The 56,571-nt window shown below is 62.8% G+C and carries 55 protein-coding genes and 1 tRNA gene (2 of these 56 running past the window's edge); 16 read left to right on the top strand and 40 right to left on the bottom strand.

Annotation, left to right across the window (positions count from 1 at the left end; translation table 11 throughout):
* The 3 genes in view from M2281_RS08380 to M2281_RS08370 are tightly spaced (each overlapping or abutting the next) and all read right to left on the bottom strand, a layout consistent with a single transcriptional unit that may run on beyond the window.
* Nucleotides 1-193, bottom strand: the 5' end (the start) of a protein-coding gene (locus tag M2281_RS08380; RefSeq protein WP_280820600.1) for an efflux RND transporter permease subunit. It extends 2,900 nt beyond the left edge of the window; only the first 193 of its 3,093 coding nucleotides appear in the window; it begins with the start codon at nt 191-193; its stop codon lies off the left edge, out of view.
* A complete protein-coding gene (locus tag M2281_RS08375; RefSeq protein WP_280820599.1) occupies nt 190-1,266 on the bottom strand; it encodes an efflux RND transporter periplasmic adaptor subunit in 1,077 nt (358 codons plus the stop codon). Before M2281_RS08375 ends, M2281_RS08380 begins: the two co-directional genes overlap by 4 nt.
* Nucleotides 1,263-2,420: an efflux RND transporter periplasmic adaptor subunit gene (locus tag M2281_RS08370; RefSeq protein ID WP_280820598.1), complete on the bottom strand. Its 1,158-nt coding sequence runs from the start codon at nt 2,418-2,420 to the stop codon at nt 1,263-1,265. The genes M2281_RS08375 and M2281_RS08370 overlap by 4 nt, the downstream gene beginning before the upstream one ends.
* A gap of 291 nt (nt 2,421-2,711) precedes the next feature.
* On the opposite strand from M2281_RS08370, the gene M2281_RS08365 reads away from it, so the two are divergent.
* The gene (locus M2281_RS08365; RefSeq protein ID WP_280821157.1) at nt 2,712-3,137 is read left to right on the top strand and encodes a CAP domain-containing protein; all 426 of its coding nucleotides are present in this window, start codon (nt 2,712-2,714) and stop codon (nt 3,135-3,137) included.
* 177 nt (nt 3,138-3,314) lie between these two features.
* Here the strand turns inward: M2281_RS08365 and M2281_RS08360 are convergent, their stop codons facing one another.
* The 4 genes from M2281_RS08360 to M2281_RS08345 form a co-directional block, all read right to left on the bottom strand.
* Entirely contained in the window at nt 3,315-3,935 is a 621-nt protein-coding gene (locus M2281_RS08360; RefSeq protein WP_280820597.1) for a ParB-like protein, read from the bottom strand.
* Complete coding sequence (locus tag M2281_RS08355; RefSeq protein WP_280820596.1) at nt 3,932-5,695, bottom strand: SulP family inorganic anion transporter; 1,764 nt, start codon at nt 5,693-5,695, stop codon at nt 3,932-3,934. Before M2281_RS08355 ends, M2281_RS08360 begins: the two co-directional genes overlap by 4 nt.
* A gap of 198 nt (nt 5,696-5,893) precedes the next feature.
* The gene (locus M2281_RS08350; protein ID WP_280820595.1) at nt 5,894-7,237 is read right to left on the bottom strand and encodes a uracil-xanthine permease family protein; all 1,344 of its coding nucleotides are present in this window, start codon (nt 7,235-7,237) and stop codon (nt 5,894-5,896) included.
* A gap of 80 nt (nt 7,238-7,317) precedes the next feature.
* Nucleotides 7,318-8,670, bottom strand: a complete 1,353-nt coding sequence (locus M2281_RS08345; RefSeq protein WP_280820594.1) for an 8-oxoguanine deaminase — start codon at nt 8,668-8,670, stop codon at nt 7,318-7,320.
* A 400-nt stretch (nt 8,671-9,070) separates the two neighbouring features.
* Between M2281_RS08345 and M2281_RS08340 the strand changes: the two genes are divergently transcribed.
* From M2281_RS08340 to M2281_RS08315, 6 genes are all read left to right on the top strand, one after another.
* Nucleotides 9,071-9,787, top strand: coding sequence for a fumarylacetoacetate hydrolase family protein (locus M2281_RS08340; RefSeq protein ID WP_280820593.1), 717 nt, complete (start codon nt 9,071-9,073; stop codon nt 9,785-9,787).
* Nucleotides 9,788-9,896: 109 nt separating this feature from the next.
* The gene (locus M2281_RS08335) at nt 9,897-10,589 is read left to right on the top strand and encodes a GntR family transcriptional regulator (protein ID WP_280820592.1); all 693 of its coding nucleotides are present in this window, start codon (nt 9,897-9,899) and stop codon (nt 10,587-10,589) included.
* Nucleotides 10,590-11,107: 518 nt separating this feature from the next.
* Nucleotides 11,108-12,247 carry an aminotransferase class V-fold PLP-dependent enzyme gene (locus tag M2281_RS08330; RefSeq protein WP_280820591.1) on the top strand — a complete coding sequence of 380 codons (1,140 nt, stop codon included), beginning with the start codon at nt 11,108-11,110 and terminating at the stop codon, nt 12,245-12,247.
* A 157-nt stretch (nt 12,248-12,404) separates the two neighbouring features.
* On the top strand, nt 12,405-13,196 hold the full coding sequence (locus M2281_RS08325; protein ID WP_280820590.1) for an ABC transporter substrate-binding protein: 792 nt from the start codon (nt 12,405-12,407) through the stop codon (nt 13,194-13,196).
* A gap of 96 nt (nt 13,197-13,292) precedes the next feature.
* Entirely contained in the window at nt 13,293-13,970 is a 678-nt protein-coding gene (locus M2281_RS08320) for an amino acid ABC transporter permease (RefSeq protein WP_280820589.1), read from the top strand.
* 73 nt (nt 13,971-14,043) lie between these two features.
* On the top strand, nt 14,044-15,321 hold the full coding sequence (locus tag M2281_RS08315; RefSeq protein WP_280820588.1) for a cysteine desulfurase-like protein: 1,278 nt from the start codon (nt 14,044-14,046) through the stop codon (nt 15,319-15,321).
* A 147-nt stretch (nt 15,322-15,468) separates the two neighbouring features.
* Here M2281_RS08315 and M2281_RS08310 read toward each other — a convergent pair whose 3' ends face one another.
* The 8 genes from M2281_RS08310 to hutI all read right to left on the bottom strand — a co-directional run bounded on the left by M2281_RS08310 (nt 15,469) and on the right by hutI (nt 25,338).
* Nucleotides 15,469-16,785, bottom strand: a complete 1,317-nt coding sequence (locus tag M2281_RS08310; protein ID WP_280820587.1) for a nitrate/sulfonate/bicarbonate ABC transporter ATP-binding protein — start codon at nt 16,783-16,785, stop codon at nt 15,469-15,471.
* Between the two features lie 36 nt (nt 16,786-16,821).
* Nucleotides 16,822-18,576, bottom strand: a complete 1,755-nt coding sequence (locus tag M2281_RS08305; protein ID WP_280820586.1) for an ABC transporter permease — start codon at nt 18,574-18,576, stop codon at nt 16,822-16,824.
* Nucleotides 18,577-18,769: 193 nt separating this feature from the next.
* Entirely contained in the window at nt 18,770-19,021 is a 252-nt protein-coding gene (locus M2281_RS08300) for a hypothetical protein (RefSeq protein WP_280820585.1), read from the bottom strand.
* A 318-nt stretch (nt 19,022-19,339) separates the two neighbouring features.
* The gene (locus M2281_RS08295) at nt 19,340-19,924 is read right to left on the bottom strand and encodes a HutD/Ves family protein (protein WP_280821156.1); all 585 of its coding nucleotides are present in this window, start codon (nt 19,922-19,924) and stop codon (nt 19,340-19,342) included.
* 110 nt (nt 19,925-20,034) lie between these two features.
* Nucleotides 20,035-21,711, bottom strand: coding sequence for a urocanate hydratase (hutU, locus tag M2281_RS08290; protein WP_280820584.1), 1,677 nt, complete (start codon nt 21,709-21,711; stop codon nt 20,035-20,037).
* Between the two features lie 32 nt (nt 21,712-21,743).
* The gene (hutG, locus tag M2281_RS08285; protein WP_280820583.1) at nt 21,744-22,562 is read right to left on the bottom strand and encodes an N-formylglutamate deformylase; all 819 of its coding nucleotides are present in this window, start codon (nt 22,560-22,562) and stop codon (nt 21,744-21,746) included.
* Entirely contained in the window at nt 22,559-24,106 is a 1,548-nt protein-coding gene (gene hutH, locus M2281_RS08280; protein ID WP_280820582.1) for a histidine ammonia-lyase, read from the bottom strand. Before hutH ends, hutG begins: the two co-directional genes overlap by 4 nt.
* Nucleotides 24,103-25,338 carry an imidazolonepropionase gene (hutI, locus tag M2281_RS08275; RefSeq protein ID WP_280820581.1) on the bottom strand — a complete coding sequence of 412 codons (1,236 nt, stop codon included), beginning with the start codon at nt 25,336-25,338 and terminating at the stop codon, nt 24,103-24,105. The genes hutH and hutI overlap by 4 nt, the downstream gene beginning before the upstream one ends.
* A gap of 98 nt (nt 25,339-25,436) precedes the next feature.
* Between hutI and M2281_RS08270 the strand changes: the two genes are divergently transcribed.
* Both M2281_RS08270 and hutC read left to right on the top strand, forming a co-directional pair.
* The gene (locus M2281_RS08270; protein ID WP_280820580.1) at nt 25,437-26,789 is read left to right on the top strand and encodes a formimidoylglutamate deiminase; all 1,353 of its coding nucleotides are present in this window, start codon (nt 25,437-25,439) and stop codon (nt 26,787-26,789) included.
* 44 nt (nt 26,790-26,833) lie between these two features.
* Nucleotides 26,834-27,568, top strand: coding sequence for a histidine utilization repressor (hutC, locus tag M2281_RS08265; protein WP_280821155.1), 735 nt, complete (start codon nt 26,834-26,836; stop codon nt 27,566-27,568).
* Nucleotides 27,569-27,577: 9 nt separating this feature from the next.
* Here the strand turns inward: hutC and M2281_RS08260 are convergent, their stop codons facing one another.
* Complete coding sequence (locus M2281_RS08260) at nt 27,578-28,648, bottom strand: NAD(P)H-dependent flavin oxidoreductase (protein ID WP_280820579.1); 1,071 nt, start codon at nt 28,646-28,648, stop codon at nt 27,578-27,580.
* Between the two features lie 54 nt (nt 28,649-28,702).
* Complete coding sequence (locus M2281_RS08255; RefSeq protein ID WP_280820578.1) at nt 28,703-29,356, bottom strand: 5-formyltetrahydrofolate cyclo-ligase; 654 nt, start codon at nt 29,354-29,356, stop codon at nt 28,703-28,705.
* Nucleotides 29,357-29,517: 161 nt separating this feature from the next.
* Between M2281_RS08255 and M2281_RS08250 the strand changes: the two genes are divergently transcribed.
* Entirely contained in the window at nt 29,518-30,060 is a 543-nt protein-coding gene (locus M2281_RS08250; RefSeq protein WP_280820577.1) for a DUF488 family protein, read from the top strand.
* 9 nt (nt 30,061-30,069) lie between these two features.
* On the opposite strand, the gene M2281_RS08245 is transcribed toward M2281_RS08250, so the two are convergent.
* A complete protein-coding gene (locus M2281_RS08245; RefSeq protein ID WP_280820576.1) occupies nt 30,070-30,519 on the bottom strand; it encodes an RbsD/FucU family protein in 450 nt (149 codons plus the stop codon).
* A gap of 214 nt (nt 30,520-30,733) precedes the next feature.
* Between M2281_RS08245 and M2281_RS08240 the strand changes: the two genes are divergently transcribed.
* From M2281_RS08240 to M2281_RS08230, 3 genes are all read left to right on the top strand, one after another.
* Nucleotides 30,734-30,877 (top strand): hypothetical protein, encoded by a 144-nt coding sequence (locus M2281_RS08240; RefSeq protein ID WP_280820575.1) that lies wholly within the window; start codon nt 30,734-30,736, stop codon nt 30,875-30,877.
* Nucleotides 30,878-31,016: 139 nt separating this feature from the next.
* Nucleotides 31,017-31,319, top strand: coding sequence for a hypothetical protein (locus tag M2281_RS08235; protein WP_280820574.1), 303 nt, complete (start codon nt 31,017-31,019; stop codon nt 31,317-31,319).
* A 140-nt stretch (nt 31,320-31,459) separates the two neighbouring features.
* Nucleotides 31,460-31,894, top strand: coding sequence for a DUF1772 domain-containing protein (locus tag M2281_RS08230; protein WP_280820573.1), 435 nt, complete (start codon nt 31,460-31,462; stop codon nt 31,892-31,894).
* A gap of 120 nt (nt 31,895-32,014) precedes the next feature.
* On the opposite strand, the gene M2281_RS08225 is transcribed toward M2281_RS08230, so the two are convergent.
* The 10 genes from M2281_RS08225 to M2281_RS08180 form a co-directional block, all read right to left on the bottom strand.
* Complete coding sequence (locus M2281_RS08225) at nt 32,015-32,689, bottom strand: outer membrane protein (RefSeq protein WP_280820572.1); 675 nt, start codon at nt 32,687-32,689, stop codon at nt 32,015-32,017.
* A 1,572-nt stretch (nt 32,690-34,261) separates the two neighbouring features.
* Nucleotides 34,262-34,525 (bottom strand): hypothetical protein, encoded by a 264-nt coding sequence (locus tag M2281_RS08220; RefSeq protein WP_280820571.1) that lies wholly within the window; start codon nt 34,523-34,525, stop codon nt 34,262-34,264.
* Nucleotides 34,526-34,543: 18 nt separating this feature from the next.
* Nucleotides 34,544-34,867 (bottom strand): hypothetical protein, encoded by a 324-nt coding sequence (locus M2281_RS08215; protein ID WP_280820570.1) that lies wholly within the window; start codon nt 34,865-34,867, stop codon nt 34,544-34,546.
* A gap of 145 nt (nt 34,868-35,012) precedes the next feature.
* A complete protein-coding gene (locus M2281_RS08210; RefSeq protein ID WP_280820569.1) occupies nt 35,013-35,693 on the bottom strand; it encodes an outer membrane protein in 681 nt (226 codons plus the stop codon).
* Nucleotides 35,694-36,006: 313 nt separating this feature from the next.
* Nucleotides 36,007-37,158, bottom strand: coding sequence for a hypothetical protein (locus M2281_RS08205; protein ID WP_280820568.1), 1,152 nt, complete (start codon nt 37,156-37,158; stop codon nt 36,007-36,009).
* 32 nt (nt 37,159-37,190) lie between these two features.
* Nucleotides 37,191-38,027: a polysaccharide pyruvyl transferase family protein gene (locus M2281_RS08200; RefSeq protein WP_280820567.1), complete on the bottom strand. Its 837-nt coding sequence runs from the start codon at nt 38,025-38,027 to the stop codon at nt 37,191-37,193.
* Between the two features lie 169 nt (nt 38,028-38,196).
* Entirely contained in the window at nt 38,197-38,622 is a 426-nt protein-coding gene (locus tag M2281_RS08195; protein ID WP_342394248.1) for a hypothetical protein, read from the bottom strand.
* Nucleotides 38,619-40,400 (bottom strand): carbohydrate-binding protein, encoded by a 1,782-nt coding sequence (locus tag M2281_RS08190; protein WP_280820566.1) that lies wholly within the window; start codon nt 40,398-40,400, stop codon nt 38,619-38,621. Before M2281_RS08190 ends, M2281_RS08195 begins: the two co-directional genes overlap by 4 nt.
* A gap of 3 nt (nt 40,401-40,403) precedes the next feature.
* Nucleotides 40,404-43,448, bottom strand: coding sequence for a hypothetical protein (locus M2281_RS08185; RefSeq protein ID WP_280820565.1), 3,045 nt, complete (start codon nt 43,446-43,448; stop codon nt 40,404-40,406).
* Complete coding sequence (locus M2281_RS08180; RefSeq protein ID WP_280820564.1) at nt 43,445-44,032, bottom strand: hypothetical protein; 588 nt, start codon at nt 44,030-44,032, stop codon at nt 43,445-43,447. The genes M2281_RS08185 and M2281_RS08180 overlap by 4 nt, the downstream gene beginning before the upstream one ends.
* Before the next feature lie 340 nt (nt 44,033-44,372).
* Between M2281_RS08180 and M2281_RS08175 the strand changes: the two genes are divergently transcribed.
* Both M2281_RS08175 and M2281_RS08170 read left to right on the top strand, forming a co-directional pair.
* Nucleotides 44,373-44,942 (top strand): recombinase family protein, encoded by a 570-nt coding sequence (locus tag M2281_RS08175; RefSeq protein ID WP_280820563.1) that lies wholly within the window; start codon nt 44,373-44,375, stop codon nt 44,940-44,942.
* A gap of 103 nt (nt 44,943-45,045) precedes the next feature.
* The gene (locus M2281_RS08170) at nt 45,046-45,414 is read left to right on the top strand and encodes a hypothetical protein (protein WP_280820562.1); all 369 of its coding nucleotides are present in this window, start codon (nt 45,046-45,048) and stop codon (nt 45,412-45,414) included.
* A gap of 139 nt (nt 45,415-45,553) precedes the next feature.
* Here the strand turns inward: M2281_RS08170 and M2281_RS08165 are convergent, their stop codons facing one another.
* Nucleotides 45,554-45,868 carry a hypothetical protein gene (locus tag M2281_RS08165; RefSeq protein WP_280820561.1) on the bottom strand — a complete coding sequence of 105 codons (315 nt, stop codon included), beginning with the start codon at nt 45,866-45,868 and terminating at the stop codon, nt 45,554-45,556.
* Between the two features lie 352 nt (nt 45,869-46,220).
* Here M2281_RS08165 and M2281_RS08160 point away from each other — a divergent pair, with 352 nt between their 5' ends.
* The gene (locus M2281_RS08160; protein ID WP_280820560.1) at nt 46,221-46,493 is read left to right on the top strand and encodes a helix-turn-helix domain-containing protein; all 273 of its coding nucleotides are present in this window, start codon (nt 46,221-46,223) and stop codon (nt 46,491-46,493) included.
* 4 nt (nt 46,494-46,497) lie between these two features.
* Here the strand turns inward: M2281_RS08160 and M2281_RS08155 are convergent, their stop codons facing one another.
* From M2281_RS08155 to M2281_RS08110, 11 genes are all read right to left on the bottom strand, one after another.
* Nucleotides 46,498-46,851, bottom strand: a complete 354-nt coding sequence (locus M2281_RS08155; RefSeq protein ID WP_280820559.1) for a hypothetical protein — start codon at nt 46,849-46,851, stop codon at nt 46,498-46,500.
* On the bottom strand, nt 46,848-47,447 hold the full coding sequence (locus M2281_RS08150) for an HGGxSTG domain-containing protein (RefSeq protein WP_280820558.1): 600 nt from the start codon (nt 47,445-47,447) through the stop codon (nt 46,848-46,850). The genes M2281_RS08155 and M2281_RS08150 overlap by 4 nt, the downstream gene beginning before the upstream one ends.
* 347 nt (nt 47,448-47,794) lie before the next feature.
* Nucleotides 47,795-50,101 carry an AAA family ATPase gene (locus M2281_RS08145; protein WP_280820557.1) on the bottom strand — a complete coding sequence of 769 codons (2,307 nt, stop codon included), beginning with the start codon at nt 50,099-50,101 and terminating at the stop codon, nt 47,795-47,797.
* Between the two features lie 368 nt (nt 50,102-50,469).
* The gene (locus tag M2281_RS08140; RefSeq protein WP_280820556.1) at nt 50,470-51,285 is read right to left on the bottom strand and encodes a hypothetical protein; all 816 of its coding nucleotides are present in this window, start codon (nt 51,283-51,285) and stop codon (nt 50,470-50,472) included.
* A complete protein-coding gene (locus M2281_RS29185; protein WP_425537685.1) occupies nt 51,285-51,473 on the bottom strand; it encodes a helix-turn-helix transcriptional regulator in 189 nt (62 codons plus the stop codon). Before M2281_RS29185 ends, M2281_RS08140 begins: the two co-directional genes overlap by 1 nt.
* A gap of 89 nt (nt 51,474-51,562) precedes the next feature.
* Entirely contained in the window at nt 51,563-52,282 is a 720-nt protein-coding gene (locus M2281_RS08135; RefSeq protein ID WP_280820555.1) for a hypothetical protein, read from the bottom strand.
* Nucleotides 52,279-53,484, bottom strand: coding sequence for a tyrosine-type recombinase/integrase (locus M2281_RS08130; protein WP_280820554.1), 1,206 nt, complete (start codon nt 53,482-53,484; stop codon nt 52,279-52,281). Before M2281_RS08130 ends, M2281_RS08135 begins: the two co-directional genes overlap by 4 nt.
* A 183-nt stretch (nt 53,485-53,667) precedes the next feature.
* Nucleotides 53,668-53,752 (bottom strand) — tRNA-Leu (locus M2281_RS08125).
* 366 nt (nt 53,753-54,118) lie between these two features.
* Complete coding sequence (locus M2281_RS08120) at nt 54,119-54,748, bottom strand: 2,3-bisphosphoglycerate-dependent phosphoglycerate mutase (protein ID WP_280820553.1); 630 nt, start codon at nt 54,746-54,748, stop codon at nt 54,119-54,121.
* Between the two features lie 31 nt (nt 54,749-54,779).
* Complete coding sequence (dapB, locus tag M2281_RS08115) at nt 54,780-55,601, bottom strand: 4-hydroxy-tetrahydrodipicolinate reductase (protein WP_280820552.1); 822 nt, start codon at nt 55,599-55,601, stop codon at nt 54,780-54,782.
* Nucleotides 55,598-56,571: the 3' portion of an ABC transporter ATP-binding protein gene (locus M2281_RS08110; protein ID WP_280820551.1), read on the bottom strand. Its footprint extends 871 nt past the window's final position; 974 of the gene's 1,845 nt are visible here — the last part of the coding sequence; its start codon lies beyond the right edge, outside the window — the gene reads right to left on this strand; its stop codon occupies nt 55,598-55,600. Before M2281_RS08110 ends, dapB begins: the two co-directional genes overlap by 4 nt.

Raw genomic sequence — 56,571 nt, 5'->3', positions numbered from 1 at the left:
GGTTGATCGTCTCCTCGACCGAGGCACCCGGCCAGTTGGCTTGGATGATCATGGTCTTGATGGTGAAGTTGGGATCTTCCTCGCGGCCCAGATGCAGATAGGAAAAGACGCCGGCCACCAGGAAAATCAGCATGAAGTACCAGACCAGCGAGCGGTGGCTGAGCGCCCAGTCGGAGAGGTTGAACCCCTTCACTGCGAACCTCCTTCCGGGATCTTCACCTTCTGCCCGTCGGTCAGGCTGTTGACGCCAGCCGTCACCACGCGCGTTCCGGGTTCCAGCCCGCCTGCCACGGTGAAAGTGCCGTCGCTGCGCGCGCCGACCTTGACCTCGTGCAGCGAAACCGTCGAGGCACGCGGGTCGACCACCCAGACCGAGGTCTGGCCGTCCCTTTCGAGCAAGGCGGTGAGCGGCAGCACGATGGAAGGCGGCACATCCGCCACCCTGCGCGCCGTCATCGTCGCGCCGAGCCGGAAGGCGGGCGGCGGGTTGGTCAGCGTCAGCCGCACGCGCCGCGTCCTGGTGGCGCTCTCGGCCTGCGGGGCGATCTCGCGGATCTTGCCTTGGGCTCTGATTGAAGGCTGTGATTGCAGCACCACCTCGAACGGAGCGCCGACGTTCAGGCTGGCCGCGACGTCTTCGGGCACGTCGAACACCGCTTCGCGGATGTCCGAGCGGGCGACGGTGACCACCATCTGCCCCGGCGAGACGGTCTGGCCGACTTCCGCGCCGGTCGCCGTGACGATGCCGTCGAAATCCGAGAACAGCCGGGCGTAGCCGAGCTCTTCCTCGGCTTTGACGAGAGCGGCGCGGGAGCGTTCGAGATTGGCCCGTGCGGAGTCGCGCCCCTGCTTTGCCGCGTCATAGGCGGCCTGCGGAGTGTTGCCGCTGGCCAGCAGCGCGCGCTGCCGTTCCTCGCTGCCACTGGCATTGGCGAACTGCGCTTCGGCGCTGGAGAGATCGGCGCGCGCCGCCTGCAAGGAAAGCTCCAGCGCGACGGGATCGAGTGCCGCGACCGTCTGGCCCTTCTTGACGAGGTCGCCGACATTCACCGGCCGGGACACCACCCGGCCCAGGATGCGAAAGGCAAGGTCCGCGCTCACCTGCGGCTGGATCGTGCCGGCAAAGCCCTGCACCTGCTTCGTGCGCGGCTGGATTACCGTCGAAAGAACCGGGCGGATGATTTCCGGCGCCTGCTCCGGCTCGCCCGAACAGGCGGCAAGGGCAAGCAGCGCCAGCAGGGGGATCGTGCGTGCGGGCCGGTTCATTTGGCGTTCTCCGCGACTTCGACGGCTTGTCCCGGATGCAGCAACTGCCCGCCCGCGGTGACCACGATGTCCCCCGACGCCAGCCCCCTGTCGATGACGACGATGCCTGAATCATAGGCCAGCACCTCGACCGGCGTCATCGAAACGCGGCGCGTTTCCGGATCGATGATCCAGACGGCCGGCTTGCCGTCGTTTGCCGTCAGCGTCTGCCAGGGCAGGATGATGGCCTTACGCGGCTGGGTGGTGATCGTACCGGTCACCGAAGCGCCCAGCGGCATGGCGGCCGGCGTGTTGGGGATGGCGACCTTGATCCGGACCGAGGCGGTGGCCGGGTCGATCACCGGCGAAACCTCGCGGACTTTGCCTTGCGCCTTGACCTGCGGGTTGGCGAGCAGCGTGATCGTCACCGGGGGTGCTGCGGGCGTGTTGGCCACCAGCGTCTCCTGAACGTTGAAGACCGCGTCGCGGTCGCCGTCCTGGGCGATGGTGAACACGGTTTGCGCCGCCTGCACCACCTGTCCGGTCTCGACATCCCTGGCCGTGATGACGCCGGATACGCCTGCGCGCAGCTCGGTGAAGGAGAGGTTTTCCTTGGCGTTGGCAACCTGGCTTTGTGCGGTCTGAACCGAGGCCTGCGCCGTGCGCATCGTTTGATCGGCCTGGTCGTAGTCGCGTCGCGTCGTGAAGCCCTGGCCCAGCAGCGTCTTTTGACGGGCGAATGCAGCACTTACCTGGCGCAATTCCGCTTGCGCGGCATCGAGATTGGCTTGCGCCGCAATCAGGTCCGAGTGTTGTGTCTGCGGATCGAGCTTCGCCAGCACCGTGCCCTTGGTCACGTGCTGGCCGACATCGGCCATACGCTGGGCGACGCGCCCGCCGACCCGGAAGGACAAATTGTCCAGCGTCTGTGCCGCGATCACCCCAGTTAGCGAGGCCGTGGGCGCATAGTCGGCAATCTCGACCTTCTGCGCGCGAACCATCAACGGCAAGGGCTCGGGTGTTTCCTCCTGCCTCTGGCAGCCTGCAATCAGGGCACAAAGGCCGAGTGCGACGATGAGTTGCCACGCGCGGACCGCGTCGAGCGGCTTTCGCTGGTCATGCGCAGCGCGGTGCGAGAAACGCCTCGGCCGGAAACCCGCACTGCCCTGCATCATTCCCCCATCGACATTCGACGTTTGAAACGCCAGCCGAGAGTTTCGAAGGCGCGCTGCGTCGGACGAAAATCGAAGTTGCCGAAGAGGTTAGCATCTTCGCCCCGATCTTCAACCGTTCGAAAGACGCCTTGCTTGGGTGGCCGGGCATATTCTTGACGCGATTGGCAGCCACACGGCCGCGATATATGGCTCTCATCCGGCCCCGCCGGGCGTGAGTTTACAGTGATCAAGGGTGGACGATCGAACGTGACCAAGGGATTTCTCAAGGGCGCAGCGCTCTGCGCCGTGTTGATGCTTGCTGCATGCCAGACCGCAAAGGTGCCGGGCCAGGGGGCAGGGGCTTCGGCCTCGGCCGACGGCTATCTTGCCGATATTCGAAAGAGCAACGGGCTGACCCGGATGACTGCCGACACGACGCTTGAAAAGGCGGCCCTGCAGCAGGCCGGTTACATGGCCAGTGCCGGGCGCATGTCGCACACCACCGGATGGGGCAAGGATTTTGCCTCGCGCATGAGGAACAACGGCGTTCAGGGTGCTGCCGCCGAAAACATCGCCCAGGGGCAGATGGACATGGGCAAGCTGTTCTCCATGTGGATGAACTCGCCCGGCCACCGGCGCAACATGCTCGACCCGCGCTTCAGCAAATACGGCCTGGCCTACGTCCGCGAAGGCAATGGCAGCGACCGCAAATATTGGGCGCTGGTGATGGGGCGCTAAAGCATGATCCCAAAAAGTTGCAGACTTTTCGGAAAAAGATCATGCGATAAGACAAGGGCATGATCCCGAACCGAAGGTCCGCGCAGCGAAAAGTTGCAGACTTTTCGGAAAAGATCATGCGCTAAAACAAGAGTTTAGAGAGCCCGCCTCGACCCCAGGCGGGCCTCAACACCAGCCCTAGTCCTCTTGCGGTCCGCACCAGCCGGGCAGGAAGTTGGCCTCCTCGGCTTTGGCGAGCTTGAGCGCCTGTTTCATGGCCTTGTCGAAATCGTGCTCGGCCTCACTGGCCGGAATGATGTGCCGGAAATAGTCGGCCCACATGAACTCGCTGAAAGGCACGTTGTTCTTGGCATAGCCGCCCTGCCGCCGCACCTCGCCCGCGAGGCTGCGATAGGGATCGTCGGCCAGGTCCTTCACCATTTTGGGCAGGTCCGAGTAGTCTCGCTTTTTGCCCGCTGCATCGAAGGTATGCAGCCAGGCCCGGTTGTCCATGAAGACCATGAAGGGCTCCTTCTTGAGCGCGGACAGATCGGCGATCACCGTTATCAAAATGTCCTTGATGCCCTCTTCATGGAGCGCGCGGGCGAGGTGGTGGTGGTCGACGATGTGGTAGCGTCCCTTGGGGCCAACCACGGCTGGAATGAAGTGGTGGCCAAGGAATGAGCCGGCCTTCTTGTCAGTCAGGTTGCGTATCTCACGACGCTTCAATTCCACTTCCCGATAGCCGACGGTCATCTGTGTCGGACGCAGCTCCTCCACCGGGACGGGCGTCACCATAGGTTTCATCTCGACTGTCATGACGAAGACTCCTTTTTTTGCCCTGTCGGAGCGTGCGTTGGCGGGGAGGGGGATGGCTGACTGGACAGCGTGTCGATGGCGTTTTCCACGCTGCGGAAAATGTTGTCGGGGCCTAGGTCACTGGCGATGCCAAAGCGCTCAAGGGCCGCTTGTGCCCTGACCGATTCCAGCCGGGCGATGGAGAACGTGGCGCCTTGCTGTCGGCAGTAGCCGATCATGTCCTGGAGCACGCCGGCGGCGGTGTAGTCGATGGCGATGATGCTGCTTGCCTCCAGCACCACATGCTTCAACTCGCCCGCGCGCGCGTCCACCAGTGCGCGAAAACCCTGCTTGAACTTCTCGGCATTGACGAAGGAAAGCGGAGCCTGGAAGCCGACCACCAGCACGCCCGGCACGCGCTCACCCTTCAGCTTGTCGGCCGGCGGCCACCAGATCGAGGTGCCGGGCACCCTTTCGAGCTCGATGGCGCTCGCCTGTGCCATGCCCCACAAGCCGTAGAGCAGCGACAGGCCGATGCCGATGGCGACGCCGACTTCAATCGGCAGGGCAATGATCGCCAGGGCGGTGATGACGATCAGGGCGAACTCGCCGCGCGCCTCGCGCAGCGTTTGGGCAAAGGTCGTCCAGCGCAGGATGCGCATGGCGACGAACAGCAGGATGCCCGCAAGCGCGGCTTGCGGCACGTGAGTGAGCAAGGTTCCGCCGAACAGCGCAAGCACCAGCACGATCGCCGCGGCAACCAGGCCGCCCACTTGCGAGCGCCCGCCCGTGGCGGCCACGATCGCCGTGCGCGGCGGGCTGGCGTCGACGGGGTACGCCCCGACCAGGCCGGCGAGCAGATTACCGGCGCCGACACCGACGAAGTCGCGGTTGACGTCCGGGCTCTCGTCGCCCGACGGCGGGAAGGAGCGGGTTGTGGCCGCGGTCTGCACCATGATCACCACCGAAATAAGCAGAGCCAGCGGGACGAGCGTCCTGAGGTCGTCCGGCACCAGCGTGTTGAAGGCAAAGCCCGGGTGCATGCCGGGCAGGGGGCCAAGAACCTTGACGCCGTGCTGCTCGAGGCCGAAGGCCACCACCGCAAGCGTCGCGAGCGCAATTGCGATCAGCGCGCCGGGAATGCGCGGGCTGATCCGCTCGCATATGATCACCAGCAGGAAGACGCCGAGCCCCAGCACCAGGCTTGGAATATTGATCTGCGGCCACTCGGCCCAGATGGCGGCGACGCGCTGGAAGACGCTGCCGCTGCCCGGCGGCAGGCCGAGCAGGTCGGGCAATTGCGAGATGACGATGTGGACCGAAATACCGGCGAGAAAGCCGGCGGTGACAGGCACGGACAAAAGATCGGCCACCCATCCCAGGCGGAATATGCCGGCAAGGCAGACGGTAAGCCCCACCAGCAGTGCAAGTGCTGCGGCAAGGGCCACGTAGTGCGGCGACGCCGAGGCCGCGACCAGTGCCAATCCGCCGGCAAAAATTGGCGTGATCGTCGAGTCCCCGCCTGCCGACAGGTAGCGACTGGCCCCGAAAATGGCAAAAGCCACGGCGCCGGCGATGAAGGCCAAAAAGCCAAGCTCGGGCGAGAAATTGCCGAGGCGCGCGGTCGCCATCTGCTCGGGAATGGCGATCGCGGCGAGCGTCAGCCCGGCTATGGCGTCGCTGCCGAAATCTCCCCAGCTCCATCCGCGCATGGCGGCAAACAATAGTCTGGGGCTGCCGTTTGGCGATCCGGTACCGTTCTTGACGTCACCTTGTGCCATGCGCGCTGCATCCCGAGCGGAACCCGCAATCCCTTCGCCGACCAAATACTAGAATGCGGAATTGTCAGCGTAATCGGTTCCGAACAGCGCTTCAACGCGCGACAGCGCCGGCGGTTGCGTCGCCGGCAACCTCACAATCTGGACGCGGGCCTCCGAGGCGGGAACAAACGATCCCCGCCTCGGCCACGAGAGCCCAATTCAGCGCGTTGCGAGCCTATCCGGCAGTCGCACCAGGATGATCTCGGCCAGCATCACCACCACCGCGCCGACCACGATGGAGTGTCCGGCCATCTCGGCGACGATTGCCGGCAGGCTGTCGGCGAAGGAGCTCGCCAGCGCCGGGATGCCGAGGCCGGCCATCAGGCCGAGCGGCGCGACGAGGTTCTTCACCGCCGAGCCGCGCTCCTGGCTCGCGAGCTGGATGCCGGTCATGATCACGGTTGCCGCGGCCGGCAGGAACAGGCCGCCGACGACGGAAGCCGGGGTAGCCACCAGCACCGCCGCCACCTTGGGCAGGAAGGCGAGCACGATAAAGATGATGCCGGCCACCCGCACCACATGGCGGCTGGCGACGCCAGTCATCTTCACCACGCCGAGGTTCTGCGCATAGGCGGTCGTGCCGAAGCCGCCGATGAGTGCGGCCAGCATCGAGCCGCCCGCCTCGCCGGCGATGCCCATATTGACGCGGCGGTCGGTGAGCTCGACGCCGGTCAGCCTGGCGGTCGCCTCATACATGCCCATCGCCTCCACGACGGCGACGAGGAAGACGATGCACATGGTGATCGTGATGCCGGCGTCGAACTGCAGCGCGCCATAGGGCAGGAGCTTCGGGAAGGCGATCCAGGGCGCGTCGCCCACGCTGGAGAAATCCAGAAGGCCGAGCGTCAGCGCCAGCGCATCGCCGATGACAAGTGCTATCAAGAAGCCGAACATTCGCAGATTGCCGCCGAGCGCCGAGCAGGTCAGCACCGCAGAGGTGGTCACGCAGGCAAGCAGCAGGCTGGAGCCGGTGCCATAGGTTGGCATACCTGGCCCGCCGAAGAATTCCTGGAAGGTGAAGCCCGCCAGCGCGATCCCCACGAGCGTTATGATGGTGCCCGAAACGGCAGGCGACAGCAGCCGGCGCAGGCGCGCCAGCTGGCCGCCAACGGCAGCGAGGAACACCAGCATTGCGCCGATGATCAGCCCCAGGCTGGCCGCCGAGATGGTGCCGGCCTTGTAGTAGCCGATCGCCAGCGGCGAGAAGGCCGAGGACGGCCCCTGCACCACCGGCAGGCGCACCAGCTTGGTGCTCTGCACCACCGTGACGACGCCGGCGGCAAGGAACGTCGCCGTCACCAGATTGGTCGCCAGCGAGGCCGAGAACCCCGCCACCGCCGCGATGAAGATCGGGTCGAGCCAGGCGTTGGAGATGAGGGCCTGTTGCAGGCCCAGCGCTACCCTTCGCTTGGCGGGGATGATCTCCTCGACATCCCCCATGGTGCTGATTTGTGAGACGTGATCGTGGTGTCCCTGCAATGGGACGTCCATCAGACCGGCCATGATACTTCCTCCTCCCAGAAGCAGACGTGCGGTTTGGTTATTGTAGTTTTGGTTCTTGCCGGCCCGTGGCCGGCAAGCTGTCAGGCAGCCAGTCGCTGGATGCGGCGGGCGTGCGTGGCGTGTTCGCGCAGCACGTCGTTCAGTCCGGCCATGGTCGGCCGGCTGTTCTCGACCAGCACCTTGCCGTTGACGATGGTGGTGCCGGCGGTCGCCGGACCGCAGCGCAGCCAGGCTTCGACGGGGTCGGTATGAGCGCCGGCAAGCGCGATGTCGGACATTTCCCAGATGACCAGGTCGGCGCAGGCGCCGGGCCGCAGATGGCCGATCTCATCCTCCCAGCCAAGGCAGGCCGCGCCGCCGCGCGTGGCGATGTCGAGCGCATCGCGCGCCGACATCGAGTTGGGGCCGTTGCGGAAGCGGCCGAGCAGCAGCGCGGTGCGCGCCTCCAGCCACATCGAGGCGTGGTCTGTCGAGGCTGAACCGTCGCAGCCCAGCCCCACCGGCATGCCGCGCGCCCGCAGGCCCATGGCGTCGGCAGCACCCCCGCCGATCAGCATGTTGGAGCATGGGCACTGCGCGGTGCAGACGCCCGCATGGGCCAGCCGGCCGATCTCTTCATCCGAGGGATAGATGTAATGCGCCACCCAGGAGCGCTTGCTCGCCCAGCCGACGCGCTCGAAATATTCGGTCGGGGTGCAGCCATAGACCTCGGCGCAGTAAACGTCCTCCTGCGGGTCCTCGGCCAGATGCGTGTGCAGCCGCAGGTCATACTTTTCCGCCAACCGCGCCGATTCCGACATGATGCGCTCGGTGACCGAGAACAACGAGCAGGGCGCCAGCGCCAACCGTGTCATCGAGCCGGCGGAAGCGTCGTGGTATTTTTCGACCAACCGCACGCTGTCGGCGAGGATCGTCTCCTCGTCCTGCACAACCGATTTCGGCGGCAGGCCGCCGTCTTCCACAGAACGGGTCATCGAGCCGCGCGTGGCATAGAAGCGGAAGCCGATGTCGGTGCTGGCACGGAACTGCGCGTCGATCAGAAAGGGTTTGGGATGGACATACATGTGGTCCATCGAGGTGGTGCAGCCACCCATCAGAAGCTCGGCCATGGCGATATAGGTCGAGAGATAGACCGACTCTTCGTCGAGATCGGCCCAGAGCGGATAGAGCCCGGTCAGCCACTCGAACAGCGTGCCGTTGGTCACCGGCGCATAGGAGCGGGTAAGGTTCTGGTACATGTGGTGGTGGGCGTTGATCAGCCCCGGCGTCACCAGCCGGCCGCGGGCCGAGATGGTGCGCTTGGCCTCCGGCTCCTCGCCGGCCTTGCCGATGGCGTGCACGCGGTTGCCCTTGATGGCCACCCAGCCGCCGGCCACTTCCCAGCCGCGATCCACATAAACATGCGCATCGCGAACAAGCAGGTCTACAGTCATCCGTCGTCGTCCTTCCAGGTCTGGTTCCCAAGCGGTCCCGAAGGCGCGGTCTTTGCCGCCTTCGCGCTATGAGCCCTGTCCCTGGAGGTGCGAACTCCGGATCGTCATCGACTGTAAAAGGTTGAGCGGGCTTGCTCTGCTATGCCTTGCCGGTCCGGCCGCCGATCAGCTTGCCGATCCCGTGCCTGAGACGGCCACGGAAACCCGCAACGCATCGCCAAGCGCCGTCGATGCAATCCGATATTTTCCTTTCTGTCAAATTATTTTCATGAGGAGGATGTGCCGGCCGCGGCGTGGTCGACAAAGCCAGTCTCGAAATCCCCGCATGGCTGGAACTGTTCAACAAAGCAGTTTAATCGGAGGCAAAAGCGGCAGGGGCCGCGAGAGGCAGGAACAAACCGTGGCAACAGCGTTCGAACCCGCGCCGGCGACTTTGCTCAAGACCGTCGACGGCGACGATTTTCCGGTGCGCCGGGTGTTCTGCATCGGGCGCAACTATGCTGCCCACGCCCGTGAAATGGGCAAGGACCCCGACCGCGAGCCGCCCTTCTTCTTCAGCAAATGGGCCGAGACGGTGGTGAATGCCGATCCCGCCGACGCTTGCCGCATCGCCTATCCGCCGGAAACCGAAAGCTATCACTTCGAGGTCGAGCTGGTCGTCGCGCTGGGCGCGCCGGCATTCCGGGTGGATGCGGACGAAGCCATGAAGACGGTCTGGGGCTATGGCGTCGGGCTCGACATGACGCGTCGCGACCTGCAGTCGGCCGCCAAGGACCTCGGCCGGCCCTGGGATGTCGCCAAGAATGTCGAAGAGTCCGCGCCGACCGGGCGCCTGGTGTCTGCCGCCAAGGCGGACGCCGCCGGATTCGACCCGGGGCGGGGGCGCATTGCGCTGTCGGTCGACGGCGCAAACAAGCAGGACGGCGACCTCTCCGAGATGATCTGGCCGGTGGGCGACGTCATCGCCCACGTCTCGCGCTTCTACCGCCTGGGTGCCGGCGATCTTATCTTCACCGGTACGCCCGCCGGCGTCGGTGCGGTTCGGCCGGGCAACAGGCTGGTTGGCGAAATCGCCGGCCTTCCCCCGCTCCATATCACCATTGGCGATCCCGCCTGATTTCAACCCGCTTGGCGATGGCCTGAAACTGTGATCAGATGATCACATGCGGCGGAGTCGCGGGTGGCTGCGATTGCGCCCCGTCAGGCGTGTCGGGAAAGAGGGTAGCATGGCTGTCGATGTGGGATTTGAGCCGGTGGCGTCGCGTATGACGGTGCAGGACGGCGTCTATCAACAGCTGCGCCATGCGCTGATGATCGGCCGCTTCGATCCCGCGCAGACGCTGACCATCGCATCCCTCGCCGAAGCCTTCGGCACCAGCAACATGCCGGTGCGCGAGGCGCTGCGCCGGCTGGCGGCCGAAAACGCCCTGGAAATCGCGGCCAACGGCTCGGCCTGCGTGCCGCCGGTCACGCTGGCGCGGCTGGACGATCTCTGCCAGGCGCGCGTCGCTGTCGAGGGCCTTGCCGCTGAACTCGGCGCGCCGCGCCTCTCCGCTGCCGACATCGCCGCGCTCGAGCAGATCGTTGCCGAGCAGCAGGACATCGGCCGCAATGACAGCATCTACGACCTCATCAGCAAGAACCAGCAGTTCCATTTCATCATCTACCGCGCCTCGGGTTCGGATGTGCTGTTCCAGCTCATCGAGACGCTTTGGCTGCGCTTCGGCCCCTACATGCGGCTTTTGTCACATCATGTCGCGCCGTCGATGAAGGCCGGGGTCATGGAGCCCTCCGGCCGCCACAGGGCGATCATCATTGCGCTGAAGGACCGCGATTTCGCCCGCGCCCGCGCCGAGGTCGAGGCCGACATCCGCGCCACGCAGGAAACATTGCGCGGCATCTGCCCGGACGTGCCGTAAGCACTTAGGCTGCAGCCTGGACCGGACTGCCACCTGCGAGTCCGAGGCCTGGGTCCCCGGAACCTCCGCACTTCGCTTCGCTCGTGCTCCGGCCCGAGGACGACGGAGTGGAAGGCGTGGTCCACTTATCAATTGAAGGACCCGACGCCTCACGGCCTATCGACGGCGAAAGTTACGCACCGAACGAGATCAACTCCGTCATTCCCGACCTCGTGAGCGAGTGAAACGAGCGGAGAGTGTCGGGAATCCATGCCTCGACGCCGACATGGCCAAAGCGGTCCAAATGATAGTCACTGCCTCTCGTTGTCGGCCCCACACAGTCAAACACTAGCACGCCTTCCTGCGACAAGGCAGCGCCGCGTGATAGGGCCATCGGCCTTGCTCAAATCTCGCCAATTTTCACATCCAGGAACGGGATAACTGTCAGCCCGCTGGGGGCATCCAAAAAATGTTCGCCCGGCCTTGGTTGATCTGGATCAGATTTTATGATCACATGATCACAAGACAGGGAGTGAGCATTGTCTGGCTATTTTCTTTACCACTCGATCGGCACCTTTCCGGGCAAGTCTGAGGCGATGGCGGCTGCCTTGTCGGATTTCTCGGCGATCTGGTCGGCTGAGGACGATGGCCAGTGGCCTGCAGCCATGGCCGCGCGCCAGCGCTTCATCGGCGCTTGGAGCAAGCTGATCGACGTGCCGGCCGGCTCGCTGACGACCGCCGAAAACGTCACGACCGCGCTCTACAGCCTCGTTGGCTCCTTGCCGGAAGCGCAGCTGAAGGGCCGTCGCTTCCTCGTTGCCGGCGATTGTTTTCCCAGCCTGCATTTCCTTTTGGCAAAGCTTGCCGAGCGCTTCGGCTTCGTGCTCGACACCGTGCCGCTTCGCCCCGGCGAAACCTGGGTGCGCGACGAGGACGTCATCGCCCGCTGGGGGGAGGACGTCGGCGTAGCACTGCTGACTTTCGTCACTTCGACCGCCTCGCACCGCTGCGACGTCGCGCGCCTTGCCGAGCATGGCCGCCGCATGGGCTCGATTGTCGGCGTCGACATCACCCAGGGCGTCGGCGTGGCACCCTTCACCGTGCCTGAAACGGGCGTGGATTTTGTCGTTTCTTCCTCGCTGAAATGGCTGTGCGGAACTTCCGGCGCGGGTGTCCTGCACGTGCGGCCCGAGTTGCTCGCAGCTTGCGAGCCCGAGCTGCGCGGCTGGTTCAGCCAGGAAAATCCCTTCTCCTGGGACCTCGACAAGTTCACCTACGCTTCCGACGTGCGCCGCTTCGACCACGGCACGCCGGCTATCCTTGCCAGCGTCGCCTCGCTGCCGGGGCTGGAATGGGCCATGCGCACCGGCATCGATGCCATCCGCGCACACAACCTCGTCCTCACCGAGCGCATCATCGAGCGCGCGCTGGAAAACGGCTGGGCGGTGGCCTCGCCGATCGACGAGCGCGAGCGCGGCGGCAGCGTCATGCTCACCCTGCCGGAAGGCGTGGATGCGCCTCGCCTCGTCTCGGAACTGCGCACCGAAAAGCTCTATAGCGATGCGCGCGGCTCGACGCTCCGGCTGTCGCCCGGCACCGTCACTTGCGACAATGCGGTCGAAGCACTGTTTTGCGGCCTCGAGCGGCGTATCGGCTGGCGCGAGCGGCGGGCGTCATAAAACAAATGTTCAGAGCGAGATAGCGATTTACGGAAAAGTCATCTCGCTCCAGGGAAGGAATTCAGGCAACCCCCGCCTGCGGCGTCCGGGCAACGCGACGCTGGAAGAGGTGGAAGTTTAGGGCGCCACGTTGTGTGGCCAAATAGAGGGAGTGAAAATGCTCAAGCGCTTGAGTCTAACGGGAATGGTGGTAGCGGCCGGCTTTGCCTTCATGGCGCCGACCTTCGCCGACACGATCACGGTTGGTGCCTATCCGGCCAATCCGCCGTGGGAATACAAGACCGATGTCGGTGATTTCGAGGGCTACGAAGTCGACGTCGCCAAGGAAGTCGGCAAGCGCCTCGGCATGGATGTCGAGTTCCAGGACATGGGCTTCCAGGCTCTGTTCGCCGGCACCAGCTCGGGCCGCATCGATTTCGCCATCTCGTCGATCTCGATCACCAATGAGCGCCTGCAGAACCAGTCCTTCACCCAGCCCTACTACGACAGCGATGGCACCGTGGTCGGCAAGGAAGGTTCCACCGTCACCTCGCTCGACGACCTGAAGGGCAAGACCATCGGCGTTGTCGCCGCCACCACGGGCGAAGCCTGGGCCAAGGAAAACGCCGAGAAGCTCGGCATTGCCGAGGTCAAGAGCTACGCTTCGCAGCAGGACCTGCTGCTCGAGGTGCAGAACGGCCGCATCGAAGGCGGTGCGGGTGAGCTGGCTGGCTTCCAGTATGCCATGACCAAGATCCCGGGCCTGAAGGTTCTCGTCCGCATCCCGACCGGCGAGCGCTTCGCCATGATGGCCAAGAAGGACCATCCGCTGGTCGAGAAGGCCAATGACGCGATCACGGCGATGAAGGAAGACGGCACCCTGGCCGAGATCCACAAGAAGTGGTTCCAGGCCGACGCCGACCCCGAGACCAGCACCATCAAGGTCATGCCGCTGCCGAAGGCGGAATAAACCAAGCCAGAAGCGCCGGTGCAGTTGCGCCGGCGCTTCAGGTTTTTCATTCTAGCACTCGCCGACCGGCGGGTTTCTTTCTAGGCGGGCTGGTCCATGGAACTGATCAATACCTTCTTCAACTGGGACATCCTGGTCAGATCCTTCCCGATCCTGCTGCGCGGGCTCGGCAACACCATTATGCTCGGCTGCGCCAGCATCTTCTTCGGCTGCATTGTCGGCCTGCTGGTCTGCCTGGCGCGTCTTTACGGACCGCGCCCGCTCAAGACGCTGGCGGTCTTCTATGTCGACGTCTTCCGCGCCCTGCCCATCCTGGTGGTGCTGATCCTCATCTATTATGCGCTGCCCTTCGTCGGCATCCGCCTGTCGTCCTTCGCCTCGGCGACGATCGCGCTGTCCATGGTGCTCGCGGCCTTCACCGCCGAAGTCTGCCGCGCCGGCATCGAGAACATCCCGCGCGGCCAGTTCGAGGCGGCGGCAGCGCTCGGCCTGCCGTTCTGGCTGGCGCTGCGCAAGGTGGTGCTGCCGCAGGCGCTGCGCATCGTCGTTCCGCCGCTCACCAGCAACTGCGTCTCGGTCTACAAGGACACCGCACTTGCCTCGGTCGTGGCCATGCCGGACCTGTTGAAGCAGGCCACCGACGCCCAGGCGCTGATGGCCAACCCGACCCCGCTCATCGGGGCGGCGATCATCTACCTGGCCTTCCTGTGGCCGCTGGTCCGCCTCGTCAGCCATCTCGAAGAACGCAGCAAGCGCGCCTACGGCAGAAGCTGATCCTTCAATCCATGCAGAACCCCCGCGGCGCCCGCGCCGCACGACCCAACTCGACCTCAGAAAGCATTTTTCCATGACCCAGCATCGTCCCATCGAGCCCGCCGACGCCGCGTCGTTCCCAGTCGACCAGGTGCGCGCCATGTTCCCGGCGCTGCAGAAGGCCGGCGACTTCATCTTCTTCGACAACGCCGCCGGCGCCCAGATCCCGCAGAGCGTTCTCGAAGCGGTGCAGAACCACCTCGTCGGCCACAACGTCCAGCGCGGCGGCCGCTATGGCCGCAGCGTTAAGGTCGACCAGTCGGTCGCCGAGGCGCGCGAGAGCGTGGCGCTGCTCATCAACGCCTATAGCCCGGCCGAAATCTGCTTCGGCATGAACGCGACGTCCTTCATCCGTCTGGTCAGCCTCGGCATCGGTCAGATGCTCGGAGAGCGCGACGAAATCATCGTCACCGACATGGACCACGACGCCAACATCGCCACCTGGCTTGCGCTGGAATCGATGGGCGCCAAGTTCAAGTGGTGGCGCATGCGCGAGGACGGCAACCTGCATGTCGACGACCTGCGCCCGCTGCTGGGCGAGCGCACTCGCCTCGTCGCCTGCACGGTGACGGCGCATTCGATCGGCTCGATCGTCGATGTCGCCTCGGTGGCCAAGGTCGCGCACGCCGCCGGCGCCGAAGTGTTCCTCGACTGCGTGCACTACGGCCCGCACGGCCTCATCGACGTCCAGGCCTGGGATTGCGACTATCTCGTCTGCTCGGGCTACAAGAACTTCTCGCCGCACATGGGCTTCCTGTGGGGCCGCTTCGAGACGCTGAAGCGCCTGCCCACCTTCCGCGAGGATTTTATCCCGGACGAGCCGCCCTACAAGGTCGAGGCCGGCACTTTCATCTACGAAAACGTCGCCGGCATGGATGCGGCGGTGAAGTACCTGGAATCGGTCGGCCGCAACTTCGCGCCGTCCAACAACCTTTCGCGCCGCGAGAACATCGTCGCCGGCATGGGCGCGATCCGCGCCTATGAGCTGTACCTCGCCCGCGAGATGCTGCGCGTGCTGAAGGATTGCGGCGCCACTGTCTATGGCGTCGACGACGGGGCCCGCATCGACGAGCGCGTGCCGACCTTCTGCTTCAACATCGGCAAGCTGTCGCCGCAGATGATCGCCGAGGAAATGTCCGAGATGCAGATCGGCATCCGCGACGGCCACATGTATGCGCCGCGCCTGATGAACCGCCTCGGCCTCAGCATGGACAGCGGCGCGGTGCGCCTCTCGCTCGTCCACTACAACACGATGGAAGAAATCCACCGTTTCGAGAAGGCGCTGAAGGAACTGATCGCCCGCCATTCCTAAGCTTCAGAAACACAAGCCTGGAGCGGGACAGCGGTCTCGCTCCGGGTGTTTGCCGGGTCGGGGCACGCCCGGCATATGAGAAGGGGCGCGACCGCAAATGGTCGCGCCCCTTCTATTTGGTCGCTTCGTCGGGTGTCTGAGGACTGCTCAGCTCGGGTTCTCGAGCGTGAACATGTCGGTCTTCTCGTCATAGGCGAAAAGCTCGGCATAGCGGGCCCAGCTGGTTATCGCCCGCAGCGTATATTCCGCGTTTTCTTCGGACATGTGCTCTTCCAGCTCTTCGCGGAAGCGGCGGGCCGGCGCCTCGTGGCTCGGCCGCTCGTCCAGCACCCGGCGCATATGCGCGGCAAGCGGCACATGCGCGACGAGCTGGTCAGCGAACAGCCCCTTGCGCTCGTCCACCTCGGCCTCGGCAAAGCGCATGCCCGCCTCGGTGAGCTGGATGTCGCCTTCCGCCAGTTCGGCGAAGTGGAGCAACTGCAAGGATTCGGCGATCGGGAACAGGTCGTCGATCTCGAGCTGCAGGCTGGCGGCCAGCGGCGGCAGGTCGGCCTTGCCGCGATAGGGCTCGGCCGCAATGGTTTCGATGAGGCCGGACAGGAGGTTGGTCGAGACGCGCGGCAGCACCATGTCGATGTCGGCCTCGACGACGCCTGCATGCGCTGGCTCGGCCACCGGCTTCCGGGCTGTCATGCGCTCGTAGATGTCCTCCACCAGCGCGCGGAACGCGGGGTCGAGGCGGTCGCGCGGCTGCGGCAGGTCGATGCGGATCTCGGCCGCCACCCGCCCCGGATTGGACGAGAAGATCAGCACGCGGTCGCACATCAGCACCGCTTCCTCGATATTGTGCGTGACCATCAGGATCGACTCGATGGGCATGCGGCCTTCCGACCAGAGGTCGAGCAGGTCGGTGCGCAGCGTCTCGGCGGTCAGCACATCGAGCGCCGAGAAGGGCTCGTCCATCAAGAGCACCTTGGGGTGCACCACCAGCGCCCGCGCAAGCCCCACGCGCTGGCGCATGCCGCCCGACAGCTCCTTGGGGTAGGCGCTCTCGAAGCCGTCGAGGCCGATCAGGTCGATGGCTTCAAGCGCGCGCTTGCGGCGCTCGGCGGACTCGATGCCGCGGGCTTCCAGCCCGAGCTCGACATTTTGCAGCACGGTCAGCCAGGGAAACAGCGCAAAGCTCTGGAACACCATGGAAATGCCGTCCGGCGTGCCGACGACGGGCTTGCCCTCGAAGGTGATCGAACCGGAGGTCGGCTGGATCAGGCCGGCAATCGACCGCAGCAGTGTCGACTTGCCCGAGCCGGAGCGGCCGAGCAGGCCGACGATCTCGCCCGCGTTCAGGGTCAACGCGACGTCGTCCAGCACGACGAACTGGCCTTCGTCGTAGCTCTGACACACGCTTTTGACCTCGACCAACGGCACGGCGTTTGCGGCGGTTGCGGTAACGAATTCATTCATTGTCGGTCTCCCGATCGAAATAGATATAGTGTCGGTTCAGTCGAGGCGCAGGCGGCGCTCGGCAAAGACGTAGAGCGGACGCCACAGCAGGCGATTGAACATGGTCACGAACAGCGACATCACCGCGATCCCCAGCACCACGCGCGGGAAGTCGCCGGCTTCGGTTGCCTTGGCGATATAGGCGCCGAGCCCGTAGGCCTCGAGATGTGTGTTGCCCCAGCTCGCCACCTCGGCAACGATCGAGGCGTTCCACGAGCCGCCGGTGGCGGTCAGCGCGCCGGTCACATAGTAGGGGAAGATGCCCGGCAGCATCACCTTGGTCCACCAGTTCCAGGAGCTCAGTTTGAACACCGACGCCACTTCCCTGAGGTCTGACGGGAAGGCGCTGGCGCCGGCGATCACGTTGAACAGGATGTACCACTGCGTGCCCAGGATCATCAGCGGCGACAGCCACACATTCGGGCTGGCGCCGGTGGCGACGATGGCGATGACGACGAAGGGAAACAGCACATTTGCCGGGAACGCCGCCAGGAACTGGGCCACGGGCTGCACCTTCTGGGCGACGGCCGGCCGCAAGCCGACCCACACGCCGATCGGCACCCAGATCAGGCTGGCGAGCGCGACCAGAACCGCCACGCGCACAAGCGTCGCCAAACCGCCGCCGAAGACTTCGGCCACGTCCGCCCAGCCGAGCGTGCGGCGGATATAGAGCACCGTCACCACCGCGCCGGCCGCGGCCATGAGCACGATGAAGACGAGCCAGAGGCGATCCGCAAGCTTGCTGGTCGGGCGCGGTTCGGCAAGAGCCGGCGCCTTGCGCTTGCGGCCTGCGCCCACCAGCATCAGCCGGTCCCAGGCGGCAGCCAGCGGCATGCCGATCAGCTTCAGCATACGGGTGCGGCGCAGGAGATCGTAGATCCAGGAGCGCGGCTTCTGCTGGCTGGCCGTCTGTTCGGCGCGGAACTTGTCGGCCCAGGCCACGATCGGCCGGAACAGCAGCTGGTCGTAGAGCAGGATCAGGATCGCCATGGCGAGCACGGCCCAGCCGACGGCGACGAAGTTTTCCTTGGAGATCGCCAGCGCCAGCCATGAGCCGATGCCCGGCAGCTCCACCGTGGTGTCGCCGACGGTGATCGCTTCCGAGGCGACGACGAAGAACCAGCCGCCCGACATCGACATCATCGTGTTCCAGATCAGGCCGGGTGCCGCGAACGGTGCCTCCAGCCGCCAGAAGCGCTGCCAGGAAGTGAGGCCGAAGCCGCGCGAAACCTCGTCGAGGTCGCGTGGGACGGTGCGCAGCGACTGGTAGAAGGAGAAGGTCATGTTCCAGGCCTGCGCGGTGAAGATCGCGAAGATCGACGCGCATTCGGCGCCGAGCTGGCTGCCGGGGAACAGGCCCAGGAAGAAGGTGACGGTGAAGGTCAGGAAGCCCAGCACCGGCACCGACTGCAGGATGTCGAGCGCGGGAATGATCACCATTTCCGCGCGTCGGCTCTTGGCGGCCAGCGTAGCCACCACGAAGGTGAAGATCAGCGAGGCGATGATCGCCGCGAACATGCGCAGCGTCGTGCGCAGCGCATATTCAGGCAGGTTGGCCGGGTCGAGCGTCACCGGCGCGGTGGACAAGAGTTCGATCGAGCCCCGCATGGCGATGGCCGCATGCGCCAGCAGCACGAACACCGCCGCCATGATCGACAGGGCAAGGATGTCATAGACATTGGGCACGATGCGACCGCGCGACAGCGTGGCGGCCTCGCTCAGGGATTCGCGATTGTGGGGCAGGAAGATCATTTGCGAACCTCGATGTCCGAGTGCAGAAGATTAGTTTGTTCGGACGCCAGCTTGCCGCTTCTGCCACGAAGGCATGACGGCATGGTCACTCTGGACGAAGGGCACGCGGTCGTCCGCCGCGACCGGCAAAGGTTGCGGCGGGTGGAGGATCTTCGCGATCAGGAAAGGAAAGTTTGCGGCGCGGACCGGAAGGTCAGGCTGCGAGAGCGTATTCGAAGCTGCGACTGACGCCCTCTTCGGAACGAGTGCGGGACTCGCGTGACCAGCGGCCTTCGAGCCGCCCGGTCAGCTGGTCACGCTGCCAGTGGCAGGTCAGCTGGGTGTTGTGGGTCTCCGCTTTGGCGGACGCAGCTGGCCGAACGTGCTTGCGAGCGACGGGCGCTGCCGAACGCACTGCGAGACGCACGGACTCGCGATCACGGAACGAGAGGATGATGTTGTTCATGGCTCACCTCCTTGGCCCGACAGGACCCGGAAGCGAGCGGACAGACCGTCAGGCCTTGCCGAAGCTCGCCCGGCGGGACATGCCGGGTACGGTATCGATTGACGGATGCGTTGTCCGGTTCCGGCTCAGAGCTTTCCCCGAACAGCGACTAGAATGACTGTCCATAACCTGTTCGTCTTGTTGTTGACTGCCTCGGGCGCACCCGAAGCAAGGGTGCCTTACGCCCGCTGCGTTTGAAGTGTCAAGCTTGAATTGCCACCAGATGATGCGCCTCGCCGCAATGTGAAGCGCAGCGGCCACAATGCTGCCCGGACGCCCTCAGAAAGGGCCGGCAGGCGCGAGTTCGATGACAAAAAGCCGAGACGGTGCCTGCGCCTCAAACCGAAGCATTGATGAGCCGGCTAAATACACTGCATCGTGCGAATTGAGCACGGCGTTCTTGTCGTCTGCCGTGACCTGGCAGGCACCGGCATGGCAGAAAATGATGAGCTCGGGCGCCGTTGTCGAAAGCTCCAGCGTGCCGTCGAGATCCAGGCGCCGCATGGTGTGAGCAAGGCGGCCGCGCCGGGTCATGATGTTGAGATCGGTCACCGTGCCGCCGAGCAGCTCAGCGCCGGTAGGAGCGTCGCCGGGAAAGGGCAGGGGCGCCGAGCCGGTCGTCAGATTGGTCGTTCCCATGCCCTCGACGGTGAGGCTGAGGCCGTCGCCGTCGAGAACGGCCAGCGTGCGGTCGATGCCGGCAAACACCGAGAACGGCCCGCCGCTCGCCACCGTCGCCATCGACAGCCGCCAGTCGAAATTATCGACCGAAGCGCCATCGGGCGAGACGGCGATTTCCGTCGTCACGCCACCACCGTTCTTCCACGGCATGCGCTTGTGGTCGGCCGAACGGAAAATGCGCATCATGGCTTACCTCTGAATGGGAACGCCCCCTCACCACGCAGGATGAGGGGGCGATCAGGCACAAATATCAACGGAGAACACTCTCCCGAAGGGCGAGGCTCGCCGTCACCTCACCCCAGAATGCCCGGCAGGTTGAGGCCGTGCTCCTTGGCGCAGTCGATGGCGATGTCATAGCCGGCGTCCGCATGGCGCATCACGCCGGTGGCCGGGTCGTTCCACAGCACGCGCTCCAGGCGGCGTGCCGCGTCTTCCGTGCCGTCGCAGACGATGACCATGCCCGAATGCTGCGAGAAGCCCATGCCCACGCCGCCGCCATGGTGCAGAGACACCCAGGTCGCACCCGAGGCGGTGTTGAGCAGCGCGTTCAGCAGCGGCCAGTCGGACACGGCGTCCGAGCCGTCCTTCATCGCTTCGGTCTCGCGGTTGGGCGAAGCGACCGAACCGGAATCGAGATGATCGCGGCCGATCACCACCGGCGCCTTCAGCTCGCCCTTGGCGACCATTTCGTTGAAGGCGAGGCCGAGGCGGTGGCGGTCGCCCAAGCCCACCCAGCAGATGCGCGCCGGCAGGCCCTGGAAGTGGATGCGCTCACGGGCCATGTCGAGCCAGTTGTGCAGGTGCTTGTTACCGGGGGTCAGCTCCTTCACCTTCTGGTCGGTCTTGTAGATGTCCTCCGGGTCGCCCGAGAGAGCCGCCCAGCGGAACGGGCCGATGCCGCGGCAGAACAGCGGGCGGATATAGGCCGGCACGAAGCCCGGGAAGTCGAAGGCGTTTTCGACACCCTCCTCCTTGGCCATCTGGCGGATGTTGTTGCCGTAGTCGACGGTCGGGATGCCCTGATGGTGGAAGTCGAGCATTGCCTTGACGTGCACGGCCATCGAGGCGCGGGCGGCTTTGGCGACGGCCTTCGGGTCGCGCTCGCGCTTCTCTTCCCACTGGGCCACGGTCCAGCCGATCGGCAGATAGCCGTTGACCGGGTCGTGCGCCGAGGTCTGGTCGGTCACAGCGTCCGGCTTCACGCCGCGCTTGACGAGTTCGGGCAGGACTTCGGCGGCATTGCCGAGCAGGGCGACCGAGATCGCCTTCTTTTCCTTGGTGGCCTTGTCGATGATGGCGAGCGCGTCATCGAGGTCCTTGGCCTGCACGTCGACATAGCCGGTCTTCAGGCGCATCTCGATGCGGCTGGCCTGGCATTCGATGGCCAGGCACGAGGCGCCGGCCATGGTCGCGGCCAGCGGCTGCGCGCCGCCCATGCCGCCGAGGCCGGCGGTCAGGATCCAGCGGCCGGAAAGGTCGCCGCCGAAATGCTGGCGGCCCATCTCCACGAAGGTCTCGTAGGTGCCCTGAACGATGCCCTGGGAGCCGATATAGATCCAGGAGCCGGCCGTCATCTGGCCGTACATCATCAGGCCCTTCTTATCGAGCTCGTTGAAGTGGTCCCAGGTTGCCCAGTGCGGCACGAGGTTGGAGTTGGCGAGCAGCACGCGCGGCGCATCCTTGTGGGTGCGGAACACGCCAACCGGCTTGCCGGATTGCACCAGCAGGGTCTCGTCGCTTTCCAGCTTGCGCAGGGCCGAGACGATGCGGTCGAAGCTGTCCCAGTCGCGCGCGGCGCGGCCGATGCCGCCATAGACCACCAGTTCGCCGGGCTTTTCAGCGACGATCGGGTCGAGATTGTTCATCAGCATGCGCAGCGGCGCTTCCGTCAGCCAGCTCTTGGCGGTGAGCTCGGTGCCGGTGGCGGCGCGGATGGTGCGCGAATTGTCGATGCGGGTGTGTTGGGTCATGCGTGGTCTCCAGCAGGAGGGCAGATGGCGCCTCAGGCGCGCGCCCAATCGAGTGCGGTTTGAAGGATTTTCGTCAGCGTCGCGCGCATCGGCGCGGCGTATTCGGCGTCATAGGCTGCCGGCCAGTTCTCGGCGTTCACCGGCCCCGGCTGCTCATGCATGTAGCCGCGGCAGGAAAGCTCCATCTGCAGCGCATGCACGCCTGCTTCCGGCTTGCCGAAATTGCGGGTGATGAAGCCGCCCTTGAAGCGGCCGTTGACGACATGGCTCTCGCCGGTGCCGGCGAGGATGTCGGCCACCAGCTTCTGCAGGGCCGGGTCCGTGCTGGCGCCGCTGTTGGTGCCGAGGTTGAACGCCGGCAACTCGCCGTCGAACAGCCGCGGGATGACCGAGCGGATCGAGTGGCAGTCATAGAGCACGACCTTTTCATTCGCCTTCCGCAGACGTGCCAGCTCTTCGGCCAGCGCGGCGTGGTAGGGATCGAAATAGGCCTTGCGGCGCACGGCGATTTCTTCGGCGCTGGGCGCCTGCCCGTCGCGGTAGAGCGGTTCGCCGTCGAAAGTGGTGGTCGGGCAAAGCTCCGTCGTCGCCTGCCCGGGATAGAGCGATACGCCGGACGGGTCGCGATTGACGTCGATCACAGTGCGCGAGATCGAGGTATGCACCACGGTCGCCCCGAGCCCTGCGGCGAAGTCATAGAGCTTTTCGACCCACCAGTCGGCGTCCTTGCGGCCGAGCCAGGGCGAGACCAGACGGTCCTCGAGGCCCGCGAGGTCGGTGCCGGTGTGCGGGATCGACACCAGCAGCGGGGCCTCGCCCCGCGTGACGGTGAGCCAGGACTGGCTGCTCATCCCTCGCTCTCCGCAATCTTCGGCAGCTTCACCGCGCTTGCAGCTGCGATCACCGCGCCGCTGCGCACCAGCGCATTGGCCTTTTCCATGTCGGGATGGAAGTGACGGTCGTCGTCGAGATGCGGCACCTCGGCGCGCAGCAGCTTGCGCACGGCCTCAAGCGGCGCGCTCGAGATCAGCGGCGCATGGAAGTCGCAGCCCTGCGCAGCGGCTAGAAGCTCGATGCCGATCACGGCGGTGGCGTTCTCCACCATGCTCATCAGTCGGCGGGCGCCATGGGCGGCCATGGAGACATGGTCTTCCTGGTTGGCCGAGGTCGGGATGGAATCGACGCTTGCCGGATAGGCCTTCTGCTTGTTTTCAGAAACGAGCGCGGCCGCCGTCACCTGCGGGATCATGAAGCCGGAGTTGAGGCCGGGCTTCGGCGTCAGGAAGGCCGGCATGCCCGAGAGCGCGGGGTCGACCAGCATGGCGATGCGGCGTTCCGACAGGGAGCCGATCTCGCAGACGGCCAGCGCGATCATGTCGGCTGCAAAGGCCACCGGCTCGGCGTGGAAATTGCCGCCCGAAAGGGCCGTGCCGTCCTCGGCGAAGATCAGCGGATTGTCGGTGACGCCGTTGGCTTCCGTCTCCAGCGTGTCGGCCGCCTGGCGCAGCACGGTCAGGGCCGCGCCCATCACCTGCGGCTGGCAGCGCAGGCAGTAAGGATCCTGCACGCGCTCGTCGCCGATGCGGTGGCTTTCGCGGATGGCGCTGCCTTCCATCAGGGCGCGCAGCGTGTCGGCCGTATCGATCTGGCCCCGATGCTTGCGCAGCATGTGGATGCGCGGATCGAACGGCGCGTCAGAGCCGCGTGCGGCATCGGTCGACAGCGCGCCAACCACCAGCGCCGAATGATAGAGCGTCTCGGCCTCGAACAGTGCGGCCAGCGCAAAGGCGGTGGAGAACTGCGTGCCGTTGAGCAGCGCCAGACCTTCCTTCGGGCCGAGCGTCACCGGCTGCTCCAGGCCGTGCGAGACGAAGGCCACCTTGGCCGGCACGCGACCATGCGGGGTGAAGCATTCGCCGACGCCGATCATGGTGGCGGTCATGTGCGACAGCGGCGCAAGGTCGCCCGAAGCGCCGACCGAGCCCTGCGCCGGCACAACCGGGATCACGTCATTGGCCAGCATCTTTTGCAGAAGCTCGATGGTCTCGACCTTCACGCCCGAGGCGCCCTGCGCGAGGCTCGAAAGCTTCAGCGCCATCATCAGCCGCACGACGGCCACAGGCATCGGCTCGCCGGTGCCGGCGGCATGCGACAGCACGATGTTGCGCTGGAGCGTTTCGAGGTCGGAAGCCGGAATGCGCACGGAGGCGAGCTTTCCGAAGCCGGTGTTGATGCCGTAGACCGGCTCGCCCATGGCAACGATTCTCGCCACGGTGTCGGCGCTGGCCTGGATTTTTGCCCGGGCGCTTTCGTGCAGCTTCGGCACGGCGCCGCGATAGATGGCACGCCAATCGGCGAGCGTGGCTTCGCCAGGCTTAAGAACTAGTTCAGTCATTTACCTCTCCAGACGCGGCTATGCAGCGGATTGAATCCCATTCGGTAGACGAGCTCGGCCGGGCGCTCGATGTCCCAGATCGCGAGGTCGGCCCATTTGCCGGCTTCAAGCGTGCCGGTTTCGCTGAGCAGTCCCAGCGCGCGCGCCGCTTCGCGGGTCACGCCGGCGATGCATTCGTCGACGGTCATGGCAAACAGCGTGGCGCCCATGTTCATGGTCAGCAGCAGCGAAGTCAGCGGCGATGTGCCGGGATTGTTGTCGGTCGCCAGCGCCATCTTCGTGCCGTGGCGGCGGAAGAGGTCGATCGGCGGCTTCTTGGTCTCGCGGATGAAATAATACGCGCCGGGCAGGATCACCGCCACCGTGCCGGCCTTGGCCATGGCGGCCGCACCTTCATCGTCGGTATATTCGAGGTGATCGGCCGAAAGCCCGCCGTAGCGCGCGGCAAGGGCGGCGCCATGCAGGTTGGAAAGCTGGTCGGCATGCAGCTTTACCGGCAGGTCGTGTGCCTTGGCCGCGTCGAACACGCGGGTCATCTGCTCGGGCGAAAAAGCGATGCCCTCGCAGAAGCCGTCGACGGCATCCGCCAGACCTTCGGCGGCGATTGCCGGCAGCATCTCGTCGGCCACCTTGGCGATATAGGCGTCCTTGTCGCCGTTGGCCTCCACCGGCAGTGCATGCGCGCCGAGGAAGGTGGTGCGAACCGTCACCGGCCGCTCGTTGCCCAGCCGGCGCGCGGCGCGCAGCGATTTGGCCTCGTTTTTGAGGTCGAGCCCGTAACCGGATTTCATTTCGACGGTGGTGACGCCCTCGGCCAGCAGCGCGTCGAGGCGCGGCAGCGATTGGCGCACCAGCTCGTCCTCGCTGGCAGCGCGCAGCGCCTTCACCGAGGAGACGATGCCGCCGCCGGCGCGGGCGACTTCTTCATAGGTCGCACCCGCGAGCCGCATCTCGAATTCATTGGCGCGGTCGCCGGCATGGACGAGGTGCGTGTGGCAGTCGATCAGCCCGGGCGTGATCCAGCGGCCTTCGCATTCGATGGTCTCGGCGCCGTCGCGCAGCGCCGCGGGCAGGTCGGCCTCCGGGCCGGCATAGGCGATGCGACCGTCCTTCACGGCGATGGCGCCGTTCTCAACAATACCAAGGCCGGGAGCGTTCTCGGCCAGTGTCGCGAGGCGGGCATTCCGCCACAGGCGGACCCGTCCCGGTTGCGCGTTATTGGCGAGCGACATGATCTTTTCCGTTTCCATCCCGATGAGTTATGTATATACATATTGATGAGCGGCGCAAGCGCCTTGTGATGGCGCCGGGCGAATGGAGGGAAGGGCCGATGACGACGATTTTTTCCGGGCAGGCGCTGCTGGCCGACGGGTGGCACGACAATGTGCGGCTGACGGTCAAGGACGGCCGCGTTTCCGCCATCGAAACCGGCGCAACCCCGCAGCCTGACGACGAGCGCCACGAGATCATCGTGCCCGGCATGCCCAATTTGCACAGCCACGCCTTCCAGCGCGGCATGGCGGGCCTGGCCGAAACGCGCGGGCCAGGTGCCGACAGTTTCTGGTCGTGGCGCGAGGTCATGTATCGCTTCGCCTTGTCGATGACGCCTGAGCAGGTCGAGGCCGTCGCCAGCCAGCTCTATGTCGAGATGCTGGAGGCCGGTTTCTCGCGCGTCGGCGAGTTCCACTATCTCCATCACGACCGCGACGGCGGCCACTATGCCGATATCGCCGAGATGGCGGGCCGCATCGCATCGGCGGCCGGCCGCACAGGGATCGGGCTGACGCTGCTGCCGGTATTCTACTCCCATTCCGGGTTCGGCGGGACCGCACCCAATGAGGGTCAGCGCCGCTTCATCAATAATCTCGACAGCTTTGGCCGCCTGCTCGAAGGCGCGCGCGCGGCTGTGAAAAATCTGCCGGGCGCGGTGGTTGGTCTTGCGCCGCACAGCCTGCGCGCGGTGACGCCCGAGGAACTCACCACCGTCGTTGGCATGACCGACGGCCCCATCCACATCCACGTCGCCGAGCAGGTGAAGGAGGTGGAGGACTGCATCGCCTGGTCGGGCAAGCGGCCGGTCGAATGGCTGCTGGCCAACGCCCCGGTCGATGGCCGCTGGTGCCTCATCCACGCCACCCACATGACAGACGCCGAAACCATTGCCATGGCGCGCAGCGGTGCGATCGCCGGCCTTTGCCCGATCACGGAAGCCAATCTCGGCGACGGCACATTCCCCGCGCCGCTGTTTGCCGAACATGGCGGCCGCTTCGGCGTCGGCTCCGATTCCAACGTGCTTATCGGCCTGCCCGATGAGCTGCGCCAGCTCGAATATTCGCAGCGCCTCTTCTACCGCCAGCGCAACGTGCTGGCCGCGCCCGGCCAGTCGAACGGTCGCGCGCTGTTCGATGGCGCGCTGACCGGCGGCGCGGTGGCGCTGGGCGCCGGCCCGGCGGACATCGCCGTTGGCGCTTCCGCCGATTTCGTCTCGCTCGATGCCGGCCACCACTCGCTGGCGGGCAAGCGCGGCGACGGCATTCTCGACGCCTGGATCTTCGCCAATGGCACGGGCGTCGATTGCGTCTGGGTCCACGGCAGAAAAATTGTGGCCGAGGGCCGGCATTTTGCACGCGATGCCATTGCCGAAGAGTTCCGTGCTGTGATGAATGAGCTTGCCGCGGGCTGAAGCAAAAGCTCCCGCGGCATTTCCGGATGACGCGATTGGACAAGATGGAAACGGTGAAGGAGCAGGAACCGACGTCGCTGCATCAGCGCATTCTCGCTGATATCAGTGAGCGCATCCTGTCGGGCGAGTGGGCGCCCGGCCACCGCATACCCTTCGAGCACGAGCTGACGGAAGAATATGGCTGCTCGCGCATGACGGTGAACAAGGCGCTGTCGGAGCTCGCCAAGGCGGGCCTGATCGAGCGCCGCCGCCGTTCCGGCAGCTTTGTCCGCCGGCCGCAGTCGCAGGCCGCCGTGCTCGAAATCCACGACATCAAGGCCGAGGTCCAGGCGCTGGGCCTGCCCTATCGCTACGAGCTGCTTTCGCGGCACAAGCGCAAGAGCACAGCCGTCGACCGCGACTTGCTGGAACTGTCCGAGCCGGGGCCGGTGCTGGCGCTGAGGTCAAGGCATTTCGCCGGCCAGCGCCCCTTCTGCCTGGAAGAGCGACTGATCAGCCTGGTTGCGGTGCCCGAGGCGGCCAGCGAACCCTTCGACATCGACGCGCCCGGTCCGTGGCTGATCGGCCATGTTCCCTGGAGTGCTGCCGAGCATCGCATTCGGGCGACGGCCGCCGAGCATGAGGTGGCCGAAGCGCTGGGCATCGAGCCGGGCACGCCCTGCCTGGTGGTCGAACGCCGCACCTGGAGCGCTGAGCACCCGGTCACCCATGTGCGCTTCACCTATCCGGCCGACAGCCACTCGCTGGTGGCGCGGTTTACGCCCTCGCAGGGGCGATGAGGCAGGCGGCTACGCCGTTCCCATCCGTTCCTGCGCTTCCGCCCACAGCCTCTGCGTCAGCTCGCCGGCCGGCATTTCCCGCCCGAGACGCACCGCTTGCCCCGACCACAGCGATGAAAAATCGCCGGAGCCCGCCGCTTCGCTTTTTGCCTTGAGTGGTGCCAGCGCGCCGCCGGCCAGCGGGAAGGCCGGCGCCAGATCGGACATCGGCCCAGCCTCACGCATGATGCGGTTGACAATGCCGCGCGCGGGCCGGCCGGTGAAGACATTGGTGATCGCGATCTCGTCGCTGCGCGCCGAGCGCAGCGCCTGCCGGTAGGGGGCCGAAACCTTGGCCTCCGGCGTGAAAAGATAGGCCGTGCCGATCTGCACCGCCGAAGCGCCGAGCGCAAACGCAGCGACGATGCCGCGCGCATCGGTGATGCCGCCGGTCGCGATCACCGGCACCGAAACCGCATCCACCACCTGTGGCACCAGCGCGAAAGTGCCGATCTGGGTCGAGACGTCGTCGGTCAGGAACATGCCGCGATGGCCGCCGGCTTCCGCACCCTGCGCGATGATGGCGTCGCAGCCATGGTCTTCCAGCCAGCGCGCTTCCTCCACCGTGGTCGCGCTCGAAAGCACTTTTGCGCCGGCCGCCTTCACGCGGTCGAGCAGCGATTTTTCGGGCAGGCCGAAATGAAAGCTCACCACCTCCGGCCGGTATTCCTCCACCATCTCGCACAGCGCGCTGTCGAAGGGCGTGCGGCTGGAGCTAGGCACCGGCGCTTCCGGGTCGAGGCCGAGTTCGACATAGTAGCCGGCCAGACGCTTGCGCCACGCTGCCTCGCGTGCCGCGTCGGGCGTGGGCGGGGTGTGGCAGAAGAAATTGAGGTTTATGGGCTTCGACGTCCGCTGCCTTATGATGCCGAGCTCGCTCCGGAACTGTTCGGGCGACAGCAGCGCGCAGGGCAGGGCGCCCAGACCACCGGCTTCCGCCACTGCGATTGCCATTTCCGACGTCACCGGCCCGGCCATCGGCGCGAGCAGGATCGGCAGGTCGATGCCGACGAGTTCCTGGAAGCGGCGGTCGGTCTGCATGGGCTGCGCTCCGTGATATTGAAAATTGATTTGGCTGCGGGTGTCGGGCACCGCTCAGCCGGTGATGATCCTGTCCATCGGGATGTCGTGCGGCTGCGGATAGACGGTGGCGATCCGCGCTTCCGCATAGCCGATGCCCAGCACCAGCGGCTTTCGCGGCATGGCCGCCAGCGTTCGGTCGAAAAAGCCGCCGCCATAGCCCAGCCGGTAGTTTTCGCCGTCGAAACCGACCACCGGCGCAATCACCACGTCGGGAAACACAGCCGGCCCGTTCGAGGGCACAAGAATATTCCACACGCCGCGCTCCAGTGGTTCGCCCGGCGCCCAGGCACGAAATTCCAGCGGATGGCCGGCCTGGATCACCACCGGCAGCGCGAAGCGGCCGCCCGCGGCAATAGTCTGGTTCATCCAGCCGCGCAGGTCAGGCTCGCCCTTGAACGGCCAGTAGAGGCTGATGAGTTTTCCGCCGGGCGCGCCGATCGCCTCGGTGAGCCCCGTCGCGATCGTCTCCGTGCGCCGCGCCCGCTCGTCTGCCGACATGGCCATGCGCGCGTCGATCAAACGCTGCCGCTCGGCCTTGCGCCAGCGCTTTACGTCGGCCCAGGCGGTTGCATCGGCCGGCCGGTCGTCGGGCTGAAAATCCGGCGTCAGCTCATGCATGAAACAGGGTGGGGAGGCATAGCCGCGCGCATTGTCGTTGTCGCTCATGGGACTTCCCTGCCGTAGGCTGCTTGCCAAGACTATCCGCCTCGCAGGCGCGAAAGGCAAAGCCAAACACCTGCTGGCCGAATACAAAACCGGCACTGACGCCCGCGTTGACGCCAAGGGCCGCCGCTGCTGCAACGCAGGCCGGGGCAGGCGGAGGCGTCATGCAGCAGCCATTCTTCACCATCGGCCATGGCACGCGCACGATCGACGAATTCGTCCATCTGCTGCAGCGCGCCGAGGTCAAGCTGGTGGTCGACATCCGCACAGTGCCGCGCTCGCGCGCCAACCCGCAATACAATGCGGACGTGCTGCCGCAAAACCTCGCGCCCTTCGGTATCGGCTACACCCATATCGTCGAACTTGGTGGCCTACGAAGCCGCTCGAAAACGATCTCGGCCACGGTCAACAGCTTTTGGGAAAACCAGAGCTTTCACAACTATGCCGACTACGCGATGAGCGCGGATTTTGGCGCCGCACTCCACCGGCTGGTGGAGTTGGGCCGCGCGCAACGTCTCGCCCTCATGTGCGCGGAAAGCGTGTGGTGGCGCTGCCATCGTCGCATCGTCGCCGACTATCTTATCGTGCGCAGCGAGACGGTCTTCCATCTGATGGACCACGACCGGATCGAACCGGCGACCATGACGCCCGAGGCCGTACGCCAAGCGGACGGCACGCTGGCCTATCCGCCTCAGCCGGGAGATTGAAGATCAACCCTACCAGCCGGGTTCGAACTCGCTCGGCGTCACCACGCCCTTCTTTAGGATCAGGTTGGCGTAGAGCTGGAGCTCGCCGGTCGCCACCACATAGGCCGCTTTCCGCGCGCGCTCGTAAAAGCCGAAGCGCTCCAGCGGCGCCACCACGAACGGGCCGGCCAGTCGGTCGATGATCGACTGGAAGGAGACGCAGATCGGCGGCACTTCCTCGGGCGTCTCGACCATGGCCATGCGGAAGGCCGAGGCCGGAGCAAAAGTGTCAAGCGGCATATGGGTGAGGATTGCTTCGACCAGCGGCTCTGCCTTGACGCCGTCGGCGCGGATCACCGGGCAGCCAAGCGTGCTGGCCGGGAAGTTGCCATCGGCAATCACGATCTCGTCGCCATGGCCCATGGTGCGCAGGGCGTGCAGCAGGTCGGGTCCGAGCAGGGGGTGGATGCCTCGCAGCATGACTTGTCTACCTCGATAACGTTTGGCGTTTCCGGTGCGGCTCTTGTGACTATGGAGCACGGTTCAGCGTTCGACGCCAAGATGCAGTGGCATGATTTTATCATCACGACCACACGTTGAATTGTTCGACCGTGTCCACCGGCCCTTGCCGCGCTATTTGACCCCGTGGCGCCCTCCGGGGTGCCATCTCAGGCTTAAACAGGAGGTAAAGGCCATGCGCTTGCTTCTCCTTGCGGCACTCTTTCTGGTGCCGGCTCTTACTGGCTGCACGACGACCGGGTGGGTAGGCAATCGCGACTACGCCCAGCCCTGGGAGACGCCGTATATGGGCACCAGCGGCATCGGCTCGACCCACTAGTAGCGGCGGTCAGCATAGTGGGAGGACAAGCGAGCGCGGCCGCTGCAGTGCGGACCCGCCGGCTGGAACGGTTATCTGGGCCGGGCTTGCCGGCTGGCGTCGGCTCGCGACTGCCAGAACCATCGAAAGGGATCGAACCATGAAAAGACTGCTTTGGATCGCCGCCTTGCTTGCGACCGTTTCCTGCGGCCCGGCATTCGCCCAGGATCAAGACGAGGATGCGCCCGAAGGTCCGGGCACGCAGCGGGTGATCGCCGACCCCGACATCGTCGGGGCTTTTTATGCCGATGGCAGCATGAACCGGCTTGCCCCGCCCGAACAGCTGGTACGCGCGTGGAACGCCCTGTCGCCAGACGTGCGCAATCAGATCCGGGCCGAGTGCGCGTCCCCGGAGGATGACCAGGAAGACGGTTTCTGCTCCGCCGTGAGCAATTTCGAATGAGCCGTCGGACGGCTGCGTGGTGGCAGGAACAGCCGGAAACACCAGCTCCGATTCATTGAGGCTGATTGGCCAGAAGCAGTATTTCAATCAGGCCGTGAACCGCTCTAGCTTGTGAAGCTGGACAGGAGCGGAGCAACAAGATGTTCTTTGGTCACCTAGCCTTGATCTGCGCTGCGGTGTTCACGGGCGCGGCGCTCTATGTCAACGTTGCCGAACAACCGGCACGTCTGACCCTCGACGACGCCGGGCTGCTTTCGGAATGGAAGCTGGCCTACAAGCGGGGCGCTGCCATGCAGGCCCCACTCGCCGCCGTCGGCTGCCTGTTCGGCTTGATCGCGTGGTGGCAAACGGGCGGGGCATGGTTTCTGGTCGGCGCCATTTTCATGATCGCCAACTGGCCCTGGACCCTCCTGGTCATCCTGCCAACCAACAACACGCTGATGGCTATGGGGAAAACAGAGGCTGGTCCGGAAAGCAGGGCGCTGATCGAAAAATGGGGCTCGCTGCACGCGGTTCGCACGCTGCTCGGCGCATTGGCGGCGATCGCGTTCCTGATCGCGCTGTCTGGGTTGTGAACCCATCGCCGCTGGCTGCTGCTGCTGGGAGGGTATCGATCGGCGCCCGCCCGCCATGGCTACGCCCCAAAAGAAAGGCCCCAGCTTTCGCCGGGGCCAAAAGTCACTGCGTAGTGCAGATCAGAACTTGTAGTTGATGCCGAATTTCACGGTGTGGAAGTTGACCTTCCGATCGAGGCCGGATCCCAAGCTATCGAAGACCCGTGCCTTGCCTAGATCGGTATAGGCATATTCGGTCTTGAGGCTGACGTGATCGGTGACGGCATATTCAACGCCCGCGCCGACGGTCCAGCCGGCCTTGGTCTTCGAGTCGCTGACGCCGGCGTCAGGGGCTTCCATGTGCGTCTTGGTGCGGCCATAGGCGAGACCGCCGGTCGCGTAGACAAGCAGGCGGTCGTTTGCCAGCACGCCGGCGCGCGCGCGCACCGTGCCGTACCAGTCAAGCTTGGTGCCGAGTTTGGCTCCGGAGTCGAATTCGGTTTCACCCTTGATGCTGGCGCCCTGGAAATCAGCCTCGGCACCCACAACCCACTGGTCGATCTGGTAGTTATAACCGACCTGAACGCCACCTACGAAACCACTGGATTGTGGGTTGAAGGACATGCCGGAACCGGGCATCTCATGCTTGAACTTACCCCCGCCGAAGCCGGCGTTGAGGCCGACATAAGCACCGGTCCAGCTGAACACCGGGATGACTTCCGGTGCAGGCTCGGTCGACACGATATCCGCGGCGAATGCGCCGGTCGACAGAAGGGTTGAAAATGCCGCCAGGACAGCGATGCGTTTCGAAAACACGTGAATCTCCAAATCAGGTAAGAATAAAACTGGTTTGGACACAATCTCCGGATCAGACAATCACGCCCATGTAAAGGCGTGTAAATGACATGCCGCAATCTGCGCTGAAGCAGCCTCAGAGGCGAGCAAAATCGCTCGCCATCCGCGATGGCCAACAAGTCAAAGAAATTTAGAAAAGCGAGGAAAAACAAAACCATCCGAAGGGATGGTGCCAGGAGAGGCGTCTAATTTCCCGGTTAATGAATTGATCTTGCTTGTTAATTTAAAGAACGGAACTGCTTCATACCAACAAAGATACCAACAATGCGAAATGCATCTGTTGGTGAAATGAGGGCGATGCGATACGGCCGAAAGTGCGTCAGCACGACGCACCGCCAGTTGGGTTGCCGCTCCTGGCGAACGTGTGTCGAAGATCGTCGGTTGTTTCCGACCGCCGCCGTGAGTTGCCAGTCCGATGCTCTCAAAGGAACCGGCGGGCCGGAGCCCGCCGGTATAACAATGTCAAAACTTCGGTTTGAAGTCCGAGATGAACTTGTAGGTTCTCTTTGGGACAGGTTTCGAGTCCAACTTAATGAACCTGTTTCCCCGCATCGAATTCCTGAGTCCTTCCTGCATAGCGCGCGCCGTGATTTCCTCAACATGCTTGGCCACGATGCGCAGAACTTCCTTACGCGTGTCACTGACCCCGCAACGGGGGCAGGAAAACACGCTCTGGTCGTTGCCGTCGCTCGGCCCCTCTATGGGCACTTTGCAGCGACCGCAAAGGATGCTGTGGCTAGCGCCAGCCATTACGCCGCGCTCCTTTTCGAGGCGGCTACTTGTTCGCTGCCAGCGTGCTTGCGTCCCTTGAGAACGTCATTCACCCGTCCGGGATTAACCCGGAAGGAAGCCGCGATGTGATGTTGGTATTCACCGGCCCAGTGGCGAAGCCAAACGTCAACTGCGTCGTCAAAGGTGAGATGGTACAGTGGTTCGTTCTGATTCATAGTCTAGAGCTCCAATCTAAGCTTTAGACGACTTGACAACCAGACCATTGCGCGTATGGATGCGCGTGTAGCTATTGACTGGCTGCAAGCCGCCTAAAGCATTGCAGTTTTCGATACGGAGCCGGGGTTGCCGCCCCGGCTTTGTCGCATCGACGACAAGGTTAATTCCCTGTCGCACCGTCGATATGGAGTGAATCACTTTCAAGAGTCAAGTAAAGCAGTTCTGCCCAAGTTGTGAATATCTTGGCAGATAATTATGCTTTACAAATCAACGGCTTAATGGTCCCTCCCAAAAGCCAATTCGCTCGTGCAAGAGTGAATTTCTACAAGAATAGTCCGATTCGGTTCGAAACGTCTATGTTTTGCGGCGCACAAGTGGCACTTGATTCGCCATTATTGCGCCCGTGGAAGCCGAACTTCCTTGTAGAGAGAGCGCCCTTTGAAGTGAGTAGCCAGTCGGGTAGCGCGGCCTCGGCGGCTTGCTTCAGGCTTGCACGCGTCCGCTGGGGGTGCGCCGGAGTACCAGCCGCTCTAAAGCTCACGGCGAGACGGAAAGTGTATGCCGGGTCGTATCTGAGATGGGCATTCAATCAATCTCGTTGCCGTCGTCATCTTCGTCTGCGCCTCGGTAGGGCTCATCGATGAACGTCTCGCAGCCTTCATTGAAGGAACTGCTGTAACCATTGCAGTCGGCGGGATCAGTGATGCTGTTCTGTTCTGCCCATTCGTATCCGGCCTTATGGCCAGAGCAATCGTCGGTGCACTCGTTTCCCCCGAATGTTTGCTGTCCAAATGCTGCCGTTGCCCAAAGGCCGGCAACAGCAGCTAGGGCCGCGCCGCGGTGTCTCATCCCCACGTCCTCCCAAGGTTATTCGCCCAGCTCGATGTTCCTCTTTTCCTCAAGCAGGATCTGCGCTGCCCGGATGACGGCTATCGCCTCAAGGATTGTCTCCGCAAATTCGCTGTCCGAGAATTCATCTACAAAATTTGCCGCTTCGTTCAGGAAATAGACAACATCTTCCTGGCTCCCGCTGTCGTTTGCCGGCGTCTCTGAATAATTAATCTCATCTCGGTATTCGCGGATCGTCGCTGCAGCACGTTGCAATAGACGAGCACGCTCCGCCATGGTGACGTTAGGCACCTCGTTGGCGGCTCGGATCAACTCGGAGATGAAGGCGGCGGTTGCGTTCATGGCGTGATCTAAGCGGGTAGCCCCGATTCTCGCAATCGGACTAATCCGTCGCGGCGCCACGTTTTCCCTGACCTAACTGGCACCCAGAACCCCAAAGAAAAAGCCCCAGCTTTCGCCGGGGCCAGAAGTCACAAGGGAGTGCAGATCAGAACTTGTAGTTGATGCCGAACTTGACGGTGTGGAAGTTTACCTTCCGATCGAGGCCGAAACCGCCTTGCTCGAAGACTCGTGCCTTGCCGAGATCGGTATAGGCATATTCAGTCTTGAGGCTGACGTGATCAGTGACGGCATATTCGACGCCTGCGCCGACGGTCCAGCCGGCCTTGGTCTTCGACACACTCATGCCTTGGACGGCGTCCTCGATGTATGTCTTGGTGTGACCATAGGCGAGACCGCCGGTTGCGTAGACCAGGAGGCGATCGGTTGCCAGCACGCCGGCGCGCGCACGCACCGTGCCGTACCAGTCAAGCTTGGTGCCGAGCTTGGGTCCTCCCACGAAGAAGCCGAGATCGGTTTCACCCTTGATGCTGGCGCCCTGGAAATCAGCCTCGGCACCCACGACCCACTGGTCGATCTGGTAGTTATAACCGACCTGAACGCCACCAACGAAACCATTGGACGATGGGTTGAAGGACATGGCAGGGCCAACGCCGGGCATCTCATGCTTGAACTTGCCGCCGCCGAAGCCAGCGTTCAGGCCGATATAAGTACCGGTCCAGTTGAACACCGGTATGACTTCCGGTGCGGACACGATATCTGCGGCGAAGGCGCCGGTCGACAGAAGCGTTGAAAATGCGGCCAGAACGGCGATGCGTTTCGAAAACATTGGAATCCTCAAATCAGGCAATAATGGTCGCTGATAGCTATGCGACGAAACCCAAAAAGTCTGTTGCAATGCCGCAACACTGCCGGCAAGTTTCCAAAACATTTCAATGCCATATCTCTAATATGAATGTTTGCGGTTGCCGGCCAGCAACATGATGGCACCGCACTTTGTCATTCCACGTCCGGAACTTTAAATGGCCCTCGGGCTGCTTGGTCCGAGAAGCCTGCGCGTCGCGTCGGTGGTCACGAACGCACTACGCTGCTGGCATGTGGCGGTTCAATGGTTAGAGATCCGTCACGCTTGGACTAGTCGTCTAAAAGAAGGGAAGACGCTTCTCAATCGATCGGCGATACTTCCTGAATAGCTTTCCAAGTTTACTTGGGCCTTTTGTACCGCGGGCGACCAATTGAGACAGGGTGCGTTTGATTGTTGGTTGATCCGTCCAGGAATGGGCTTGCAATTCTACGTACAAACTGAGCAAGGCCTGACTAGTTATTCTGATATCGCGTATCTGTGCAGGCGTGGGCTCTGCACCAAGTGATGGAACATCAGTGATACCGTGAGCCATGAAGTTCAGCTTCGTGCGGATGCATTTTTCACAAACACCGCAATTACCAAGGCTCTCTGGTCGCTCCCAGCAAACCCGCAGACTGTTTAGAATCGCTTGTTCTCCGACCAAGGCGCCAGCTTTTTCCGTGCGAGACTGGCCTGCCCCGGTAAAGCTGATCGGAAATGATGACCCGCTCATCATCTGATTTGTGACGCTATTGCTGCCCCACTTCAGATCGTCTCCGTCATAGGCTGAGTCGGCCGCGATGACCCCGTGGCTAACTCTCCCTTTGAACTGATGCAGAACACTTGCAATTCCAAATATATGAGACTGCTCCCATGGTACATCAAGCAAGCGCCAATTCGTCCGCACGGTAACGAGTGGGATATCGTAGTTCGCCAGGATAGCTGAGGCTCTTCGGACGGCTGGGGAAAACCAATCCGGCTGGTGCAAGGGTAGGTCGAAGCCGTGGATCAGTACGCCCGCCTTCACATCCAGGGCGCGACGGCCGATTAGCCGTCGCTTGTGTGCGTGCAAGGCATAGCTGGCGTCGAGGCCGCCAGAAAATGCCATGACGGCGGATCGGTCCATCGCAAGCGCAGTAGGACGAGGATTTTCAGCGTGAATGTCGACGCGCCGAAAGACCGTCGGATGCAGACGCGACCACGCGTCCTGCGCTTCATCAAGCTTCTCTAGCAGGTCGGCATCGACGGGATCCTCAATGCGCAGGTGCAACCCATGTCGCATCGCGTAAGGCAGAAAGGCGACCGTCGCGCCATTCCCAAACCCAGCATCGCTGACCGTCACATCGCCGTCGATATCATAGAATATCTCTTTATCTAGTCTGCCGCCGATGAAGGCGCTGATGATCGTCTTCGACCCTTGAGCTTTCGATGCAAGCGTGAGCGTAGCCAAGATACTTTCTCCCTGTGGTCTATCGTTTCGCGCTAACCGTCGCAGGGTGCTCGCACCTTCACCCCATGGGAGGAAAGCCGCGCATGAAGATCGCTTGTGACGCGTCTCTTGACGTCTTCAAACGATGGTTTCTGCGCCGGCAGACTAGTGATTTTCGTTCGGGGGAAGTGCCGTATTTTGACAGTTGGGATGCCGATCATATCAATGATCGCGGTTCGACCATCTCGTTTGCCGGTATAGACCACTGGGATACCCATGGCGGCGCAAGGCATCGCACAATGTATGCGGCTTGTCACAACCAGCCCCGCATTCTGGCGATAGTAATTCAGCAGTTCCCCTGCGATCGCAAATTTAGCGGTTGAGCCCGAAATATAGAACGGCGCCTCATGCGCAAGCTCGATGCAGCCTTTCCGCTGACCACGGTGAAAGTCCCGTCGGGTATGGTCAACGAAAATAATCTTCGGATCGTCCGGCTCCTTTGAGCGCGTCTTGAACGTCATGGTGGCGCACCCGCTGACGTATGCTTCAACGCCCCAACTCTTGATCATGTCTGCTGTAGCTTGGTCACGGCAGCCAATCGGAGCAAAGCGCTCGAAATAGGCTTTGTGCTTTTCGAACTCAGCGGCAAGCTCCGGTATCAGGTGAAAGCCGAAGAAGACTGGAGTAATTCCCGGAGCCGGAGGCCAATTACGTGGCTCATGCGTAAACCAGCCATTCATAACCACGACACACGGTTCACCATTATAAGAATTAATAAAGTCTCTATCAACGAGGTCATATCGTTGATCAATATGCTTAGAAACTGCGATTGTTTGTATATTGTCCCCAATGTTATTAGAATTGGAGTAAGTTAAGAGAGATATCTTCATTATCGCAAAACCCTTATATCTTCAGATGTAGATTCGGCAAGTAATGCTAGAACAAAGAAAATAGTGGCTACAGAGGAGCTTGCGCGCCAGGATTGCGGGTCGCGATTTCTTTTACATAGTTACCAATATCAAGCAATACAGAATAGAATAGAGGCGCAAGGAGAAGGAATTAGCGCGCGGCGGCAGCCGCAAAGAACGCGTCGATCTGCTCGGAGGTAAAGCCGAGATCAGCAAAGCCCCGCTGCATCATGGGCTCGGTGCGAACAAAGGAGCCGCTGTTGGCGTAGGCGATCTGAACCGCACGGTCCTGGGCGGCAATCCAAGCCTCAACATCATCCAGAAGGCCGCTATAGAAGAGTTGCAGCTTGAACTGACGGGCTGAAACAGCCGGTGGGACCTGCGGATCGCCTTCCGGTTCTGGATTCGGCTTAGGCTCGGTTGGTTTGTCCACAACAGCGAACTCGCCGCCCACTACCGTCACGACCCTACCGTTCTGCATGCCCTCAATGGCTGCCTCGTATTGAACGGCTGAGATTTCCACAGCGCCGTCAACATCATCCAGCCCGACGCCGTCCTCAAACGCGAAGTAGGTCATTTGATCCTCATGTAGTAGGTGACGCCGATGTTCTTCGAACGCGTTTCGTTGGCGGTGCGTGGTGCTCCGTTAACGCCGTCGGTTCTCGGATCGAGGACACCAGAGTTCGCAGTATTATTGCTGGTCGCCTTGCCGTAGTAGGTCGTGCCGGAGCCGCCTTGCAGACCGTTATCTGTGTTCAAGGTGTGCCAGTGGCCTTGAAACGCGTCTGTCTCGATCGTGCCGGCACTACCCGCGCGCAAGAAACGGCGCTCGGTGTTGATGAGCTGGATTGTCTGGCCGTTAATGGGGCTCCCGGCCAGATTAACAACGGCCGTGGCGACCACCAAGGGGGCAGAGCCGGTAACAATTTCGCCGGTCAGAATGCCCTCGTTGTACGCCCCTACACCAGTCTGACCAGCCGTCAGCAGCACGTAGCGATAGGATTTATCCTTCGGCGGAGCCGAAACGCCTGCGATGCTGCTCAACACAGCAACTGGCTCTCCGATCGGCCTGGACGCCCATGGATCAGCACCAACAATTATCGGGTCAACAAACGTTTTGTTGGTCATTGTCATCGTCGCGCTGGCGATGACAGCCTTCAGGTTCGCCCACGTCAAATAGCGGAGCGACCACCCGTCAGTGCTGCTAGCGAAACCCAACCTGTCGCTATCATCCGGCGCACTCTTCGATACGGTACTGGCGATCGCGCCGCCGATGTTTCCGGTGACTGCCTTGGCCGCCTTGTGCGCCCAATGGAAGGCGGAATACAGCACGCCTACAACGGGCGTGTCTTCAGCTTCCTGCGCCCATTTGTAGGCCGCAACCTCGGACGTGAGCGCTGACGAGGCGGACAACGCCGCATCAGCGGCCTTGGACGCGGCCGTGTCTTTGGCGGCTACGGCGGTGTCCTTCGCGTCGACCGCCGTATCTCGGGCTGCGACGGCGGTATCTTTGGCGCTGTTTGCGAAGGCCCGGTCAAGGCCGGTCTGCGTGCGGTCCTGCCCGGTCGCAACACGATCCTGAGCCGAGGTCGTAGCAGAGGCCTGCGCGCTTGCGGCGCTGGCGGCCGCGGCGCTTGCTGAACCGGCAGCCGCGAGCGCAGATCCAGCCGCCTCGGCGGCCTTCGCTACGGCCGTGTCGCGGGCGGTATAGACGCCGTCCTCGAGCTCCTGCACGCCGATCGTCGCCAGCACGCGGAACTCGACCGACGCGCCGATGGCCGGGGGCGTTGCCAACGTCGCGGTTGTACCAGAAACGGCATAGGCCGTGACGCTCTGAACGACGGTGCCGATCTTGACCCACAGATTGTTGGGGCTGGCCGGCGCAATCGGCAGTGCGAAGGTCTTCGTCGCGCCGTCGCCGACGTAGCTCGCCCCGTAGAACGACGCAGCGCCGGCTACGACCAGGTCGTCAACCGAAAACAGGTACGCCCACGTTGCGCTGTCCACGCCCGGTTCGTTGGCCGCGGTGGCCGTGTGTGAAACGAGGGCCGTGTAGAACTTCTGCGCGTGGACGACGCCGTCACCGGCTGCATACCGCTCTCCGTCTGACCATTGCCCCTGCATGGAGAAACCGATGGTCAGAGATGGTGACAAGGCTTCCGGGGTCACAATCCCGTTCTTCAACCGTCCGTCAGATCGCCGGATGTCGTTAACGGCGTCAGCGCCATCGCCGATGGCCTTCGAAATGTTATGGAATTGCTCATCGAGGCGCGGAGCCGGGAGCGGCGAGATCGGGTTCTGCGTCTGGAACCCGGTGAAGCTGTAGGACGGGCTGTATTTGGAGGGTTCAGCCATTGCTCACATACCTTTCGGCCGATTATTGATGTCGATATTTCTGGGAAAGATCAGCCCAACAATGTCGAGCAGCCTGGATTGCGCAGGCTCGTCGCCAACAATCGCGTCGCGGGTTTCGTCCTGGCCGTGCGCCTCGTCCAGCAGGTTGAGAATCTGCGTGGCGCGAACACCGTACTTCTGCGCGATCATCCGACGGCGGGCCGCCCAATCGGCCGGGTTGTAGCGCTCGAGCAGATCGGCGGCCAATCCGGGGTTGTTCACGACGGCGCTCGACAGCGTGTCGATGGCGCGGGCCTGGACCTTGGCCGAGCGATTGCGCAGATATGTCGCAGCCAAATCGACCACGGCAATACCTGGTGACAACTGGCCGCGATGCACGCTGCGGACGCGGCTGGCGATCGAGCTGGCCGTCATCGACGGATCGAACTTGTTGGCGAGTGCCTGAGCCGTGCCCGACGATCCGGCGGCGCGCGTGCGAACGCTCCCCTCCGCGCCGGCCAGCGCGCCGAAGACCTCCTTGATGTCCGCCAGATCTTGCGGGTTGTCGGCCCACAACTCGTCGGCGACGGCCGAAACCTTCGGGTCGTCGAACATCGCTTTCAGGCGCTTTGCATCCCAGCGCTCGGCGCCCTTGGCATCCGGTGCGGAGAACTTCTTGGTCTTGACGCTCTCCCACAGCGCGGAGCGGGCGTTCAGGCGCGCTTCCGGGGTGTCGCCGGCAGCCGCAAGGAGCTCGCGGGCGGCCTCGCGCGGCTTCGGCCCGGACGTGACCGCATTGATCGCGTCGACGGTCGCTTCGTCGCCATACTTGAGATATGTCGCCTGTGCGGACCTGCCGGGCACCGTGAGGCGCTTTTCGGTCTCTCGTCGACCAAACTCAGCGGCTGAAACGGCGGAACGCGCTTCGCGAACTTTTCCAAGCCGATCGCGCAACTCCGGGAAGTTGTCGAGCAGCGAACGCCGCTCGGTCATCCAGCGCTCGAGGGCGTCCGGGCGATCGGCTAGGCCGTTCTTCTGGACCTGCGCCAGGATCTCGTCGGCCATTGCCGTCCTGACGCGCGGGTCGTCACCGGCCTCGCGCAGAACCGCGTTCATGTCGTCGAGACGGCCACCGTCCGGCTGGACGAACCGGCCGCTGACCGTGTTGTCGTTCATCTGGTAGCCGCCGCCCTCCCGCTTGCGGAGCGTCTCGGCAATTGCCGTGCCGGGGCGCTCGAAACGGTCGGCCATGTCGCGGCGAGCGGCGCGGGCCGCATCGTACTGCTGGCGCAGCTCGGTCGGGATGGCGTTTTCGACGAAGCTGTCGATCTCGTCGACGTACTTCTGACCGACGCGAGCGGCCTGGTTCTGGCCGTTCGCACGCTGAGCGCGCATATCGTCGGAAAGGCCGGAACGGGCACTCGTCACCTCGCGGAGCGGCACTTCCGCCTGCACTGGCTTGGCGTCCCGCATGATCGGGTTGCCGCTGGCGTCGAGAAGGCCGGTCGCAACCGGAGCGTCATTGGCCGCCGGCGCGAGCTGTTGCGGAACGTTGGCCTCTGTCGGCCGGAAGCGCTGCCGATCATTCAACGGCAGCGTCTCGTCGACCTGCGCGAAGCGGTCGCGGAGCGGGCCGACGTCCACCTTCGTCGTTGCGTTGTTGATCGGGTCCCAGCTCTCGTCGACGGCAGAGCGCAGCGTATCCTTCGCGTCCTGAAGGCCGGCACGCAGGGACGACCCACGAGCCGAAGCGTTCGGCATCGTCGGTTCGATGGCCTGGTTCGCGTCGCCGAAGATGGCGCGCGCCAGATCTTCCTCTTCCGCCGCACGGGCGATCGTGCTGTCGCGGTTGGCCTCGAGCGAAGACCTGAAGGCAGCCGGGTCGCCGTTGGGGGCCAGCTCGGCCATCCTGGCGTCGATCGCTTGGTTGTTGGCCGTGCGTCGCATGTTGGCCGCGCCAGGCGAAACCATGTCGACATTCTGCGCGTGCGTCATCAGTGCCGGATCGCCGCTGCGGTCGCCGATATTGGAGACGTAGCCGGGGATCGCATCTTCGGCGGCTGACGGCGTACGGAGCTGACGCGCAAGCGGCCGAGTGTCGACCTGCCCGGTGCGAGCGTACTGGTCGGCGAGGCTCGACGAGTTGTCGATGATCTGGTTCACGACTTGCTCGCCGGCAACGTCGTCCATGTAGTTCGGCTTGCCAGTCACCGCACCGAGCACATTGCGGCCCGTGCCGATCACCTTGCTCGCCAACCCCGTGATGCCGACACCGGCAAGCGAGCCGAGGAAGTCGGACCAGAAATTGTCGCCGTCCTGCGAGTTGCCGGCGGCTTCGTTTGCGATGCCGGCACCCATACCGGAGCCGGTCGCGTAGGTCGCTTCCTTGGCGATCACGCTTTCCGGTGCAACGGCAGCAGGTTCGACGAAGAAGCGCCCCAGCGGCCCCAATTGACGCGCACCGTCAACACCGACACGCGAAGCAACACCGATAGCGCCGCCGACAGGCACGGCCGTTGCGCCGACCTCACGGCCAACGCGGTGAACAATTCGCTGGAACGCATCTTCCGGCTGGCGGTCAGCCTGGGCGCGGCTATCGGATCCGACGGCTTCCGCAGCTTTGTTGTAGGCTGCCGCTCCGAGTTCAGCCGGAGCACGCAATGCCGCGTCGAAATTGTCGGCGAGCATCTGCGAACCGAGGAACGGGTGATCGGTCATTGGGCCGACATTGTCGACGCCTGGTAGAAGGTTCAGCAGCCGCGGCGCGTTGTTGGCCGCGTCTACTGCCAAGCCGGGAAGTGCCGCGAACTCGGCCATGCCGCGACGCGCACCGTTGAGCCCGACGGCTCCGGTGTTGCCGGCGTAGCCGAGCGCACCCATGATCGTATCGACAATCGACGGCTCCGGCTCAGGAGCGCCGGCAGTACCGCCAGGAACGCCGCTTGCGTCGCGAACATCTGCCGGCGCGGCCGGCTTGGCCGGTGAAATAGAATTGAGGACCTCTTCGATTTCGGCATCGGTCGCATCGTCAGGGACCTGGATGCGCTGGCCTTCGAAATTGATGATCACTGGACCCCCCGCACGTCAGGGCCAAAGATCTCCTCGAACAAGCACGCGGCGCGCCGGTGCTGCTGGGTCAGCTCCCGCTCCCGGCGGCGTACGTGCAAGTCGGCGTTGTGGAGCGCATTTCGCAATATGCGGATCTCTTCGGACAAGCCGGCCGCCAAAGGATGTCCGTCTCCACAGGCCCATCGCTTCAGAAGCTTGATGACCGCAGACAAGCCGATCCCGATGTCCTCAACATAGCGGGCGGCCGTATGGTGATGCAGAACGACGTGCGCGGCTTCGATCACCGCGAGCTGCATGTCCACGAGATCGTCCAGGTCGAGCTGTTCGGCGTCTCTTGCCTTCACGGCCTCTTCCAAGGCGCACACAGCACCACCAAGTTCCCATGCAGGCTGATCGCTGCCGGCTGCGCGACGGAGGTCGAAAATGATGCTTCTGACACGCTCGTCGTGCGGGGAGGCCCGCGGAGGCGGCGAAGGCTCCGAAAAATCACTCTCCAGACAGCCGGCGGAAACCATCGTCGATCCTTCAAAATCAGAAAGTTGGTCGAAAGTATCCGCCGAGGATTTGCGATGAAACGCCCCCATTCCCCGCTGAAATCGCAAAGTCCTGCATGTGGTCGCGAACGCGCGAACCGTCCGGGATCATGGCAAGCAGGTCAAAGTCTTGGAGAGTTGCAAATTTCTACGGGCGTCCGGCGCGGCAGCGGCTGGGCCGTTCGGACTGTACCCAGGGGGCGGGTCCAGGGCCAGGGTAGGGTCGGCCACGGTGCGGGCCGGCTGCCACCTGTCGCTACGCGAATTTATTAGTACCGGCAGTGCTCAACGCACCGCGTCTCATAAAGTATACATTGTGAGAATGTCGGTTGACGCGTCTCTTTTCATGTCTCATAAATCGATTGTCGCAACCTATTAGGAGATCTGAGACATGGCCATGGTCGCTTACATCCGCGTTTCCTCCGTTGGGCAGAGCCTGGAAGTTCAACGCGACAAGATGCTCGCCCTCGGTGTGCAGCCGGATCACCTCTTTGAGGAAAAGCGCTCCGGCGTTGACAGCAATCGGCCGGCTCTCAAGGAAGCGTTGCGGTTTGCGCGTAAGGGCGACACGTTCGTCATCACCAAAATCGACCGCCTCGCACGATCGGCAACAGATTTGCTGTCGATCGTGAGGGAATTGCAAGGCAAGGGGGTGGAACTTCAGGTGCTCGACCAGAGCATTGACACAAGCACACCCGCGGGGCGTGCGATGTTGCAGATGTTGGCTGTGTTCGCGGAATTTGAAACGGCGATCCGAGCCGAACGTCAGATGGATGGCATCGCCAAGGCGAAAGTCAAGGGGACTAAGTTCGGCCGGAAGGTTCAGACTACACCTGATGTTGTTGCTGAAATTCGCAGGCTCCGCGACGACGGACAACTCATCAAGGACATTATGAGCAAGACGGGGCTAAGTAAGGCGAGCGTCTATAGGGCACTAAATAGCGAGGTATCCGACGTGTAAGCTTCGGCCTGCCGTCGGCGCTGGTCGCATGAACGTCTCTGCATTGACGACATCCACCGTTCAATAGTTAAACTACCCTCGCTTTTTGGTAGGGGAGTATTCTATGCAGGTTTTCCTGAACTGGCTTTCATGCGCTCTCGATCCTGCCGCCGTCCGTGCGACAGATCGCGTTATGCAAGCGGTCATGGCGTGGCTGGAGAACATTGCCGTGCTGGCGCTGGTCGCTTCCGGTTTGCTGTGGGCCTTCGGGCCGACGAAATGGTACGTAGAGCCGTTCCCGGAAACAGCGCCCTACGAAACGTTCAACCGTTTGCCGGAAAACAATGGGTTGAAATACGGCACGGAACGAGAATGCCGCGAAATGCTGTCGAGCTGGCGCGGACTTGGGATGGCAGTGGGGTACGAATGCCGGCCGATTGCATATCCGCACTACCTGCTTAATCTCGCTCTAAAGCGCGCGGGCGCGGCCTGACTACTTCAGCGATTTCTATTTCCGTCATACGTGGCCCACATAAAAACCCCCTGAATTGCGGTCCAGGGGGTTCGTCTGCTGGGTGAAGGCCGGTCAATTGGTCAACAGTTCGGCGTGAACAGCCGAACGTCTCTTTCTCCTAGGCTGCCATTGCCTGCTGTGCCAAACCGGCTGTAACCATGAAGTCCGTAAACACGACCGTCGGGATATCGGCGACGAAAACGTAACTCTCCGCATTTGCGAGTTTTGCGCCTGGTAAGACGGAGTGACGAACGTTCGATGCCGAAAAGCGCGCAATCACGCAGGCTTGGTCGGCCAATATAAAATTGCCCCCAAAGGCATCAAGCACTGCCATTTCATAGCGATAGCACTCATCGATGCTTACGATTTTCTCGAAGGTAACGAGAGATGGCCCGATAGCGATTACGGGCATGGCTGCGTTAACAGAATTCATTGTGCTGTAGCTCCTGCTTCTCAAGCGAAATTAAAGTCTGGAACTGAGAACCGGCTACATCGGCCCTTCGCTTTTAGGCTTTCGGCCCTGGACATGGCGAAGGGATTCCAGACTTGGCCTGTGATCAGCAGGCCAGAAGCAATCTAGCGAATGGCGGTTCTCATTTCCATGCGCAGTTCTGCATTTAGTTAAGTTATGTGTCAATGTAGTAAATGATGATTATTATGTTGAATAGAATATGTCAGACGTATGTATGATCTAGGGATATGCCAAACATACATAAAATTCGTTGCTATCTATATTAGATTGGTGGATTTATTGAGTAAGGGTAATCTAAGCACGAAAGGTGGTCATGGTTCTTTTGAAAGAGGCTGAGGTCGCCAAAGTCCTTGGCTGTTCAACGTCACGCGTCAAGCAATTGCGACTTTCCGGAAAGCTGGCGTACATACCCGGACGGCCGGTGTTGGTTGATGTGGCCGACCTGAATCAGTTCATTGCTAGGGAGCGATCGGTAAAGGAAAAGAAAGCCGAAAAGCGGCTTGAAACGCCGCAAGAGCTGGCCCGCCGAATATGGATCGTTCGCCGAGCCGTCGCGTTGACGAAATCTCGCTTCAGCGACAAATGACCTTTCAATCGAAAGCGCCGCCGGGTTTGCCATCCTCTGACTGATTCAGGACGGCGTTCAACTGCCGGGCCTTCCGTTCAAACTGCTGCTTATAGGCGCGGAGCTCGTCACCGGTCATTTCGTGCGGCTCCTTGCTCGAAAGACTTTCGTCTTTTCGATCGGCGCGGTTCAGCATGCCGCCGATTTCAAACAAAGTCCGGGAGGCATTCGACTTGGCCTGCGCCGGTGCGTTTTTGTCTTGGCATATCGCCAGCGCGCTTTCATAAGCCGCTTTGATGCCCTCGGAGCGTGCTCTCCGAGCGATCTCGGCGCGCATTTCATCATCGCCGGCCAGGTCGTCAAACGAATTATCCATCATCCGAAAACTCCAATGTTCTGGTTTTCACATAGCTGCGCGTCGACCTTGGCGAGTTCATCCTGAAGCCGTTGCCGCTCGACGGCCAGCGCGGCAGCCTCCGGGTCGAGTGTGGTCGGGCTCAGTTGACTGAACCGATCGCGGAAGGCAGCGTTCTCGGCTCTTTCCCATCGCCTGCGTGCGCGTTCCGCTGCGGGGCCAGGAATGCGTTCGGATTGCCATTTCTCGTATTCCTGGCGCTTCTCTGGCGACAAAGCAGCGACGCGAGCGGCTCGCTTCTTCGCAATGCGCTGTTTGTCCCAGAGCTTGCGATCGGCGCGGACAACAGCGTCCGGTGCTGTCCCGTCGGGCAGTTGCACGACATGCCAGTTTTTCCCTTTCGGGACTTTGCCGCCGTGGAATTTGCAGCGCCCATTCTCAAGCGCCAGGTTTTGGCAGGGTTGGCCGTCCTGTTTCGTGCGGGCCCCGCATTTCGGCTTCAGCCTGCGGGCAGCGTTCAACGCGACGCACGCGCGCCGAGCTTGCTCGCGATGCGCTGGCGAGCCGCACCATGTTTGGAATTGCGGCGGGCAGTGGCTCATGCGCTCACCATCGGACACAGCCCGTCCATTTGAATTATCAGCAAGTTGCCCGACCCAAAGAAGGTGGGAGCTTTGCCCGCATACAAGTTCGAGGGGCCGGCGGAGCGCGGGCAAGCGGAGCGGAGCCGCCGCCCCATACGTAGTATGTATTTCCGCCTGCATTTCCGCCCCAATAAAATCAATGGGTTAGCCATGCTTTTCCGCCGAACGGTTTCCATTTCCGCCTGCATTTCCGCCATTCATTTCCGCCAATGAAATCAATCGGTTAGAGGTGCATTTCCGCTTTTCCGCCCTGTTTTCGACCTTTTCCTCCACCATTTCCGCCAAGGCTTTTCCGCCGACATTTTGTCCGTGATACACATCGCCTAATCGAATGCCGCGGATGCTTCGGCCGCTTCCGGGAGAGGGGATCCTTTCACTCGGAAGCCGCGCACCTTGTATTTGCTGGACACAATGTCTTCTTCGATGAAGCCCGAACGCTCCCATAACTGGATGGCGTTTTCTGCTTCCTCCCGATCGATACCGAAATCGGCTTGCATGCGAAGGGACGCGCAACGTTGCTTCGACTGGCGCGAGCGCGCCCAAGGCTGTCCGTCGTCCCAAGCCTGTCGCATTGCTTCGAAGATTTGGGCGACCTTCTTCGGAGTTAGCGAAGTGTCGCCGCTGCTGTTCCCCAATCTCTGAGGTATGAGCGACGATTGCCCGTCAGCGGTGAACACCGTTTCGAAGTCATAGACGTCATGCCAACCGTCGGGACCGTCCTTTTGCTTTTCGCAGACCAACTCCCGAGATGTTCCCTTCGGCCGTTTGGTGAGCTTGAAAGCGAAATCGGCCGCGCCCATCAGGACCGTTGAGCCGCGCATGGCATCGGCGCTCTTGTTCAGGTGGTGCACACAAATGATCGCGCAACCGAACCGGTTTTTCAGCCTGTCGCATGCGCCGACAAATTGTGACATCTCCCCCTGATGGTTTTCATCAGCCCCAGGAATGACGCGGGAGACTGTGTCGATGAAAATGGCAGCAATGGGCTGCGCGACTGCGCGCGCAAGCGTGCGCTCCATTTTCTCGATGTCCGTTTTGGACATCATGTTGACGGCCTGCTCGATCAGGACAAAGCGATCGGTGCTCATCGTTGCAGCGTGCCTGGCCCGCCAAGCCGCTATGCGAGCCTTGAAGCCGTAGCTGCCTTCGCCCGCGACGTAGACCACAATTCCCCGCTTGGTGTTCTCGATCGCGTCGCCGTGCCAGTCAGAACGCCCGTAGGCGATCGACAATCCCAGATCGATGGCCAAAAAGGTCTTGCCGGCGCCAGGCGCGCCGCTGAGAAACCCTAAGCTGGTTTTTGGAATGTGCCTGGCAACCAGCCACTGCGCCGGCGGGCGGGCGTTAAGCTCGTCGATGCTCACGACTTGGAAAAAGTCGGTTGCTGGCGTACCGCCAGGATCTGGAGGAAACAGCGGCTCGGTCGCTACGACCAAGGCGTTCGGGTCGAACCATTTTTCTACCAGTGCTCGAGGCGACAATCTTGCGCCGCTTTTGACCCATTCGCGCGCGAGCTGCCGAGACAATCCGAAATCATCGTCTTCGTATTTGTCCCAGAATGGCGCCGCCTCCGGCCAGGCTCTGAGCAGGAGAGCGTAATCGTGAATGTGAAATTCGATCTCCCGCGACGAAGCAAGCTGCTGAGCCAAGGCAAACCGCCATTCGCTGGTCGAGCCGGCCTTGGCACCTTTGACGTGCGTCGCATCACCCTCCCATATCGCCCGAAGCTTAGGGTCGGCTTCGCAGGCTGACGAAAACCGGTCACGCAAATTGCCAGGGAGATCGGAAAAATCCGCAACCTCGAAAACCGCGTGCAGGTCCAAGGCGCCCATAGCCTCGCGAATTTCCGGCGACAGGTCGGCTCCTGCATTGTCAGAGACATAGGCCGGGACCGCTTGCCTAACTTCGTCAAGGCTGAACGTCCGCTTGCCGAAGTGGATCAACCTTGCGGTGCGGGTTGCTCGGCCGCGCGCCAGCTTCTTGGCATCGGGGATGTTCGGCAGCCCAGGCAGGCGCAGAATGCGATCCACGTTCTGCACGCTGTCGCTGTTGTGCATGTCGACGAGCGCGCGGCCACGGCTTTCGATTTCACGTGTCGTGTCGACATTAGCGGGGAGCTTGCTCGAGAGCTTCCAAAATGCCTGATAGCCGCCACCGGTGTCCCACACGGCTGATGGCGGAAACACATCGTTCAGCGCCTCCGCGAAATGATCTGCGATCCGTTGGCGCGATGCGTCCAGGTTTTCCCCGTCCGCGGGATCCACGTCGACACAAAGGGCCCGAATGGCACCGATGTCACCTTTTCCCAGTTTGCGGTCTGGCGCATCCGGTAGCGGCTCGTTGAGGGAGAAATAGCAGTTGTACCGCCCATAACTGTCCACGAGCCAAGTCCGCATGGCATCCCAACTGCCTGGGGCGAAGGTCTTGCCGGTATCAACGAAACTCTTGCCATCGGGATCGATCCCGAACCTGACGAGATTGTGCCGGCCGTCCAGGTCGAGCCTCTTCAGAAAGTCTATGGCAACATCCGCGCCGCGCTGCTTCTCGTCATTCGTCGGCGCAGGTCGGCCGACTGGTGAAGCCGCGAGGAAATCGCCTAGCATCGCCCGCGGCGTTTGGGCTATATTCATGTCGGACACTTTCCGGCCGGCTTGCCCCTGCAACGGGCGACCGGCCTTTTTCATTCTCGTTGTTTACGACCAGTCGAAGGTGCCTGGGTTTGCGCGCTAGGCGAACACTTCGCCGTCGTGCCACCAGGCGTTCGACACTGGTTTCCTCGACGAACACCCGATTTCCCGCGCGATCCGAAAGAAGAATGCCACACGCGCAAAAGGCGTAGACGCGGGCCGGTGACAGACCCAGTCGACGAGCCGCGTCGGCGGCGGAAATCATGGTAGGTGTGGCAGTGGTTTGCATGTGGCGACCTCCTGTGAGCCAGCATCGTGACGCGCTCAGGCTTGCGATTACAGCGCCGCAAAACGACCAAAAGTCGCGAGCATCAAGCCGCAAGAGGAACGTTGAGTGGAGGGGATGGCCTCGCGCGCTCAAACCACCAGGTGACGCACTGCCGCATGCCCCTGTGCTCTTGAATGGCGTCAGCGAGCGCGGAGCCATGATATTTTTTGAAGCGACTATCCTTAGCCGCGAGCCGCCAAAGATAATCCAGCGCGCGAACGGTTAGCCGATCGTGCCACGCCATTATTTGGTAGATTTGCCAAAAGAGCTCGTCACGGCCAGCGAAGCGGAGGGAGGCGCGGACGAGATCTTTAAAGAACCGATCGTTTACGGCACGTCGCACGTGATCAGCGGACAAACACGGCTTGCCGTCGCGCCGAGCGTCTCCATTCAACGCGGCGGCAACTGCTGAACATCGCGCGTTTTCGGACCCTCGGCTATTTTCCGGCGTGAACACGTAATATGCGGCGTGTAAGATGCGTGCGTGCAGGTCGAAATGCGATGCAAAGCCCAGACCTGTGGTGGAGCGAGCTGCCAAGCGTTCGGAAAGTGACAAAGCGCGCATTTGGTTGTCGACATCCGCCTCAATCAAAGCGTCGACGGCCGCATTAATTGAGACGCCGGCTTGCTGGAATTTGCCTTCCACTTCTCTGCGAGTGGTTGCGCGCACAGAGTCATAAAGTTCGTTGTTTAGCCGGACAACGTATTGGGCATCTCTGCTCGCTCCGGGGACGTGGTCCATTGGTTCGAACTGGAACCGCAGATCAACGCTATCGAGCCATTCAAAGCTGCGAACTAGAAAGCTGAACTTGCTGGCGGGGTGAGGCCGATTGTACCGGCAGAGGTAATGATCGGCCATTATGCAGCCTCACGGAGCTTTTCAGCCATCCAGGCTTGAACTGCGTTCAGGGACCAGCGCGAGGCGTACCCAAACTTGAGGGGAGGTGGGAAATCTCCATTCTTGATTTGCGAGTAAATGAACGAGTGTTTGAAGCCGGTAAGGGTTTCGACCTCGTTCAGTCTGATAAATCGGTCGGGTTGGCTCATTGCGCCTGTCCTTCTATCGCCAATATTGACTAACGATAGGAGCGGATGAGCGCGGATAATACGGGAGCTAAATAGGGATTTGGCTCGCGCTACAAACCAAGAGTGCGCCAAAAATTCTGATTGCTAAGCAAGTGCAGTTTTTCGTGTTCAACCCTGGTTTGGATCGCGCGATCGCGCAAGGCTTGTGAGACGGATTCAAAATCCGCTCGCAGTGTCTTTTGGCCTCGTTTGAGATCTCGCCAGCGTGTTTCCCCAGTTCGGCTACCGGCGTTTTCAATCAGCTCATTGAACGTCCGTTCTTCCGCCTTTTCGTTCCTGGCCGCTTCGTAAACTACGATCTCGTATAAGGTCGCCCGCGCAAGCTCTCGCTGTCTGCGGTAATGCCACCCGCCTGCGCCGCGCGGGCGCTGCTGCGGCTTCTTGAGTTCGAGCGGCGGGTCATCGCCGACTAGGTCGTTGACGATCGCCTGAACAGTTTGCTCGCCGGAGTGAAAAGCGCCTGAAACAGTAGGTGTCAGATCGAAAAGCAAGCGGGCGACAACCGCGGAGTTGTAGGCCCTGATCGCCGCCGAGCGCTCCCGTCCCGGTCCAGTGTGGATACCCTCGGCAAGCTCATTTTGCAGATCCTCATCGGAGCATTCCTTGACGAGGTGGGCTGCTATGGCTGGGCCGAGCATTTCTCCAATGATGCAAAATGCTTGATAGATGCCGGTAGCTTGCTCGCTCTCGAGCGGTCGCCCATCAAGTCTTTCCGTCAGCGATTGGACGGAAGACAGTAGCCGGCCTAGCTCTTCCTGGACGGTGGTCATCCGAAAACCCCGATACCGGTCGTTCGCAACGTATCGAGTTCGTCTGCCCACCATTGGGCCATCTTCACCCGGTCATCCCAATACCGCGCGCGATGGTACGCCCGGCGAACCTCGTCGGCACCGACGTGCCCCAGCTCTGCCTCGATCGCATCCGGCGACCAATGGCCGCTTTCGTTGAGCAACGTCGACGCGGTTGCCCGGAACCCGTGACTGGTGGCCTCGTCGGCGGTGAAGCCGAGACGACGCAGCGCCCCGTTCAAGGTGTTTTCGCTGATCGATCGCTTCCGGGATTTGATAGAAGGAAAAACTAAGCGACCGTCGCCGGTGCCCTTGTGGAGTTCGCGCAGGACCGTGACAGCCTGTTGCGGCAAAGGCTTGGTGTGTTCCCGGCGCATTTTCGTCCGTGCTGCCGGGACGGTCCACGAAGAGCCGTCGAGGTCAAATTCTTCCCAGCAAGACAACCGTAGCTCACCCGGCCGAGGATAGAGCAACGCCATAAGCTGCAATGCGGCTCTTGTTTCGGGCGTGCCCTCGTATGTCCAGATTGCGCGTAGGAGACCGCCAAACCCTTTCCGGTCGGTGATTGCCGCCCTGTGCGTGACCGTCGGTGTGATGAGTGCGCCTTTCAAGGCTCCCGTGGGGTCGTTTTCCGCGCGGGCCGTCGCGATCGCGAAGCGAAAGACTTGACCAATGGTGGATCGCATCCGGCGGGCAGTTTCGTAGTTGCCGGCCGCTTCCACCTCTTTAAGAGAAGCGAGAATGTCGGCCGCGGAAATCTCGGTGATGGGGCGGCTACCGATCCCGTCGCGCGCCATGCCCAACAACCAGCGCTTCTTTTTCATCGTGGCGTCGGCGCGCCCCTCACGCTCAAGCTTCAGCAAGAACTCATCCGCGATTGCGCCGAATGTGGTTGCGTTGGAGAGCTGCTTAGCCCGGCGCTCAACCTTGACCTGATGTCCTGGGTCGTTGCCAGCCGCGAGATGCTTTTTGGCGTCCTCCCGCCGCTTTCTGGCGTCCGCTAGGGAGACAGCCGGGTAAGCACCAAATGACAGAAGTTTCTGCTTTCCGTCGTAGCGATAGGCCATACGCCACAGCTTGGACCCCGTAGGATTGACGACCAGATGAAGGCCGCCGCCGTCGCTGTATTTCTTGGTAGTGTTGGCCGGCTTCAAATTCCGGACTGCGGTATCCGTCAGAGGCATTGTTGGTATGCTCCGGGCCCAGGGTGGGAAAATCCCAACGATACCAACAGCATTACCAACAAACCGCGGGTCTGCAAGCGGACGGTTACGGAAAACTAGAGAGGCCGGAAAACGAAAAAAGCCCGGAAAACCGGGCTTTTTCGAGAACCAAATCGTTCTTGCGGATGACCGCAGAAGAACAAATGGTGCCCAGGAGAGGACTCGAACCTCCACGCCTCGCGGCACACGGACCTGAACCGTGCGCGTCTACCAATTCCGCCACCTGGGCTAGGTGTGCCGCCGATGTAAGCGGACAGCGGGGCCGTGTCAACGCGGTTTCGGGAAAAAAAGCATCGGAACTGAAAGATGCTGTGGGCGGTTTGTCGCGCCCCGTCTCTGCCATCCCGCAAGATGCCGGAAAACGTGGGAAAATCAGCGGAACGGGAGGCGGAGGACTGGACCGCCGGCAGCGTACGAATTTGCGACTCTGCGCCCGCGGTCGCCAAAAATGACCCGCGAATCGCTTTGCCGGCTGCCCGAATCCGAATCGGTAGCGTCCGACTCGCCAGTGTTGCGTCGGCAAAGGCGCCGGCCGACGGATCTTCAGGTCGCCCGGCACGAGGGCCGGGCTTCGGGATTCCTTGAGAGCGGCGTCTTACGCCGGCTCGGCGACGAGGACCTCCTTCGAGGCCACGGTCGAATCGGCGTTCAGGCGGTAGATGATCGGAACGCCGGTGGCGAGTTCGAGCTTGACGATCTCCTCGCCCGAAATGCCTTCCAGCGCCATGATCAGCGCGCGCAGCGAATTGCCGTGCGCAGCCACCAGAACGGTGCCGCCGCGCAGCACATGCGGCTGCATGTCGTGCATGTAGTAGGGCCACACGCGCGCGCCGGTGTCCTTCAGGCTCTCGCCGCCGGGCGGTGGGGTGTCGTAGGAACGGCGCCAGACATGCACCTGCTCCTCGCCCCACTTGGCGCGGGCATCGTCCTTGTTGAGGCCGTTGAGGTCGCCATAGTCGCGCTCGTTCAGGGCCTGGTCGCGGATCGTCTTGAGGTCGCTCTGGCCGGTGGCGTCGAGAATGTACTGGCAGGTCTTCTGCGCGCGCTTCAGCGCCGAGGTGAAGGCGATGTCGAACTTCAGGCCGCGTGCGGCAAGCCGTGCGCCGGCCGCCTTGGCTTCAGCTTCGCCCTGTGCGCTGAGGTCGACGTCGCGCCAGCCGGTGAACAGGTTCTTCATGTTCCATTCGCTCTGGCCGTGGCGGACGAGCACGAGGGTTCCGGTCATGTCTTGCTCCCTTGGGATGGATAAAGCGCGATCACCCGGCCTGGGAAAGGCCGAGCACGTCCCGCATGGAATAAAGCCCCGGCTTGCGGCCGCGAGCCCAGAGTGCGGCCTTCACCGCGCCGCGCGCGAAGATGGTGCGGTCTTCGGCCTGGTGCGAAAGCGTGATGCGCTCGCCGGTGCCGGCGAGGATCACCGAATGGTCGCCCACCACCGAGCCGCCGCGCAGCGAGGCAAAGCCGATGGCGCCGTTCTCCCGCACGCCGGTGTGGCCGTCGCGCACCCTGATGCTGTGCTCGCCAAGGCTGACGCCGCGTCCCGTCGCTGCGGCCTCGCCCAGCAGCAAGGCCGTGCCCGAAGGCGCGTCGACCTTGTGGCGATGGTGCATTTCGAGGATCTCGATGTCGAAGTCTTCCGGTCCCAGCGCCTGCGCAGCCTGCTCCACCAGCACCGAAAGCAGGTTGACGCCCAGGCTCATATTGCCGGACTTGACGATGGTCGCGTGGCGCGCGGCCGCCGCGATCTTGGCTTCGTCGCCGGCAGAGCAGCCGGTGGTGCCGATGACATGGACGATGCGCGCCTGCGCGGCATAGCCGGAAAATTCCGTGGTCGCGGCGGGCGCGGTGAAATCGAGCACGCCGTCGGCCTTGGCGAAGGCGGGCAGCGGGTCGTCGGTGATCGCAACGCCGAGCTTGCCGAGGCCGGCGAGTTCGCCCGCATCGTGTCCGACATGCGCCGAGCCAGCCCGCTCGACAGCGCCGGCCAGGCGCACGCCCGGCATGGCATGGATGGTGCGGATCAGCGTCTGGCCCATCCGCCCGGCGGCCCCGACAACCACGAGACCCATGTCGTTCATGCGTTCGCTCCCTCGGCTTTCAGGCTCGACGGCTCATCCTGCTCGGTGTCGTCGACCAGGTCGAGACCCTTCTTGTTCTGCAGGCGGTAAAAGCGCGCATAGGTGCCCTGCGGATTGGCCAGCAACTCTTCATGTGTGCCCTGCTCGATCACCCGGCCGGCTTCCATCACAACGATGCAGTCGGCATTGATCACCGTCGACAGGCGATGCGCGATCACGATCGTGGTGCGCCCCTTCATTATCGTCGTCAGCGCTTCCTGCACACGCGCTTCGGATTCGTTGTCGAGCGCAGAGGTGGCCTCGTCCAGAAGCAGGATCGGCGCGTTGCGAACGATGGCGCGTGCGATCGAGATGCGCTGGCGCTGGCCGCCCGAAAGCGTCACGCCGTTTTCGCCCACAGCCGTGTCGTAGCCGTTGGGCTGCTGGCGGATGAACTCGTCGGCGGCGGCTTGCGTCGCGGCAAAGCGAATCTCGTCGTCTGTCGCGTCCTCGCGGCCGTAGCGGATGTTGTCGGAGATGGTGCCTTCGAACAGGTATGGCTGCTGCGAGACATAGGCCATGGAACTGCGCAGCGAGTGCTTGGTCACCTTGGAGATGTCCTGCCCGTCGACGACGATGCTGCCGCCGTCGAGGTCGTAGAAGCGTTCGAGCAGCGCCGTCAGCGTCGTCTTGCCGGCGCCGGAAGCGCCGACGATCGCCGTTGTCTTGCCGGCCTCGGCCACGAAGCTCACCTCGGTCAGCACCGGCAGGTCCTCGCCATAGGCGAAGGACACGTTGTCGAAGCGCACCTCGCCCTTGCCGATCTTGATCGCCTTGGCGTCAGGCGCGTCGCCCTGCTGCGGGGTCAGGTCGAGGATTTCGTAGATCATGCGCGCATTGACCAGCGAGCGCTCGAGCCCGACCTGCAGCTTGGCCAGCCGGCGCACCGGATCGTAGGCCAAAAGCAGCGCGGTGATGAACGCGACGATCG

The organism is Pseudaminobacter soli (ex Li et al. 2025) (assembly GCF_029892515.1).
GTDB lineage: Bacteria > Pseudomonadota > Alphaproteobacteria > Rhizobiales > Rhizobiaceae > Pseudaminobacter > Pseudaminobacter soli_A.
This window is presented reverse-complemented; position numbering and strand designations above follow the sequence as displayed.

Coding starts and splice junctions, on each gene's coding strand:
- M2281_RS08195 (WP_342394248.1), bottom strand. CDS start 38,622: ATGACCTACTTCGCGTTTGAGGACGGCGTCGGGCTGGATGATGTTGAC.
- M2281_RS08170 (WP_280820562.1), top strand. CDS start 45,046: ATGCAGGTTTTCCTGAACTGGCTTTCATGCGCTCTCGATCCTGCCGCC.
- M2281_RS08200 (WP_280820567.1), bottom strand. CDS start 38,027: ATGAAGATATCTCTCTTAACTTACTCCAATTCTAATAACATTGGGGAC.
- M2281_RS08295 (WP_280821156.1), bottom strand. CDS start 19,924: ATGCGCATTTTCCGTTCGGCCGACCACAAGCGCATGCCGTGGAAGAAC.
- M2281_RS08165 (WP_280820561.1), bottom strand. CDS start 45,868: ATGAATTCTGTTAACGCAGCCATGCCCGTAATCGCTATCGGGCCATCT.
- M2281_RS29185 (WP_425537685.1), bottom strand. CDS start 51,473: ATGAGCCAACCCGACCGATTTATCAGACTGAACGAGGTCGAAACCCTT.
- M2281_RS08210 (WP_280820569.1), bottom strand. CDS start 35,693: ATGTTTTCGAAACGCATCGCCGTTCTGGCCGCATTTTCAACGCTTCTG.
- M2281_RS08180 (WP_280820564.1), bottom strand. CDS start 44,032: ATGGGGGCGTTTCATCGCAAATCCTCGGCGGATACTTTCGACCAACTT.
- M2281_RS08190 (WP_280820566.1), bottom strand. CDS start 40,400: ATGGCTGAACCCTCCAAATACAGCCCGTCCTACAGCTTCACCGGGTTC.
- M2281_RS08335 (WP_280820592.1), top strand. CDS start 9,897: ATGGCTGTCGATGTGGGATTTGAGCCGGTGGCGTCGCGTATGACGGTG.
- M2281_RS08315 (WP_280820588.1), top strand. CDS start 14,044: ATGACCCAGCATCGTCCCATCGAGCCCGCCGACGCCGCGTCGTTCCCA.
- M2281_RS08230 (WP_280820573.1), top strand. CDS start 31,460: ATGTTCTTTGGTCACCTAGCCTTGATCTGCGCTGCGGTGTTCACGGGC.
- M2281_RS08270 (WP_280820580.1), top strand. CDS start 25,437: ATGACGACGATTTTTTCCGGGCAGGCGCTGCTGGCCGACGGGTGGCAC.
- M2281_RS08175 (WP_280820563.1), top strand. CDS start 44,373: ATGGCCATGGTCGCTTACATCCGCGTTTCCTCCGTTGGGCAGAGCCTG.
- M2281_RS08135 (WP_280820555.1), bottom strand. CDS start 52,282: ATGACCACCGTCCAGGAAGAGCTAGGCCGGCTACTGTCTTCCGTCCAA.
- M2281_RS08245 (WP_280820576.1), bottom strand. CDS start 30,519: ATGCTGCGAGGCATCCACCCCCTGCTCGGACCCGACCTGCTGCACGCC.
- hutH (WP_280820582.1), bottom strand. CDS start 24,106: ATGACTGAACTAGTTCTTAAGCCTGGCGAAGCCACGCTCGCCGATTGG.
- hutC (WP_280821155.1), top strand. CDS start 26,834: ATGGAAACGGTGAAGGAGCAGGAACCGACGTCGCTGCATCAGCGCATT.
- M2281_RS08140 (WP_280820556.1), bottom strand. CDS start 51,285: ATGGCCGATCATTACCTCTGCCGGTACAATCGGCCTCACCCCGCCAGC.
- M2281_RS08260 (WP_280820579.1), bottom strand. CDS start 28,648: ATGCAGACCGACCGCCGCTTCCAGGAACTCGTCGGCATCGACCTGCCG.
- dapB (WP_280820552.1), bottom strand. CDS start 55,601: ATGAACGACATGGGTCTCGTGGTTGTCGGGGCCGCCGGGCGGATGGGC.
- hutG (WP_280820583.1), bottom strand. CDS start 22,562: ATGAGCAGCCAGTCCTGGCTCACCGTCACGCGGGGCGAGGCCCCGCTG.
- M2281_RS08120 (WP_280820553.1), bottom strand. CDS start 54,748: ATGACCGGAACCCTCGTGCTCGTCCGCCACGGCCAGAGCGAATGGAAC.
- M2281_RS08320 (WP_280820589.1), top strand. CDS start 13,293: ATGGAACTGATCAATACCTTCTTCAACTGGGACATCCTGGTCAGATCC.
- M2281_RS08355 (WP_280820596.1), bottom strand. CDS start 5,695: ATGGCACAAGGTGACGTCAAGAACGGTACCGGATCGCCAAACGGCAGC.
- M2281_RS08305 (WP_280820586.1), bottom strand. CDS start 18,576: ATGATCTTCCTGCCCCACAATCGCGAATCCCTGAGCGAGGCCGCCACG.
- M2281_RS08310 (WP_280820587.1), bottom strand. CDS start 16,785: ATGAATGAATTCGTTACCGCAACCGCCGCAAACGCCGTGCCGTTGGTC.
- M2281_RS08325 (WP_280820590.1), top strand. CDS start 12,405: ATGCTCAAGCGCTTGAGTCTAACGGGAATGGTGGTAGCGGCCGGCTTT.
- M2281_RS08240 (WP_280820575.1), top strand. CDS start 30,734: ATGCGCTTGCTTCTCCTTGCGGCACTCTTTCTGGTGCCGGCTCTTACT.
- M2281_RS08365 (WP_280821157.1), top strand. CDS start 2,712: ATGCTTGCTGCATGCCAGACCGCAAAGGTGCCGGGCCAGGGGGCAGGG.
- M2281_RS08160 (WP_280820560.1), top strand. CDS start 46,221: ATGGTTCTTTTGAAAGAGGCTGAGGTCGCCAAAGTCCTTGGCTGTTCA.
- M2281_RS08375 (WP_280820599.1), bottom strand. CDS start 1,266: ATGAACCGGCCCGCACGCACGATCCCCCTGCTGGCGCTGCTTGCCCTT.
- M2281_RS08370 (WP_280820598.1), bottom strand. CDS start 2,420: ATGATGCAGGGCAGTGCGGGTTTCCGGCCGAGGCGTTTCTCGCACCGC.
- M2281_RS08145 (WP_280820557.1), bottom strand. CDS start 50,101: ATGAATATAGCCCAAACGCCGCGGGCGATGCTAGGCGATTTCCTCGCG.
- M2281_RS08220 (WP_280820571.1), bottom strand. CDS start 34,525: ATGAGACACCGCGGCGCGGCCCTAGCTGCTGTTGCCGGCCTTTGGGCA.
- M2281_RS08130 (WP_280820554.1), bottom strand. CDS start 53,484: ATGCCTCTGACGGATACCGCAGTCCGGAATTTGAAGCCGGCCAACACT.
- M2281_RS08250 (WP_280820577.1), top strand. CDS start 29,518: ATGCAGCAGCCATTCTTCACCATCGGCCATGGCACGCGCACGATCGAC.
- M2281_RS08155 (WP_280820559.1), bottom strand. CDS start 46,851: ATGATGGATAATTCGTTTGACGACCTGGCCGGCGATGATGAAATGCGC.
- M2281_RS08300 (WP_280820585.1), bottom strand. CDS start 19,021: ATGAACAACATCATCCTCTCGTTCCGTGATCGCGAGTCCGTGCGTCTC.
- M2281_RS08235 (WP_280820574.1), top strand. CDS start 31,017: ATGAAAAGACTGCTTTGGATCGCCGCCTTGCTTGCGACCGTTTCCTGC.
- hutU (WP_280820584.1), bottom strand. CDS start 21,711: ATGACCCAACACACCCGCATCGACAATTCGCGCACCATCCGCGCCGCC.
- M2281_RS08215 (WP_280820570.1), bottom strand. CDS start 34,867: ATGAACGCAACCGCCGCCTTCATCTCCGAGTTGATCCGAGCCGCCAAC.
- M2281_RS08255 (WP_280820578.1), bottom strand. CDS start 29,356: ATGAGCGACAACGACAATGCGCGCGGCTATGCCTCCCCACCCTGTTTC.
- hutI (WP_280820581.1), bottom strand. CDS start 25,338: ATGTCGCTCGCCAATAACGCGCAACCGGGACGGGTCCGCCTGTGGCGG.
- M2281_RS08360 (WP_280820597.1), bottom strand. CDS start 3,935: ATGACAGTCGAGATGAAACCTATGGTGACGCCCGTCCCGGTGGAGGAG.
- M2281_RS08350 (WP_280820595.1), bottom strand. CDS start 7,237: ATGGCCGGTCTGATGGACGTCCCATTGCAGGGACACCACGATCACGTC.
- M2281_RS08345 (WP_280820594.1), bottom strand. CDS start 8,670: ATGACTGTAGACCTGCTTGTTCGCGATGCGCATGTTTATGTGGATCGC.